We start from the raw sequence: 54,321 nt of genomic DNA on the forward strand, positions 1-54,321 counted from the left end.
GGCGGTACGGGGGACTGGCGTGACGGGGTGGGACGGGCTGTACGGGGGAACTGGCGGGCCGGCCGTACCGGGCTAGCGGTACGAGGCCCTGGTGCGGAGGCGGGAGACCGCGAGCAGGGCCAGCAGGGTCGTCGCCATGAGGACCACGGCGAGCGCCGAGCCGGTGAAGAGGGAGCCTCGGTCGGTCGCGGTGAAGATGAGCACCGGCAGCGGGGTCCAGTCGGGCGGGTAGAGCATCATCGTGGCGCTGAGCTCTCCCATGGACAGGGCGAAGCAGAGCCCGGCGGCCGCGTTCAGGGACGGCAGCAGGAGCGGCAGTTTCACCCGGAGCAGGACGTACGAGGGGCGTGCGCCGAGACTGGCCGCCGCCTGCTCGTACATCGGGTCGAGGCGCCGGATGGCGGCCGAGACCGACTGGTGGGCGAAGGCCGTGACGAGGACGGTGTGCGCGAGGATCACGATCCAGCGGGTGCCGTTGAGGAGCATCGGCGGCTGCGAGAAGGCGACGAGGACGGCCAGGCCGACGACCACGGACGGCACGGCGACCGGCAGCATGAACAGGGCGTCGAGGATCCGCCTGCCCCGCTTCCCCAGGGCCGCCGCGGCGAGCGCGGCCCAGGTGCCGACGGTCAGCGCGATCACGCTCGCGGTGACGGCCGTGACCAGGCTGGTGGTGAGCGCCTGGAGGGACTCCCCGCGCACGGCCGCCGTGTAGTGGGCGGTCGTGGGTCCGGAGGGGAAGGCTCCGGACCAGTGGGTGGAGAACGAGGCGGCGAGGATGACGAGGAGGGGCAGGGCGAACAGCGGGACGAAGAGGACCGCGAACAGGGCCCAGACGCCCCACCTGCCCGTACGGCTATGCACCAGCACGACGGCTCACCCCCCGGTAGAGGACGTACAGGCCGACCGAGAGGGCGACGTTGACGACGGCGACGACGCAGGCGGCCGCGTAGTCGGATTCGAGGATGGCCTTGCCGTAGACGAGCATGGGCAGGGTCGTGACGCCCTTGGCGCCGGTGAAGAGGACGATCCCGAACTCGTTGAGGCACAGGACGAGGACGAGGCTGCCGCCGGCGGCGAGCGCGGGGAGCGCCTCGGGCAGGATCACCTGCCGGACGATCCGCAGCGGCCGGGCGCCGAGCGAGGACGCGACCTCCAGCTGGGCGGTCTCCATCTGGGAGAACGCGGCGAGGAGCGGGCGCATCACGAACGGGGTGAAGTAGGTGATCTCGGCGAGCAGGACGCCCCACGGGGTGGTGAGGAACCGGAACGGCCCTTCGGCCGCCCCCGTGACGTCCGTCCACAGGCCGTTCGCCATGCCGACCGTGCCGTAGACGAACAGCAGGGCGAGCGTGATCAGGAACGACGGGAAGGAGAGGAAGACGTCGATGAACTTCGACACCGCCTTCCCGCCGGGGAACGGCACGAAGGCGATGACGACCGCGAGGACGAAGCCGAGGACCAGGCAGCCGACGGTGGCGGCGACGGCGAGCCACACGGTGGTGCCGAGGGCGTCGCGGAAGGAAGCCGAGCCGATGACCTCGGCGTACGCGCCGGGGGCCAGGGACTCCCGGACGACGAGGGCGAGCGGATAGAGGAAGACGAGCGCGAGGACGGCGACGGGGGGAACGGCCCACGCCCACGTGGGGATCGCGGCCGCCTTCAGGGGCACCGGTTCCACCGGGGCGGAACGGTCGGGCGCGGCCCCCGGTGCCGCAGGGCGCTCCTTGAGCCCGGTGGCACGGCTACCCATCGTGCACCCCCGCCAGCAGCACGGCGTCCTCCCGTGCGAAGTGCACCGTGACCTCGGACCCCAGCGGAGGCGTCTCGCGCAGCTCCCGTACGTCCGCCTTCACCCGGTGCCCGCCCACGTCGACGTACAGCCGGTGGGTGGAGCCGCGCCACTGGACCTCGGTGATCCGCCCGCTCAGGGCGTTGGGCCCGGGGCCGAGGCCGACGAGGTGGGGCCGGACGCAGAGGGTCGCGGTGGAGCCGGGCAGTGCCTCGGAGGCGGGGACGTCGAGGGTGACGCCCGCGAAGGCGGCCCCCCGCTCCCCCACCGTCACCGGCAGCAGGTTCGCGTTGCCGACGAACGAGGCCGTGAACTCGGTCCGGGGCCTGCGGTACAGGTCCTGCGGGGTGCCGCAGTCCTGGAGCCGCGCCCGGTCCATGACGGCGATCCGGTCGGCGAGGGTCAGCGCCTCGACCTGGTCGTGGGTGACGTACAGGATCGACACGTCCGGCAGCTCGCGGTGGAGCCGGGCCAGTTCGGCCAGCATTCCGGAGCGCAGCTGGGCGTCGAGCGCCGACAGCGGCTCGTCGAGGAGGAGGACCCCGGGGCGGATGGCGAGCGCGCGGGCGATGGCGACGCGCTGCTGCTGGCCGCCGGAGAGCTCGCGCGGGTAGCGCTGGGCGTAGGCCGCCATGCCGGTCATCTCCAGCGCCTCGGCGACCCGCGCCGGGATCTCGCCCTTCGGCACCTTCTGGGCCTTCAGGCCGAAGGCCACGTTGGCCTCCACCCTGAGGTGGGGGAAGAGGGCGTACTGCTGGACGACCATCCCGATGCCCCGCCGGTGCGGCGGGAGCGCGGTGACGTCGCGGTCGCCGAGGAACACCCGTCCGGAGGCCGGCCGGACGAATCCGGCGACGGCCCGCAGCGCGGTGGTCTTGCCGGATCCGGAGGGCCCGAGGAGGGCCATGACCTCGCCGGGCTCGACGGTCAGGTCGAGGGAGTCGAGGACGGTGTTGCTCCCGTAGGTGACGGTGACGCCGTCGAAGCGGATGCCGCTGGTCATGCCTCGTACTCCCGTATGAGACCGGGGAGTTCCGCGACCGAGGCGAGGACGTGCGTGGCGCCGTGCTCCTTGAGCGCGGTCTCGCCGTGCGCGCCGGTGAGGACGCCCGCGACGATCCCGGCGCCCGAGCGGACCCCGCTGAGCATGTCGTACGAGGTGTCGCCCGCGACGACCAGGTCCCGCACGTCGTCGACGGCCCCGGTGCGCAGGAGGGCCGCGAGGACCATGTCGGGGTACGGGCGTCCGCGGCCGCCCGCGTCCGCCGGGCAGAGCGTCAGCGCGACCAGCTCCCGCCAGCCGAGAGCGTCGAGGATCGCGTCCTGGGTGACCCGGGCGAAACCGGTGGTGAGGACGACGGTGCGGCCCTGGTCCTTCAGCCGGGCGATCGCCTCGGCCGCGCCGGGGACGGGGGCGATGTGACCGCCCGCGACCAGTTCTCCGTAGGCGGCCTCGAAGGCGAGGTTGGCCTCCTGGGCGCGGCTCTCGTCGCCACCGAAGAGGTGGCGGAAGACGGAGATCTTGGACTCGCCCATGGTGGCGCGGACGTAGTCGATCATCGTGGCCGGATCTTCGCCGAGGCGTTCGGCGGCGGCCGTGAAGGCCCGCTCGACGAGGCCGCCGTCGGCGACGGTCGTGCCGGCCATGTCCAGGACGACGAGGTTGTGCTTCTTCACGGTGTTCACCAGCCCAGTTCGTTCGCGGTCGTCTCGGCGATGGCGGGCGAGCAGGTCATGCCCCGGCCGCCGGGTCCGGTCACCAGCCACACGCCGTCACGGACCCGCTGGCGGTGCACGACCCGGCTGGTGTCGACGCACTGCGCGTACACCCCGGCCCAGCGGCGCCGGATCGCCGGCAGCGGGCGGCCGAGGAAGGACTCGACGACGCGGGTGAGGTGCTCGTAGGGGTCTTCGAGGGTGTCGAAGGCGAAGGGGTGCTCGTACTCGTGGGTGTCGCCGATGGTGAGTCCGCCGTCGAGCCGCTGCACCATCAGCAGCTGCATCTTGTGGGCGGCGGCGGTCGGGTCCTGTGCCTGGCCCGCGTGGAGGGCGTCCAGGGCGGGGGACGCGTAGGCCGGGTAGTAGCGGAAGGAGTCCGCGTCGGCGACGGAGGTGGTGAGCGGCTCGCCGAGGGGGGCGGTCTGCATCATCTGGAGCCGGACCCGGCGCACGGGTATCTCCCCGGCGACCTCGCGGACCAGGCCGGACAGCCAGGCGCCGGTGCACAGGACGACCGCGTCGCCGGTGTGCGTCTCGCCCCGGTCGTCGCGGACGGCGTTCTCGCCGACGACGTCCCGGACCTCGCGGTTCGGCAGGAAGGTGTACTTCCCGGTGGCGAGGAGCGCCTCGCGGAGGGCGAGCTGGGCGAGGCGCGGTTCGACGGCCGCGTCCCGCTCGCACCACAGGGCCGCCTCGAAGGCGCCGCGCAGGGCGGGGTTGACCGCGCGGGCCTCGGCGGCCGTGAGCAGCTTGTAGCCGCGCGCGGCGGCGTCGGGGCGTGCCACGGCAGCCTCGGCGACGGCGCGTTCCAGTTCGTTGCGCACCGGGGTGAGGGAGCCGATGGCCCGGAAGCCGAGCCCCGGGACGCGGGCGCCGATGCCCTCCCAGAGTTCGCGGGCGCGCAGGGCGGTGTCGAGCTCCTCGCCGCCCGCCCGTCCGCTCACCCAGATCTGGCCGAAGTTGCGGAGGGACGCTCCGCGCGCCTCGGCCTCGCGCTCGATGTGTACGACCTCGTGGCCGCGTTCCACTGCGTGCCAGGCGTGCATGGTTCCCACCACGCCGGCTCCTACGACGATCACCTTCATGACGTCGACGGTCGCGGGGGCGGGTGGACCGCGCGGATCCGGTGGGCGACGGGACGGTGAACGGCCCGACAAGCTTGGACCAGACCCGTTACCGTTCCGTGACCTTACGGGGACGGGATCCGGGAGTCCGGACGGTCAGCCCTGGTGCCCCAGGTGCGCGGTGAAGCAGGGACGGGATCCGGGGGTCCGGACGGTCAGCCCTGGTGCCCCAGGTGCGCGGTGAAGCTGAACCGGTCGCCCCGGTAGAGCGTGCGGACCCGCTCCAGGGGCCGCCCGGCCGTGTCCCGGGAGACGCGGTGGAGCAGCAGCATCGGCAGCGCCGGCGGAGTGCCGATGAGCAGGGCCTCGCGCGGGGTCGCGAGGACGGTCTCGATGCGCTCGTCGGCGTCGCCGAACGAGATCCCGAGCCGGTCGTGGAGGTAGGCGTAGAAGGAGGAGTCCGGGTCGAACTCGGCGTCCAGGCGCGGGGCGCGGGCCTCCGAGACGTACGTGCTCTCCAGGCCGACCCGCTCGTCGTCGGCGAGCAGCACGCGCTCCATGTGCCAGACGGGCTCGCCGCGTTCGGCGCCGACCTCGGGGGCGAGCGCCTCCGGGCAGGGGAAGCGGTCGAGCGAGATCAGGCTGCGGCCGGGCGTGCGGCCCTGGCGGCGCACGCCCTCGGTGTAGCTCGCGAGCGAGAGGGGCTGTTCCAGCTTGGGCCCGGCGACGACCGTGCCCCGGCCCTGCCGGCGCAGCCGCCCCTCCAGGAGGAGTTCGCGCAGCGCCTGGCGGACGGTCTCGCGGGAGACCTCGTACCGGACGGCGAGATCGCGCTCGGTGGGCAGCAGCCCGCCCTCCCCCAGCTCGTCGACCATCACGGCGATCTTCGCCTTGACGGCGTAGTACTTGGGGACGCGCCCGTGCTCGGGGATGCCGGAGCGGACGGGGGCGCCGGGGCTGGTCTGGTAGTTCATCCGGGGATGGTCGCAGACGGGGATGAACGGGCAGGTGTACGGAGCATGGCTCAGCGGTGCCGGGGGCGCCGGGCGGCCCGGACGAGGAGCGCGCCGAGCAGGACCAGACCGGCGGCGACCGGTCCCGTGACCCACGCGGACGTCTCCGACTCCCTTCCGGTGCTGGCCAGTTCGGGGTCCTGCGCGATGCCGACGGGGACCTCCGCGCTCCCGGTGGCGGGGGCGGTCGGCGCGGGGGGACGGGACTCCTTGCCGGGCGGCGCGGAGGGGTCGGCCGGAGCGGGTGTGTCAGGTGCGGGTGTGCCGGCTGCGGGTGTGTCAGGTCCGGGCGTGCCGGGTGCGGTGGGGGCGACCGGTCCGGCGGGGCCGACGGTGAGGCGGTAGTCCCCGGACTCGCCGATCCAGTCGCCGTCCTCGCCCCTGCGCTGCACGACCGCCGCGTTGACGACGACCTCGTCGGGTGCCGTCTCCGCCTCGAAGGCCAGGCGCACCGGGACGGTGAGGGTCCGGCCCGCGGGCACGGCGAAGCCGCCGAAGCCGGTGAACGCGCCCACGTTCTCGGCCTCCTCGGTCGACTCGAAGGCCACCGGGCGCCAGCGCGCCGCACCGGCGTCGTAGAACTCGAACCGGATCTGCTCGGGGCGCAGGGTGCGGTCGCGGTCGGCGAGGACGAGCACCGGGTGGACCTCCGCGCAGGGGGCGTCGGTGGTGTTCGTGAGGTCGAGCTTCCAGTCCTGGAAGGAACCGCCCGCCGGATAGTCGTCCGGTCCCCCGTGGATCCGGGTGTCCAGCGGGAATCCCCCGCCGGACGGGGTCCCGCAGCTGGGCGCGGGCGGGTCGGGCGCGGGGACGGCGAAGGCGGGGGCGGTGATCGCGAGGGGGGCGGTGGCCGCGGCGGCCACGGTCACGGCGCGGACGCCGCGGAACCGGCGGCGCGGGCGCAGGGGGGCGGATGCCATGGGCCGGGTGCCTTTGCTGCTCGCGGACGTGCGGACGGCGGTGACGCTGCCACGCGGGAGGGGGCGGGCGGGACAGCGACACCGGAAACGCACCCGCGGGGGGAGGCCGATCCATCCGATCGGCCTACTTTCCGATGATCGGATGAGAGTCGGGGGGCGGGTGGTCGTGTCGTGCCGTACGGAATCGCGGGGGGGGGGAGCCGGTCAGGTCGAGGACCACGGGAGTCCTGGACTCACCGAGGAGGCCCCGCCCGCACCGGCCCCCGAGGACCCCGCCGTCACTTCCCGAAGACCGGGCCCAGGGTCAGCCACGCCGCGCCCTCCGCCACCGCGTCCCGGCCGGCCGCCAGCCCCACCGGTGCCGTCAGGCCGAGCCCGGTCAGCACCTCCCGCACCCCCTCCGCGAAGACCTCCGGGTCGGCGAGCACCACCCGCCCGCCCAGGAGGACCTCGTCGATGTCGAGCAGCCGGACCAGGTTGGCCGCGCCCGTGCCCAGGATCCGCGCGGCACCGGCGCGTTCGCCGCGCGCGACGGCCGTCAGGCACAGGACCTCCAGGCAGCCGCGCCCGCCGCAGTCGCACGGCGGTCCGTCGAGCTGCACGGTCTGGTGTCCGAGCTCGCCCGCCCCCGTCCTGTCCCCGCGCAGCGGCGCGCCGCCGAGGACGAGACCCGCGCCCAGCCCCGTACCGAGGTGGACGTAGGCGAAGGAGGCGGGGGCGCCGGGGCGCAGGGCGAGTCCGAGGGCGGCGGCGTTGGTGTCCTTGTCGAGGACGACGGGCAGCCCCAGGCGCGCCGCCAGCTCGTCCCGTACGGGATGTCCGGCCCACGCCGGGAAGCCGGTGACCCGGCCCGGCACCCCGGCCCGGTGGTCCAGCGGCCCGGGCATGGCCACCCCGGCGCCGAGCACGGTCCCGCCGGGCGGGAGCGCCGCCAGGAGCGCGGCCGCCTCCTCCGCCACCGCGTCCAGGACCGGTCCCGCGCCCGCGCCCAGGTCCACCGGGCGGCGGCGGACCTCCAGGACCGTGCCCGCGAGGTCGGTCAGGAGGGCCGTCAGCTCGTCGCGGTCCAGATGGATCCCGAGGGCGTGCGCGGCGGAGGGCTCCAGACGCAGGACCGTACGGGGCTTGCCGCCGGTCGAGGCGCGGTGACCGGCCTCCGCGGCGAGGCCCTCGGCCCGGAGCCGCGCGGTGATCTTGCTGACGGCCTGCGGGGTGAGCCCGGTCCGCTCGGCCAGCTCCAGACGGCTGATGCCGGTCCCGCCCGCCGTGCGCAGCAGGTCGAGCACGAGCGCCGCGTTGTGGCTGCGCAGGGCCGGTACGTTCACTCCCACCAGGTCATTCCTCACTCCCCCATTGTCGCCGCCGCTTGCACTTTGGCAACAGCGTTGCTTAAGTGGTCGGCATGACTGGCACCGACCCCCGCACCCCGCTCCGCGTCGGACTCGTCGGCTACGGCCTCGCGGGCTCCGTCTTCCACGCCCCGCTGATCGCCGCCTCCGAGGACCTCGTCCTCACCGCCGTCACCACCGGCAATCCCGAGCGGGCCGCCGAGGCCCGGGCCGCCCATCCCGGCGTCCGGGTCGCCGCCCGCCCCGAGGAGCTGTGGGCCGAGGGCGCCGGGGAGCTGGACCTGGTCGTCGTCGCCTCCCCGAACAAGACGCACGTCGCCGTCGCCACCGCCGCGCTGGAGGCCGGCCTCCCCGTCGTCGTCGACAAGCCGCTCGCCGGGACCGCCGCCGAGGCCCGCGCGCTCGCCGCCCTCGCCGAGGAGCGCGGCCTGCTCCTCTCGGTCTTCCAGAACCGCCGCTGGGACAACGACTTCCGCACCCTGCGCCGCCTCCTCGACGAGCGGGCGCTCGGCGAGGTCCAGCGCTTCGAGTCCCGCTTCGAGCGGTGGCGCCCGCACCCCAAGGGCGGCTGGCGCGAGTCCGGCGCGCCGGAGGAGATCGGCGGGCTGCTGTACGACCTGGGCAGCCACGTCGTCGACCAGGCCCTCGTACTCTTCGGCCCGGTGACCTCGGTGTACGCCGAGTCGGACGTGCGCCGGCCGGGCGCCGAGGCCGACGACGACACCTTCCTCGCGCTCACCCACGCGAACGGCGTCCGCTCCCACCTGTACGTGAGCGCCACGACCGCCCAGCTCGGCCCCCGTTTCCGGGTGCTCGGGCAGGGCGCGGGCTTCGTGAAGTACGGTCTCGACCCCCAGGAGGCCGCCCTCCGCGAGGGCCTGCGGCCCGGGCCCGGCGTCGTCTGGGGCGTCGAGCCGGAGCAGCTGTGGGGCCGGCTGGGCGCCGGGGAGTCGCCGCTGACGGGCGGGGGCCTCCCGGTGGAGTCCCTGCCCGGCGACTACCCGGCGTTCTACGCGTCCGTGGCCGCCGCCGTGCGCGGCACCGGGGAGAACCCGGTCACCGCGCACGAGGCGGCCGCCGCCCTGGAGGTCCTGGAGGCGGCGCGGCTCTCGGCGCGCGAGGGCCGCGTGGTCACGCTCTGACGGACGCTCAGCTCCTGCGCCTGCGTCGGCGGCCGATCAGCACGAGCGCGCCGCCGCCGAGGCCGAGGGCGACCGCCGTGGCGCCCATGACGAGCTTCCCGGTGCCGGCGCCGGTCTCGGAGAGCTCGCCGTTCGGGCCGTGGTGGCCGCCCGAGTCGCCGTAGCCGCTGTCGCCGTGCCCGGAGTCACCGCCGGTGGACGACGACCCGCCGGTGGAGGACCCGCCCGTGGTCCAGCCGCCGTCGGTGCCACCGCCGTCGGTGCCCCCGCCGTTCGTCGAACCCCCGGTGGTCCAGCCGCCGTCCGTGGAGCCTCCGTCCGTGGAGCCGCCGTTCGTCGGGTCGGTGGGGGTCGGCGTCGGGTCGGTGGGGGTGGGCGTCGGGTCGGTCGGGGTGGGAGTCGGGTCGGTCGGCGTCGGGGTGGGATCCGTCGGGGTCGGCGTCGGATCCGTCGGGGTGGGCGTCGGTGTCGGCGTCGGGTCCGTGCACGACGGCAGGTCGCCGTTGAACGGGTACGCGTGGATCTCCTGCCCCCCGCCGCCGGTCGCCTCCGAGCTGTGGGTGAGGCTGCCGGTGGTGAAGAAGCGGCCGTTCATGCCGGGCATCGTCACCGTGGTCGTACTGGCCTGGTTCCCGACGAGCACGCTGCCCGCGAACTGGGCCCCGCCCTTGAAGGTGACCGCGGTGGCGTCCGGGACGTTCCACAGGACCCGCTCGCGCAGGCCGTCCGGCAGCTGGTCGATGTACGAGTCGACGGTGCGGTCCGCCCCGAGGAGGTTGACGAGGACCGTCGCCCCCGCCGGGATCCCGGCGAACCGGATGCCCTGCTGGCCGCCGCTCGCCGACTCCAGGTCGAAGTCGACGTTGAAGACCTGGAGCGCCGAGGTGCCGTCCCCCGTGAAGAGCGTCTCGTAGTCGTTGTTCACGGCGGTGCCGGTGGGGGTGCGGGAGGCCCCGTTCACGTACGCGTAGCAGTGGCTGGCGTCGGTGAGCTGCCCGCGGAGCGCCTTGTACGGGTCGGCCGCGGCGGCGTCGTGGACCGGGGCCGGGCTCACCGTGCCGGAGAGGGCTCCCCCGTACCGTACGACGCCGTGGACCGTGCCCTCCTCGGCGAGCAGGCGCTGCTGGGCGGCGACCGTCAGGTCCTTGCCGACGGTGAGGAAGTCGGTGCCGTCGTCGGGCGGGACGCGCGAGCCGACGCCGGCGACCCCGACGTTGTAGACGGCGGAGGCGCCCTGCCGCTTGTTCTGGTCGAAGCTGCCGAGGACGACGACCTTGCCCTCGGCCTCGGCGGCGGCCTCGCGGACGCGGAAGTCGCCGCCGACGAAGACGTTGATGTTGTTGTCTCGGTAGACGACGGTTCCGCTGCCGTTGTCGTCCGGGTACGTCGCGGGGCAGTTGCCGGGCTTACAGGGTCCGAGGCCGCCGGGCAGGGGATCGGCGTGGCCGGTGACCGCCAGCGCTCCGACGAGGGCGGTGGCCCCGACCGTGGACGCGGCGATGAGGGCGAGACGGCGCCGGTCGCGCCGCCGCTCGTGCGAGATTCTCTCCATATCGGGCAATATGCAAAAAAGAGGACGAAAAAGGCGACGCCCCACGCGGGGGCGCCGCCTCTTTCTTGCCCGGCCGGGTCAGGCGCCCTTGAGCTCCTGCCGCTGCCGGCCGAGGCCCTCGACCTCCAGCTCGACCACGTCACCCGGCCGCAGGTACGGCTTGGGCTCCGGCTGCCCCATGGCGACGCCGGCGGGGGTGCCGGTGTTGATGATGTCGCCCGGGTACAGGGTCATGAACCGGCTGACGTACCGGACCACCTCGGCGACCGGGAAGATCTGGTCCGAGGTGTGGCCGTCCTGCTTGAGCTCGCCGTTCACCCACAGTTTCAGACCGAGGTCCTGCGGGTCCGGCACCTCGTCCGCGGTGACGAGCCAGGGGCCGAGCGGGTTGAAGGTCTCGCAGTTCTTGCCCTTGTCCCAGGTGCCGCCGCGCTCGATCTGGAACTCGCGCTCGGAGACGTCGTGGGCGACCGCGTACCCGGCGACGTGCGCGAGGGCCTGCTCGTCGGTCTCCAGGTAGCGGGCGGTGCGGCCGATGACGATCGCGAGCTCGACCTCCCAGTCGGTCTTCACCGAACCGCGGGGTACGAGCACGGTGTCGTCCGGGCCGACGACGGTGTCGGCGGCCTTGAGGAAGACGACGGGCTCGGCGGGGGTGGCCTGGCCGGTCTCGGCGGCGTGGCCGTGGTAGTTCAGCCCGATGCACACGACCTTGCCGATCCGGGCGACCGGCGGGCCGACGCGCAGCCCGGTGGCGTCGAGCGCGGGCAGCACACCGGCGGCCGCCGCGCCGCGCACGCGGTCGAGGGCGGACGCGTCGGCGAGCAGACTGCCGTCGATGTCGTCGACGAGGGCGGACAGGTCGCGCAGCGTTCCGTCCTGGTCGAGCAGGGCGGGACGTTCGGCTCCCGGCGGGCCGACACGCAGCAGCTTCATGGTCTTCTCCCTGTGGTCGAGGAGGGCCCGGGAAGGGCCCTGAGGTGCCCCGGCCGATGGAGTGCGGCCATCGGAGGATTGGTCGATCCTCCAAGACAACGGGTCACTCTGCAAGACCCCGTTCACACACTGGACCCTTACGCGTGAGTAACCGGGCGGAGGCCGGGGCACTCCGGGGCCCCGACGGGGGCGCTCCCGGACCGCTGCTGGGGCGCTCCCGGACTCCGGCGAGGACAGTCCCGGGCCCTCGCCGGGGGCCGCCCCCGGAATCCGCCGGAGGGGGCCCCGGTCCGGCCGGGGGCGCTCCCGGCCGTACTCAGACGGCGGTGGCCAGGCTCGCCGCCGCCGGCATGTCCCGGTACAGGTAGGCGCGCTCCAGGGCGGCCCAGGTGGTGCTGGTGACGATGTAGAGCGCGGCGGCCAGCGGCACGACCGCGACCGAGATCAGCGTCGCGAAGGAGAGCAGCGGCAGGTACCGGGCCATGCCCGCGGCCATCGCGGCCCCCGGCTGACCGGGCTCGACCGCGACCGGGGCCGGCTGCCGCCGGGCGCGGAGGTAGTTGTACGTGGCGACGGCGGCGACGAGCGCGAAGAGCGCGAGGTAGACCAGACCGGCCGGACCGAGGACGCCCCCGTCGGCGAGCGCGTCGGCGTAGTGGTGGCCGAGCGGCGCGGCGAAGAGGCTGTGCCCGGACATCCGCCCGCTGGAGAAGAGGTGGTACATCAGGAAGAACGCGGGCGCCTGGAGCAGGCTCGGCAGGCAGCCGGCGAGCGGCGAGACCTTCTCCCGCGCGTGCAGCTCCATGATCGCCTTCTGCATGCGCTCGGGGTTCTTGGCGTGCTTCTTGCGGAGCTCGGCGAGCTGCGGGGCGAGCCGGGTGCGGGCCTTCTGGCCCCGGGCGGCGGCGCGGGAGAGCGGGTGGACCGCGAGCCGCACGAGCAGGGTGAAGAGGACGATCGCGGCGGCCGTGGCGGTGCCGGCGAAGAGCGGCTGGAGCAGGTCGGCGAGCCGCTCGACCAGGGAAGCGAAGACGTTCAAGGGAGCCCTCCGTGGGGTCTCGTCGTGCCGGAAGCAGGAGAAGTCGGCATGACGGGTCCGCGGAAGGTGCGTGCTCGGTACGGGTGGTACGGGCTCCCTACGCGGCCGTCGGGAGGGGACGGCCGGGAGCGCGGGGTCTGCGGCGCCCCGCCGCGTCGGGATCGCGCTGGGGAAGGAAGGCGGTGCGCCGCTCGCGGTCGCGGATGGCGGTGCGGACGGCGGTGGGCGGTACGGCGGGGGCCGTCCGGGCGCCGAAGAGGGCGCAGACCACGCCGGTCGCGGCGAGGGCGACGGCGGCGGAGAGGCTCGCGCCGTCGGAGAGGAGCAGGTCGGCGAGGGCGAGCAGGAAGAACAGCGGCGCGACGACGCGCAGGACCAGGGCCCTGATCGCCATTCCGCCACCTCCTTCGCCCACGGCTCGTCTGTCACGGGGAAGACGCCCGGGGAGACCCGGAAGTTCCCGCGCGCGCCCACGACTTTCCTCTGTCCCGTACGACTGTACGCCGGGACGCGTCCGGTTCCGCGGGCCCGGCCTCACGCATCCGGTCCCGGGCGTCCGGCCCCGCGCATCCGGTCCCGGGCGTCCGGCCCCGCGCATCCGGTCCCGGGCGTCCGCGCTCAGGAGCTCGCGTGCTCCAGCGGGGCCAGGAGGCGGCGGGGCCTGAGGAGGGCGCGGCTGACGGGGTCGGCCGGGTCGGGGTCGAGCCCGGCGCCGGGCCGCATCTCGATGTCGCCGAGCGGGACGGGGACGCGGCAGGCGGGGCATTCGCCGTACGGCCCGAGTTCGGTTCCGCAGTCGGCGTGGTGGAAGTGGCGCAGGGGTACGGCTCCGGGAACCTCGGCGCGTCCCCAGGTCCCGAGCGAGCGGAGGACGGGCCAGAGGCCGAGGCCGCGTTCGGTGAGCACGTACTCGTCGCGCGGGGGCGACTCCTGGTAGCGCCGCCGGTCGAGGACGCCGGCCTCGACGAGGGCCTGGAGGCGGGCGGCGAGCACGGCGCGGGGGATGCCGAGGTGGAGGAGGAAGTCGTTGTAGCGGCGGACCCCGTAGAAGGCGTCGCGGACGACGAGCAGGGTCCAGCGCTCCCCGACGACCTCCAGGGCGCGGGCGATGGAGCACTGCTGGTGGGAGTAGTCCTTGCCGAGGGCCATGGATCCATCGTACCGATTCAAGGTTCATTGAACGAACCTCACTGCTAGGCTGAGTTCATTGACCGAACTGACCGGGTGGAGGTCCCTGCCATGCCCCAGCTCGCCGCCGCGGCCCGCAGCGCGCCGGCCGCGCCCGCCGGCCGCCCCCGCGCCACCCTCGCCGTCACGGCCGCCGCCACCGCGGTCGCGCTGATGAACTACACGGCACCGATGCTGACCCTCCCCGACATGGCCGCCGCCTTCGGCACCCCGGCCTCGGCGCGGGCCTGGCTGCTCAACGGCACCCCGCTCGGCCTGGCCGTCCTGCTCCTGGTCGCCGGGAGCCTCGCCGACGCGCACGGCCGGCGCCGGGTCTTCCTGCTCGGCACCCTCACCCTCGGCCTCACCACCGCGCTCGGCGCGTTCGCCGGCTCGACCGTCACCTTCACCCTGGCCCGGATCGCCCAGGGCGCGGCGAGCGCGGCCGTCCTGGCCGGCAGCCTCGGCCTCCTCGCCCAGGCGTACCCGGCGGGCCGGGACCGGATCAGGGCCACGGGCATCTGGGGCGCCTCGGTCAGCGGCGGCATCGCCCTCGGCCCCCTCCTGGCGGGCGCGCTGAGCCTGGCCGACTGGCGCCTGGCCTACGCGGTGCTGGGAGCGGCGGCGCTGGTGACCGCCGCCGTGGGCGCCCGGACCCTGGCTCGCGAGGAGAGGCTCCCGGCCGCCCCCCGGCCGGACGTGGCGGGGGCGGTGGCCCTCGGCCTGGCCCTGACGGCCCTGCTCACCGCGCTCACCCTCGGCCGGGACGGCTGGTTGCGCCTCCCGGTGCTCCTGCTCCTGCTCGCCTCGGCCGCCCTGACGGCGCTCTTCGCGGCGGTCGAGCACCGCGGGCGTGCGCCCATGATCGACCTGGCGCTGCTGCGGAGGCCCGCGTTCCTGGCGTCGACGCTCGGGGCGCTGTTCACGGGCCTGGCGGTGATCGGCCTGTTCAGCGTGGTGCCCGCGCTGCTCCAGGGCGGGGCCGGGATGTCACCGCTGGGGGCGGCGGCGCTGTTCCTCCTCTGGTCCGGCACCGCGTTCGTGGCGGCGCTCCAGGCGCGCCGGCTCGCGGGCCGGCTCTCCGCCGCGCACCAGCTGGCCCTCGGCTTCGTCCTGTCGGCGGCGGGCGTCCTCGCCCTGCTCGGCGCCCTGGACGGCCCCTGGCCCCGGCTCCTTCCGGGCCTGGTGGTGGCCGGTGCGGGCAGCGGCCTCCTGAACGCGGCCCTGCCCCGGCTCGCCGTCGACTCGGTGCCGCCGGAGCGCGCGGCGATGGGCTCGGGCGCGAACAACACCGCCCGCTACATCGGTTCCTCCGCCGGCGTCGCCCTGACGCTGGCCCTGGTGACCACCGGCCCGGACACGGCCCTGCTCGTCTCCGCCGCCCTGGCCCTCACGGGCGGGGCCCTCACCCTCGCCCTGGGGCGGTCGACACCAGCTTCGCCCAGACGACGAGCCGGTAGGCGCTGGTGAACTCGGGGGTGCAGGTGGTGAGGGTGAGATAGGCCCCGGGGGCGGAGTACCCGTAGGAGGGCTTGACGAGGGACCGGGGCACGGCCCGGATGACACCGACGTCCCGGGGCGAGGTCGAGGCCAGCACGAGATCGACGCGGTAGACGTAGGTACGCGCGCGCGTACGCACGGAGATCTCGTCCCCGTCCCGGAGCCGGTTGATGTACCGGAAGGGCTCACCGTGCGTGTTCCGGTGCCCGGCGAGCGCGAAGTTCCCGACGGCCCCGGGCCCGGCGGTGCCGGGATAGTGCCCGGCGTACCCCTTGTCGAGGACGGACCGCTTGGACACCCCTTCGGCGACGGGCACGGTGAGCCCGAGCCGGGGAACGCGGAGCACGGCGAAGGAGTCGGAGGGTGCGGGCGCGGAGGCCCCCCTCCCGCCCACGGAAACAGCCCCGGACCCGGGATCGCCCCCGGACGGGACCACGCCCTCCCCCGCCTCGGCGGCCGCCCCCTCCCCTTGCACCCCTTCCGCCCCTTCCCTCTCCTCCGTCGGCGCGGGCGGAGGAGGGGGAGAGATGTCCCACTCCCGTTCCAGGACGCGCACCTGGTCGAGGGCCTCGGCGCGGGCCTCCCGATTGGTCCACCAGAGCTGATGGACCACGAGAAGCAGCAGGAGAACCCCGCAGGTGACGACGGTCTCGGCGGCCAGCCACAGCGCGCGGGCGCCCGTACGAGATCGTCCTCCCGACTGGACGACGACCGGCACCCGCTGCCCCACCCTGGCCCGCACGCGGGGCACGATAAGCGCTGAGGCGCCAACTCTCCAGGCCCGTACAGCAGTACGGTGGTGGGCATGCGCCCCGATACGCCTGCCGCCCACACCACCGAAGCCGAGCGTCTGCTGCGCACCGCGGAGCAGTACCCCGGCGACCGGGAGCCCCTGTACCTCCAGGCCGCCGCCCACCGGGAGCTCGCGGGCGACCGCCCGGGCGCGACGGCCCTCTACGACACCCTCCTCGCCGGGGAACCGGCGGACCCGCACCTGATCAGGGCGCTGAAGGCGGCGAACCTGTGGGAGTACGGGCACGAGGCCGAGGCCAGGGCCATCATCGACGGCGTCCGGCAGGCGAAGCCCTCGGACGCGGCGCCCTGGCAGATCGCGGCCGAGACGCTGGAGGCCCACGACGAGCTGGAGGCGGCGGAGTCGGCCCTGACGGACGCGGCGACGCTCCTGGCCACCCCGGAGGACCTCCCCCACGCCACCCAGTCGCTGCTCACCGCCCGGCACCGGATCCGCAGGATGCTGGCGCTGCCGCACGACGACTGGGACACCCGGGCGGACCGCCTGCACACGGGCACGGTCGGCCTGGACGAGCTGCACGACCCGAAGCGCCTGTGGTCGCTCGGCTCCTCGGACCCGGCGGAACTCCAGGCGGAGATCACCCGGCTCCGCTCGGAGCTGGGCACCTACCGCACGGCGCTGTCCCGTCCGTTCCCGGTGGCGGTGCTGCACTGGCTGGAACCGGAACTGGACGAACTGCTGGCGGCGTACCCGGAACTGGAGGCGGAGTACCCGACGTACCGGGCCCACCTGACGGACATCGAGGCCTCCCTCCGCGAACTCGCGGCCGCCGGCACCCCGAACCTGGGCATCGTCCGAGCGACGGTCCCCTCGTACGAAGCCTTCGCGGCCTCGGAATCCACGACCCCGTCGAACGCGGACCTACTCCCCCAATACACGACAACCCTGGCAGCAAGGGCCCGGGCAACCCCGTGGCCCCCACTCCGCGACGAGGAGTGCTGGTGCGGGTCGGGGCGGGTCTATGGGGAGTGCCACGGGGGCGACTGACCTGCACCTTTATTGACCGTTTCCACGCACGGTGTCAGTCGGTTGGAGTAACGTCATCCGCGTCACATTGCTGTGAGACTGGCCGCATTCCTGCACAGGTCAGTCCTGTGTGCGAGGAAGACACGTGCCTTACGAGTCCGGCCCTGACTGGCAGTTCGACGTGCCCACGAGCGGGAGCAAGCGCCTGCCGCCAGCCGCCCGGTACGTGGAGTCGCTGACCCATCAGGGCTACGGCTTCGAAGCGGCCATTGCCGACCTCATCGACAACTCCATCGACGCCGACGCGAAGAACGTCGTGGTGAGCTTCTCGCGCGATGACGACCGTCTCGTGAGCCTGCTGGTGGTCGACGACGGACACGGCATGAACGACGCGGCGCTAGACGTCGCCATGACCGTGGGCGGGCAGCAGGACTACTCCGCCGACGCGCTGGGCCACTTCGGAGCCGGACTGAAGGCGGCCTCGCTGTCGCACGCCGATGCTCTGACCGTGATCAGCCGCACCAAGCGCAGCCCCTCCACGGGGCGACGTTGGCTCACGGCCCGGGCACACGAGGACTTCACGTGCGACATCGTCGACTCCAGGTACTGCCAGGACCTCGTTGACCGATACGACGGTGTGATCGGCTGGCACGGCACCATCGTCCGGTGGGACGGGGTGCGGGCTTTCGGAACCATCACCGCAGGCCAGACCGACCGCTTCCTGAACGAGACGATCGAGCGGCTGGAAACCCACCTCGGGCTGTACCTCCACCGCTTCCTGGCAAGGGACGACTTTCACATCGACATCGTCGTGGAAGACGTGAGAACCAGGGAAGAACTCGACCACCGCGGTGTCGAAGCCATCAACCCCTTCGGCTACCGGATCCCTGGACGGGCAGGCTATCCCCGCACGTACACAGCTCCCGTCGAGGGAGTCGGCGAGCTGGAGCTTGAAGCCCACATCTGGCCGCCCAAGTCCCCGCTCGTGGCCTTCCGCGGCATCGGCCCTCTCGCTGAGCGTCAGGGCTTCTACGTCTACCGGAACGACCGCCTGGTGCAAGCCGGAGGCTGGAACGGAACCCGCAGCGGCGAGACGCACCACCACCTTGCCCGGATCGCCATCGACCTGCCCTCCCAGCCGAACCGCGTCTTCTCACTCACGGTGAAGAAGGACGGGATCAACGTCACCCCGGCCTTCGCACGTGGCCTGGAGAAGGCGGCAGCCAGCGACGGCAGCACTTTCCTCCAGTACCTGAACGAGGCGGAGCAGGTCTACCGGGACGCCGCACGCCGGCCTACCGAAGTCCAGCGCAAGGAGGTCATCCCTCCGGGCAAGGGCGTCGATCCGAAGCTGAAGAGAACGCTCCGCGACGAGCTCCCCGCACTGGAGGGCGAGGAGCCCATCACCTTCCGCTGGGAGGGCCTGCCGCCCGACGTCTTCTTCGACATCGACCGCGAGGAGCACGTCGTACGCCTGAACAAGGATTTCCGGCAGGCCTTCAACGGAGAACGTCGGGCCGGGTCGAACGATGCTCCGGTCCTCAAGGCCATGCTCTATCTCATGCTGGAGAAGAACTTCCGCATGGGCCGGTCCAGTGCACAGCGAAATGACGAGATGGCGTTGTGGAACAGCATTCTGCTGTCCGCCGCCCAGTGCGAGCTGACTCGCGGAGAGGCGCTCCAGTGAACAACGGTCTGCTCAACCTCCACATTGATGCCCTGGGCGCCATGAACCGTGGCCCCAAGGACTTCGCCAAGATCGCCTTCGCCGTCTCCGACCTCGAGGAGCCCGCCGACGGAGACCTGGAGGAGTTCCGCAGCCTGCTGCTGGCCGGACAGCCCGAATTCATGGCGCTCTGGACTCAGAAGCTGACGTCCTGGGACATGGCCGAAACTGCACCCTGGTCTGCCGCCCCTGCTGGAACCGAACAAAGGCGCTCCGACACCTACGCGAGGCTCGGCTTCACCGACGAGGTCTGCAAGGCACTCGACGTGGCGGTTCCCCTCGTCACGGGCACACGGCCCGTGGTGATCAGCAAGGACTTCACTCCCTGGTACACCAAGGAGAAGAGCACAGCGCGTTCGTTCTACTGGTCGGCGTACGAGCGAGTCCTGCGTGACAAGGGCTGGAGCGAGGCCGCCATCGCAAGTCTCGACCAGGCTTCGCACAGCGTGGTGGAGCGGCTAGCCGATCCCACCCGGGCCGAGGCGTACAGTGCCCGCGGCCTTGTGGTCGGCTACGTGCAGTCGGGCAAGACGGCCAACTTCACCGGTGTCATCGCCAAGGCAGTCGACGCCGGATACCGGCTGGTCGTCGTTCTCGGAGGAACACTCAATCTCCTGCGCGGCCAGACCCAGCGCCGTCTGGACATGGAGCTGATCGGCAGGGAGAACATCCTCCGCGGCATCAGCCCCGACGACATCGACAGCCTGATCGACATCGACTACCAGGACGACGAGGACTGGCCCGCCAAATTCGTCTCCCACGCTGGCCGGCCCTCGGACCGCGGGGCCTTCGACATCGAGCGGCTGACGACTCGCGACGACGACTACCAGGGCCTGGGGCAGGGCATCAGCGCACTGGACATCCCGAAGAGCGACCCCACCCGCCCTCTGCACGACCCGGTGAACCTGCATCCCTCGGCAGCCCGCGTCATGGTGGTGAAGAAGAACAAGGACGTCCTCACCAAACTGGTAACGGACCTCAAGAGGGTGGGCAACATCCTCGGCGAGCTCCCCGTGCTGATCATCGACGACGAGTCCGACCAGGCATCCGTGAACACGGTCAACCCGACCAAGCAGACAGAGGGCGAGGAGACCCGCACGGCCATCAACGGCCTCATCTCCCAGCTCCTCAAACTGCTCCCGCGCGCCCAGTACGTCGGATACACGGCAACGCCCTTCGCCAACGTCTTCATCGACCCGGACGACGCCCAGGACATCTTCCCGCGCGACTTCCTCATCTCCTTGCCCCGTCCAGTGGGCTACATGGGAGTCCAGGACTTCCACGACCTTGAGTCGGCAGTCCCCCTGGACGAGCGGACCTTCGCCAACTCCCAGGAGAAGGCCCACGTCCGCGGCGTTCCTGACGGTACGGACGACAGGCTTCTGGAAGCCCTGGACGCGTTCATCCTCTCGGGCGCGTTCAAGCTCTACCGCGTCAGCCAGGGCGTGCCCGCAAGCAAGTACCGCCACCACACCATGCTCGTCCACGACTCCGTACGCATGGCAGACCACAAGGCTCTCGCCCAGCGTCTGAACGGGGCGTGGCGCGAGTTCTACAGCAGCAGCGCCGCGCACGAGCGGCTGGCGAAGCTCTTCCACGAAGACTTCAAGCCGGTCTGTGACGCCCGGGCCGAAGGCGCGCCCGTCCCGAACTCCTATGAGGTACTCAAGCCCTTCATCAGCAGCGCGCGCCGGCTCATCAGCCTGGGAAGCGATCCGGTCATCATCGTGAATGGTGACAAGGAACGCGACTACGAGCAGGCCGATCTCGACTTCGACCGCACCCCCAACGTCTGGAAGATCCTCGTCGGCGGCACCAAGCTCTCCCGGGGCTTCACCGTCGAGGGACTGACCGTCACGTACTACCGGCGCAAGACCCAGCAGGCGGACACTCTGATGCAGATGGGCCGCTGGTTCGGTTTCCGGGATCAGTACCGCGACCTGGTGCGCCTCTACATCGGTCGTGAGGAGCCCTACGGCAAGGGCAAGACCCTCGATCTCTACGAGGCGTTCGAGGCCATCTGCCAGGACGAGGAGGTGTTCCGCGCTCAGCTCGCGCAGTACGCCACGATGGTCGACGGCGAACCTCAGCTGACCCCCGAGCGCATGCTGCCCCTGGTCTCACAGCACCTGGCGCTGATCAGGCCCTCGGCGCGGAACAAGATGTTCAACTCCGAGCTGGTCGAGATCCGTTCCCCCGGCAAGCCGATCGAGCCCGCCGCCTACCCTCTGGGTACGGCGCAGACCCGGCGCAACACCGAGCGGTGGAAGCCGCTGCTCCGCGTCTTCGATGCCGATCCCGTCACCCTTGCCCTTCCGCCGGACAGCAGCAGTCCGCTCACCCGGACCTTCCAGGCAACGACGGCTCTCGTGCCGCACACCGAGCTCATCAACGTGCTGAGTCAGCTGGAGTGGGAGGGTGACAATCACTTCACCCCTCACCTCAACTACCTGGCGCAGCTCGATGGTTCGCTGGCGGCGGTCGACACCTGGCTGCTGGTGGCTCCCCAGACGACTCCGAGCCGTCGCGTAGAGGGCACCCTCCTCGGGCATGGTCCGGCGTCACTCGTCCGACGGAGCCGCCAACTGGGGAAAGTCGCGTTCGGCCGAATCTCAGGCCTGGAGCATCGGCGGTGGGCTCAGGCTCTGATCAACGAGGCTCGGGCTGGCGCCTCGCTCCCGGGGCCGCTTGCCCTCGGAGCCAGCACAGGCATCGTGCTTCTCTACGCGGTCGTGGAGACGGACGACGACGCGAAGCTCCGCTCCGCTGCGCCACAGGGCGTGGCAGACCCCTCTCAGACGTTTCTCGCCTTCACGGTCGTCCCGCCGACGGCAGCCAACGATTCCTCTCTGCGTCTGCTCCGCTATCAGGCCAAGCGATCAGGAACACGTGACGAGTCGTAACCGCGTCCCAGCAGGCCGTCGACATACCGCTGATCAGACAGGACCCCCTCTGTGCTTCCCCTGGACATAACGGCAGCGTCCAACATCCAAGGCCTGCCACTCCTCGCCGAGGATGCAGAGCTCGCCGCGGTCTACCACAAGCTCCTTCAGCTCGACCCGGAGGGCCACCGCTTTGCCGCTGTCTTGCGCGACACCATCGACCAGTTGCTCAACGGCGAGGTAACCGGCCGCTACGACTGGAAGACACTCTTCAAGACCGAGAAAACACACGCAGGCACACTTGTCGAGATCAACCTGCAGCGCGAGTTCAAGTTCAGCGACGGCACCGACATGGACTACCAGATCGCCGATATCGAGGTGGACTGCAAGTACTCACAGCAGTTCGGCGGCTGGATGATCCCGCCTGAGGCGCTGGGCCACCTCTGTCTGCTCGTATGGGCTGACGACTACAAGAGCCGGTGGAGCGCTGGTCTCCTGCGCATCGAGGAGCCCTGGCTGAACGCGGGAAACAACCGCGACAAGAAACTGACGATCAAGGCGGAGCACCGGAACAGGATCCTCTGGCTGTGGCACCAGCAGGATCTCCCCGAGAACGCCCTTCTCCACATGAACGCTGACGACCGGGCAGCGGTCTTCGCCGCCGGCTCAGGCCAGGCGCGGCTCAATGAGCTGTTCCTCCGGCTCCAGCAGCGGCGGATCAGCCGGAACGTGGTCCGCACGGTTGCACAGCAGAAGGACTACATGAAGCGCGTCCGCGGAAACGGCGGCTCGCGCTCAGCCCTGCGCGACAGGGGAATCCTCATCATGGGGGACTACGAAAGCCACCGGAGGATCGCCTCAGATCTCAGGATTCCCGTACCCCGGGAGGGGGAGTTCGTCAGTGCTCGTGTAGTTGAGGTGACATCTCCGAGCGATCGGCACAGCGTCATGTTGGACGGTCGGCACTGGGCGTGCGCCTTCCCTGATGAAGCCGACGAACCCGCCCCTTGTCTTCCGTCAACCGCTAAGTGAGCCCGTCTGATGAGTGCATCTTTCGCCGCCCAGCTACTCGGCTGGAAGCTGCTGGATTCGGGGGCCTTGGTGGCCAACAGCGCGGACACCAGCAGCACCCCTTCAAAGCAGCTGGCCGCGGCCATACTCGAAGACCTGGGCATCCCCCACGAGATCCATGCGGCGACTCCCGCCGACCCTGGTCCGGCTCTTGAGGTGGCGGTGCGCGACGACCTCGCCGACACGCTGACTCAGTTGGACAGCCAGCGGAAGTGGCAGGTTGACCACAAACAGGTAGTGACTGCATTCGGCCAGTACGACCATCTCGCCAAACTGTCCGCACTGCTCAAGAAATACCCGGAACTGAGGACCGAGCTGGGACGCGACTACCTGATCAAGCCGGACGTGACCGTGGGGGTGGAGGAATCACCCCTGCTGGGTGACCCCCGACCGTTCCTCCATGCCGCCGTATCGTGCAAATGGACGATACGGTCCGACCGCGTCCAGAACATCCGGCATGAGTTCCTCCAGATGATCAGGCACCGTCGCGGCCGTCTGCCGCACCTCGTGGCAGTGACGGCCGAGCCGATGCCCAGCCGGATCGCGGCCATCGCTCGCGGAACGGGCGAGGTGGATGCGGTCTACCACATCGCCTTCGACTCACTCTCCAAAGCCGTTCAGGACGTGGGCAGCAAGCAGCAGAAGGACGACTGGAAGGAATGCGTCGAGCAGGGCCGGGTCCTGCCGTACGAGAGGCTGGCCGACACTCTGGCAGGCTGGTAGTCGGAGGGCTGCATGCGATGACCCAGCAAGATACTGACGCGGAATGGTCGCCGCCAGAAGGTTCATGGGCCTCGTCAGAGGCACGTCGCCACAACATGCAGGCAATCCGTAGCCGGGACACCAAGCCGGAGCAGTTGGTGCGGCGCCTGTTGCACGCACAGGGGCTGCGCTATCGGGTAGCAGCAAGGCCGCTGCCTGAGCTGCGCCGGACGGCAGACATCGTTTTCCGGCCCGTGAAGGTTGCCGTGTTCATTGACGGCTGCTATTGGCACGGCTGTCCTGAGCACTATGTGCCGCCGAAGACGAATTCCGGCTATTGGTCGGACAAGGTCGCCCGGAACATGGCGCGTGACCGGGACACCGACCAGCGCCTGGAAGACGCTGGCTGGACGGTGCTCCGTTTCTGGGAGCACCAGCCCTCGGAGGAGTGCGCCATCCACATCGCTGCGGAGGTGGAGAAGCGTCGTGCCCGTGCACGCGGCACGGGCACGACGTGATCAGGAGTTCTGGGCGTCCCGCTCACGAGCGGCCCTCAGAACGTCCATGATCGACCGGCCGACGGCCTCGGCAACCGGCGGCGGGAACGCGTTTCCGACCTGCCGGTACTGAGCCGTCTTACCGCCGTCGAAGATCCAGTCCCCGGGGAATCCCTGGATGATCGCCGCCTGCTCCACGGTCAGCATGGGCCCCGCAGGGCCGAAGAGGTCACGCCCCTCGGATCCCTTCTTCTTGGACGTCTCGATGTCGTTGGCCACCCCTAGTCCCGAGACACCCAGTTGCTTCCAGGCCGCCTTGGCCCTGCTCGGGCCGAGGTCGGCGCCGCCGTGCTTCTTCGACCCGCCGACTAGCGTGGGAGCGATGCCTGCGCTGTCCTTGGCCTGCAGCTCCTCGTGACGCTTCGTTGCCGTGTCGTGCCAACGGGCGTAGGCCGCGCGGGCTTCCTGGTCACGAGGGCCGTCGTAGTGAGCCTTGTACCGCTCCTCCATCGACGTGGCGAGCGCCTCCACCACACTCACGGCGTCTTCGTGCGTCGGAGTCGGCCATTCGTACTTGACGTCATCCTTGAGGACGTCCTCGCGGATGGCGACGAGAATCGCCCTGGGCCTCAGCTGCGGAACTCCGAAGTCGCTGGCCTCAAGGAGACCCCAATGGCACACCTTGTACCCGAGGCCCTCGTCATGCACGAGAGTGCCGTCTTCAGCTCGGTAGTCGCCACTCTGGAGTTTGGCGGTGATGTAGTCCCGATAGTCCGAGAACTTCGGGTCGAGAATGCCTCGCACGTTCTCGATCATCACAGCGCGGGGCCGCAACTTCTCGACGAGATAAAGCATCCGCGGAAAGAGATCCCGCTCATCGTCCTTCCCGAGCTGCTTGCCCGCGTGAGAGAAGGGCGGGCACGGCACACCCCCGGCCAGCAGATCGAGGTCCCCAGGCTTGATCAGACCGCCGTCCGTCTGCACGCTCTCCAACGGCTCGAAGTTCGTGACATCCGCGTGGCTGAGGTCGCAGTGCAGCTTCTCCCAGCCCCAGTCCGGTCGCGCTTCGATGTTCCGCCGCAGGGTTTCCCTTGCGTTCTTGTCGATCTCGACGAGCGCGAGATGCCTGAAACCGGCAGCGTGCAGGCCAATAGCCTGACCGCCGGCTCCGGCGCAGATCTCGATTGAAGTGAACTCCGCCTCAGTGCTGGTCATGCACCCTCCTTCGACCACGTACCTCGCTGGCGCCTTGTCCGCCAGCCATCACAGAGAGTGACAGACCCCACTGACAACGCACCCCAAGTGTGCGCCATCCCGCAACCTCCTCAGACACTCCCCACCCGCAGCGAGCGCTTGTACGATCTTCTGTATGGCGCAAATCTCCTGGGTGAGGGACGAGCTGCTTCTGGCATGCGCGCTCGTCATGGAGAACGGATGGCGCGAGCTGCGCCAGAGCGATCTCCGGGTTTGGGAACTGTCTGACCTGCTCCGCTCGCTCCCCCTGCATGGGGACGCCGCCAGAGATCAGCGCTTCCGGTCGCCGAACAGTGTGAGCCGCAAGACGACCGACATCGCCACAGCCCACCCTGACCACGTCGGCCCGGCAACCAAGGGCGGGCGCCCCACCCGAGAGATCGTCTCCGACTTCCTCACGCACCCCGCGGAGATGCTCGCCGCCACTCGCGCGCTGCGCGACGGAATCGCCAGCGGCGAACTCCACCGCATCCCGGTGCAGCCGGACGAGGCCGATGACGATGGCGGACAGGGCGCACGCGAAGGCCGGCTGCTGCTGCGCTGGGCGCTGCACCGCGAACGGGACCGCGGTCTCCGGAACAAGAAGATCCGGCAGGTGCAACGTCTGAACCTGCCCGTCCGCTGTGAAGTCTGCACCTTCGACTTCGGCCTCACGTACGGGCCTCTCGGCGCCGACTACGTCGAGGTTCACCACGTCACCCCCCTCCACATCACCGGCTCCCGCGAAACGCGTCTCGAGGACCTCGCCCTGCTGTGCGCCAACTGCCATCGCATGTGTCACAGGAACTACAAGGGGCAATCGTGGCGCACTCCGGACGCTGTTCGTGCGGAAATGCGCTCGGTAACCAGCCGCGCGGCTGCCTGCGCCTCGTGAACTGCTGCGCACAGTGCGCCTGACCGTCAGCCCTCCCGGTGGCCCCGCGTCCGCACCTCGTACGCTCGAAGGACGCACCCCCCGACCGGAAGGACCCCGTCATGCCCCGCATCCCCTCCCCCGCCATCGCCGCCGCCGGGCTCGTCGGCGGGTACGCCGTGGCCCGGTGGACCAAGAAGCGGCCGCTCGGGGGTGCCGTGCTGGCCGTCGCCGGTGGTGTGGCCGCGCGGGAGTGGCAGCAGGCGGGCGGGGCCAAGGCCGCCGTCGGGCTGACCGCCGGGTACGTCGCCGCCTTCGCCGGGTCCCACCCGCTCGCCAAGAAGATCGGGGCCTGGCCCGCCGTGTTCTCCGTCGCCGGTGGCATGGCCGCCGCCTCCTGGGCCGTCACGCGCGGGAAGAACTGACGTCACGCGCGCCCGGGGCCGAGCCCGGCTCCGGGCCCCACGTCCGGGACCCCCGCCCCACCCCGCGCAGGGGCGCCCCACCCCGTGCCGAGCCCCCAGCCCCCAGCCCCCAGCCCCCAGCCCCCGCGAAGGGTCCTCACCCCCCCACCGCGTGGCTCACCGTGTAGATCAGGAGGCCCGCCAAGGCGCCCACCACCGTGCCGTTGATGCGGATGAACTGGAGGTCGCGGCCGATGTTCGCCTCGATCTTGCGGGAGGTCTGGTGGGCGTCCCAGCCGGCGACCGTGTCCGTGATCAGCGAGGTGATCTCGTGGCGGTAGGTGGTGACCACGTACGCCGCCGCGTCTTCCGCCCAGCCTTCCACCTTCGCCTGGAGGCGGGCGTCCGTCGCCAGGCGGGTGCCCAGGGAGATCAGTGAGGCGCGGGCCCGCAGCCGGAGCTGGCTGCGGTCGTCCTCGGCCGCCGCGATGATCAGGGACCGTACCGAGGACCACGCCGAGGCGATGATGTCCTGCACCTCCGGGCGGGCCAGCAGGTCCGACTTCAGGCGCTCCACCCGGGCGCGGGTGTCCGTGTCGGCCTGGAGGTCCGCCGCGAAGTCCGTGAGGAAGCGGTCGATCGCCCCGCGCGCCGGGTGCCCCGGCATGTCCCGCATCTCCGTGACGAAGCGGAGCAGCTCCTTGTAGACCCGCTCCCCGATCCGCTTGTCCACGAAGCGCGGCGTCCAGCCCGGCGCCCCGCCCTGCACCGCGTCCATCACCGAGTCGCCGTGCGTCACCAGCCAGTCGTGCGCGCGGGTGCAGACCAGGTCGACCGCCCTGCGGTGCGCCCCGTCCGAGACCACCTTCTCCAGGGTCTTGCCCAGGCCCGGGGCGATCTCCGCCGCCTCCGCCCTCCGGGTGATCGCCTCGCCCACGACCGCCTGCACGTCCGCGTCCCGCAGCACCGTCAGGGCACCCCGCAGGGCCGTCGACAGCTCCTCCGTGACCCGGTCCGCGTGGGCCGGGTCCGCCAGCCACCCGCCGAGCCGCCCGCCGATGCCCAGGGCCGCCAGCCGGCCCCGTACGACGTCCGCCGACAGGAAGTTCTCGCCGACGAAGGTGCCCAGCGACGCCCCCAGCTGGTCCTTCTTCGTCGGGATGATCGCCGTGTGCGGGATGGGGAGGCCCAGGGGGCGCCGGAACAGCGCGGTCACCGCGAACCAGTCCGCGAGCGCGCCGACCATGCCCGCCTCCGCAGCCGCGGCGACGTACCCCGCCCAGGCCCCCCAGCCCGCGTTCTTCGCCCACGTCGCCAGGGCGTAGACCACGGCCACCAGCAGCAGCAGCGCCGTCGCCAGGGCCTTCATGCGGCGGACGCCTCTGCTCTTCTCCTCGTCCGCCGCCGTGTACGAGAAACTCACCATCGACTCGACCTCCTACATCAGGGACTCCCGGCGCTCGTCCCGAGTTCCCCCGTACATCTTCGCGATCACCGCCTCGATGTCCGGCTCCCGCACCGAGAGGTCGACCAGGGGGTACTTCGCGGCCACCGCCGCCACCAGCGGCGCCGCCGAGGAGACGGACGGGAAGGCGAGCCACTGGCGGGGGCCCTCCGCCCGTACGAAGCGGGCTCCCGGCACGTCCGTGATCGGCTCCACCTCCCGCTCCAGGTCCACCATCAGGAGCCGTTCGCTCTCGCCCACCGCGTGCAGCCCGGCGAGCTCCCCGTCGTACATCAGCCGCCCGTGGTCGATGACCATCACCCGCGAGCAGAGCTGTTCGATGTCCGTGAGGTCGTGGGTGGTGAGGAGGACCGTGGTGCCCCGGGTCCTGTTCAGGTCGCGGAGGAAGTCGCGGACCTTCGCCTTCGACACCACGTCCAGGCCGATCGTCGGCTCGTCCAGGTACAGCACCTCCGGGTCGTGCAGCAGCGCCGCCGCGATGTCGCCGCGCATCCGCTGGCCGAGGGAGAGCTGCCGTACGGGCACGTCGAGGAGCTCGCCCAGGTCGAGCAGGTCCACGCAGCGGGCGAGGTTCTCCTCGTACCGCGCGTCGGGGATCCGGTACATGCGGTGGACCAGCCGGTACGAGTCCTTCAGCGGGAGGTCCCACCAGAGCGTCGTCCGCTGGCCGAAGACCACCCCGATCCGCTGGGCCAGCCGGGTGCGCTCCCGCGCCGGATCGATGCCCGCGACCCGCAGCCGGCCGCCGCTGGGGGTCAGGATGCCGGTGAGCATCTTGATGGTGGTCGACTTCCCGGCGCCGTTCGGGCCGATGTAGCCGACCATCTCGCCGCGCTCCACGCCGAAGGTGATGCCGTCGACCGCCCGGACCTCCTTCTTCTCGCGGCGGAGCAGTCCCGCCCTCCGGCGGACCGTGAAGGTCTTCTCCAGGGCGTCCAGTTCGATGAAGGGCATGCTCCGTCAGCTTCCTGTCGATCGGTACGAGCGGACCCCGGCCCGCCACGCGAGCCCCGCGACCCCGCAGGCCGCGGCCGCCACCAGCGGCGCCGCGAAGGCCGCCCCGTCCGGCACCCCCGCCGGAGCCGGCCGGCCGAGCACGTACAGCGCGGGGAGCCAGCTCACGAACGCCAGCGGCACCACGTACACCACCCCCCGCACCAGGTCCTGCGCGAAGATCGTCGGCGGGTACTGGAGGAGGGTGTTCCCGCCGTACGTGAAGGAGTTCGTGACCTCGGCCGCGTCCTGCATCCAGAAGAGCGCCGACGCGCCCACCACCATCACCGCGCCGAAGATCACCGCCCCGCACACCACCGTCACCGGCAGCAGCAGCACCTTCAGCGGCGTCCAGTCGACGTCGAGCAGCAGCAGCCCCCAGACCAGGACCATCAGGCCCTGCGCGACCCGGCCGAACCGCCGCAGCGCGAACTTGTCCGCCGCGACCTGCGCGAGCAGCGGCGCCGGACGCATCAGGAACGTGTCGAGGGAGCCGTCCCTGACCCGCCGCCCCATCCGCTGGAGCGAGCCCATCGTCAGGTCGGCGAGCCCGAAGGACGTGCCGGCCGTCCCGTACAGCAGGGCGACCTCGGCGAAGGAGAACCCGCCGAGGCCCCGCACCTGACCGAACATCAGGAGGATGACGACGAAGTCGAAGAAGGTGACGCAGAAGCTGGTGAGGAGGGTCAGCGCGAAGGAGGACCGGTACGTCATCGTGGAGCGGATCCACATGCCCGCCACCATGCGGTACGTACGCCAGGATTCCCGCGCCCACGAGTCGCGCGCCGAGGACTCCCCCGCGTCCTGACCCCGGGACTCGCGCGCGTCCTGGCCCCGGGGCTCCCCCGTCCCCGCCCCCCGCACCCCCGGCTCAGCCACCCTGGACCACCACCTTCCGCCGTGCCGCCGCCTGCGCCGCACGGCCCGCGCCCAGCAGGACCACGGCCCAGCAGCCCTGGAAGGCGTACGCCCCCGCCAGCTCCCAGCCCTGGTACCTGCCCAGGTAGACATCGGCCGGCACCTGGAGCAGCGAGGCCCACGGCAGGGTCCGGGCGACCTCGCCCAGCGTGCCCGGGAAGACGTTCAGCGGCAGGAGCATCCCCGAGAAGAACAGGCCGCCCAGCCAGGCCACCTGCACCACGCCCTGCCCGTCGAGCAGCCAGAACGCGCTCATCGCCACCAGGTACCAGAGCGCGAAGCCGACGGTGGAGCCCAGCGCCACCGCCACCAGGAACGCGAGCCAGGCACCCGGCCCCGACGGCAGGGTGAAGCGGAAGACGAGCGCGCCGACCGCCATCGGGACGACTCCCCGGCCGAGGAGCTGGTAGGCGGACCGGCCCGCGTCGGCCGAGAACCACCAGGCCTGGAGGTCGACGGGACGGTAGAGGTCGACGGCGATGTCACCGGTCCTGATCCGCTCGATCAGCTCGTCCTCGAAGCCGCCGCCCATCAGTCCGCAGACGGTGATCAGCGCCTGGCCGATCCACACGTACGCGAGGGCGTCGTCCATGGAGTAGCCGCCGAGCCCCGGCCGTTCGTCCCAGAGGGCGATGTACGTGGCGGAGAGCACGAACCCGAAGACGCTGTTGGTGAAGACGCCCGCGGCCGTGGCCACGCGGTAGGTGGCGTAGCGCCGGAAACCTCCCGCTGCCACCGTCGCGTACAGCCGCAGCATGAAGGTCCCTTTCCCCGGGGTGGACGGCGAAGCGCACGACCCTAGTGGCTCGGCCCGGCGCGCCGCGACCGGTTTTCGCGCCACCTTCGGGGCGCTTGGGAGATTTCCGGGGAGTTTCAGCGCATTCCGTGCAGTATGTGATGCCATGTCCCCTTCCTCCGGTACGAGTGGCACGCACGGCACGAGCGACGACGATCCGCGTCCGAGCGGCTGGGCACCGCGGGACCCCACCCTGCACGGACCGCCCCGGGTCCGGCCGCGCGGCGCCTTCCGCCGCGTCCTCCGGGCGCTCCTCGGGCTCCTGCTGCTCGGGACGCTGCTGCTCGCCGGTGCCTTCGCCGCCGGCTACCTCCTGGTGGAGATCCCGCCCGCCAACGCCGCGGCCGTCGCCCAGTCGAACGTCTACCTCTACCGGGACGGCACCCCCCTCGCCCGCGACGGCGAGGTGAACCGCGAGAACATCCGCCTCGACCAGGTCCCGCTCCCCGTCCGGCGGGCCGTCCTCGCCGCCGAGGAACGCGACTTCCACACCTCGCGCGCCGTCGACCCCAAGGCCATGGTCCGCGCCGCCTGGAACACCGTCACCGGCAAGGGCCGCCAGTCCGGCTCCACCATCACCCAGCAGTACGTCAAGAACTACTACCTGGGCCAGGAGCAGACCCTCAGCCGCAAGGCCAAGGAGTTCTTCATCGCGATCAAGCTGGGCCGCGAGAAGAGCAAGGAGGAGATCCTCCAGGGCTACCTGAACACCAGCTACTTCGGCCGGAACGCGTACGGGATCCAGGCCGCCGCCCGCGCGTACTACGGCAAGGACGTCGAGCACCTCGACACCGCCGAGGGCGCCTACCTCGCCTCCCTCCTCAAGGCCCCCAGCGCCTACGACGTCACCACCCACCCCGAGAACCGCGCCAAGGCCGTCGCCCGCTGGCACTACGTCCTCGACGGCATGGTCACCGAGGGCTGGCTCTCCCCCGCCGCCCGCGCCGCCGCCCGCTTCCCCGCCCCCCAGACCGCGCGCGCCGCGACCGCCCTCTCCGGCCAGCGCGGCTATCTCGTGCAGGCCGTCGAGGAGTACCTCACCGGCCGCGGGATCGTCGACGAGAAGACCCTCGCCGGCGGCGGCTTCCGCATCACCACCACCCTGGAACCCGCCACGCAGGAGGCCCTCGTCCAGGCCGTCGAGGACCGGGTCGTCTCCCGGCTCGACCCGGCGGGCTCCCCCACCGACCGGTACGTACGGGTCGGGGCCGCGGCCGTCGACCCGGCGAACGGCAAGGTCCTCGCCATGTACGGCGGCGTCGACTACACCCAGCAGTACGTCAACAACGCCACCCGCCGCGACTACCAGGTCGGCTCCACCTTCAAGCCCTTCGTCTTCACGGCCGCCGTCCAGAACGCCGCCCAGACCCAGCAGGGCCTGCCCATCACCCCGTACACCGTGTACGACGGCACCAACCGGCGCCCGGTGGAGGGCTGGGGCGGCAGCCCGTACGACCCCGCCAACGAGGACGACGCGGACTACGGCGACATCGCCGTCGGCGCGGCCACCGACCTGTCCGTGAACGCCGTGTACGCCCAGATGGCCGTCGACGTCGGCCCCGCCCGCGTGCGGCGCACCGCGATCGCCCTCGGCGTCCCCGGCACCACCCCCGACCTCACCGCCTCCCCCTCCATCGCCCTCGGCGCCGCCACCGCCAGCGTCCTCGACATGGCCTCGGCCTACGCGACGCTCGCCGCGCACGGACGGAACGGCAGCTACGCGCTCGTCGAGGAGATCAGCCGGAACGGCCACGAGGTCGAACTCCCCGGCACCGCCCGCCGCCAGGCCGTCAGCCGCGAGGCCGCCGACACGACGACGTCGATCCTGCGGAGCGTCGTCGAGGCCGGCACCGGCACGGCCGCGCAGGCCGCCGGACGCCCCGCCGCCGGCAAGACGGGCACGGCGGAGGACGACAAGGCCGCCTGGTTCGCCGGCTACACCCCGGAACTCGCCACGGTCGTGGCGGTGATGGGCCAGGACCCCGAGTCCGGGTCGCAGGAGTCGCTCTACGGCGCCCTGGGCGAGGCGCGTGTCAACGGGGGCGGGGTGCCGGCCGAGATCTGGGGCCGCTTCACCCGGGCGGCTCTGGCCGGGACACCGGCCCGGGACTTCGAGCTCCGGCTCATGCCGGGCGCCGAGGCACCGCCGGCGACGGCGGCACCCGAGTCGACGGAAGGACAGGACGGCTCGGGCCGGCCGGAGGACTGGTACGAGACCGGGGAGGCGGGACCGGGCGCGGCACCGCGCGGCAACGGCCCCGGACACGGGCCCGGAGCAGGACGTGGCCCCGGAGTCGGACGGGGACCTGAGATCGGTCCGGCACCTGGCCCCGGCCCCGGCGCGGGACCCGGCGCGCACCCGGGCGCGGGGCCCGACACCGCGCTTCCGATCACGCCCCCGGTCCCGCCGGCGCCCGGGTCAGGAGCCGGGCGCCCCGCGGGTCAGTGACCGCTGGTCGCCTTGAGCCCCACCACGGCGACCAGCAGCAGACAGACGAAGAAGATCCGGGCGGCGGTCGCCGGCTCACCGAGCACCACCATGCCGAGCACCGCCGCACCCGCCGCGCCGATGCCGACCCACACGCCGTAGGCCGTACCGATCGGCAGGGTCTTGGCAGCCTGCGAGAGCAACATCATCGAGGCGACGATCCCGAGGCCGGTGAACACGCTCGGCCAGAGCCGGGTGAAGCCGTCGGTGAACTTCATGCCGATGGACCAGCCGACCTCGAGCAGACCGGCGACGATCAGAAGAACCCAGGCCATGACGACACACCTCCGCGAGACGGAACAACAGGAGTGCGTCGTCTTGTCGTCAACCCGGTACGGCGCGTCTCGTCGGGGTGTCTCCAGGCTAGCAAAGAACCGGCAAAGGCCCCGGTGACTCCGGTCACCAGGGCCTCGGGGGCGGTCCGACCCGCCGGTCTACAGATACAGCCCGGTCGAGTCCGAGGTGCCCTGGAACCGGTCCGCGGCCACCGCGTGCAGGTCGCGCTCCCGCATCAGGACGTACGCGACACCGCGCACCTCGACCTCGGCGCGGTCCTCGGGGTCGTACAGCACCCGGTCGCCGGTCTCGACGGTACGGACGTTCTGGCCGACCGCGACCACCTCGGCCCACGCGAGGCGGCGGCCCACGGCGGCCGTCGCGGGGATCAGGATGCCGCCCCCGGACCGCCGCTCCCCCTCCGGGGAGTCGGTACGGACCAGGACCCGGTCGTGGAGCATCCGGATGGGCAGCTTGTCGTGCGTGTTCTCGCTCACGGAGTGAACCTACCTGCCCGGGCGGGCGGGAAAGCGATCACGCCTTGTTCCGCCGGGAGACGGAGACGACGAGCCCCACGACGGCGAGGGCCACGACGGCCGCCGGGACCACCCGCTCCAGGCGGGGGGCGCCGTCCTCGTGGGTGAAACGGGCCTTCACGTCCGAGACGACCCGGTTGACGGCGACGAACGCGCGCCCGGCCGTCTGGTCGACCGTCGACGCGACCTTGGCCTTCGCGTCCCCGACGATCGTCTTCGGGTGCACCCGAATGCCGATCTCGTCGAGAGTGACGGCGAGCTGCTCGCGCCGGCGGACGATGTCCGCCTCGATCTGCGCAGGGGTCCTGGCCTCCGACACCGCGCTGCCTCCGTAGTCGTAATCGGTCGTTGACGGCCAGTCTGTCAGTTCCGGCGCGATCAGGTCGCCCCAGACCCCCATGTGACCCCATTAGGCTCTGGAACGCGTACGCGAACATTCCGAGGAGAGCCAGCCATGAGCGAGCGACTGCAGCCCGGCGACACCGCCCCCGCCTTCACCCTTCCCGACGCGGACGGCAACGAGGTCTCCCTCGCGGACCACAAGGGCCGCAAGGTCATCGTCTACTTCTACCCGGCGGCGCTGACCCCCGGGTGCACGAAGCAGGCGTGCGACTTCACGGACAACCTGGACGTCCTCGCGGAGGCCGGCTACGACGTCATCGGCGTGTCCCCGGACAAGCCGGAGAAGCTGGCCAAGTTCCGCGAGAAGGAGCACCTGAAGGTCACGCTGGTCGGCGACCCGTCGAAGGAGACCCTGGAGGCCTACGGCGCCTTCGGCGAGAAGAAGCTGTACGGCAAGGTGGTCACGGGCGTGATCCGGTCGACGGTCGTCGTCGACGAGGAGGGCAAGGTGGAGCACGCCTTCTACAACGTGAAGGCCACGGGCCACGTCGCCAAGATCATGCGGGACCTCTCCGTCGAGGGCTGAGACCCGCCGGGCGAGGTGACGGACGTCCCTTTCCGTGGCCGATTCCGTTTGTGATCGGCTTGACCGTGCAGAAGGTCCTCTGGAGTTCATCCCCTCAGAGAGGACGTACGGTCATGCCGGTCACCGACCGCGACCCCGCCGCCGATCCCGAGGCCCGCAGACGTCATCCGCGCCTGTTCCGGGCCGTCACGCGGCGCCGGGCCCCTCGGCTGCGGCGGACCGACATCACGGTCACCGAGGAGGCCTCGGTGCGGCGGGCGGTGCGGGCGGCCTCCCTGGGCAATGCCATGGAGTGGTTCGACTTCGGCATCTACGCCTATCTGGCCGTCACCCTCGGCCACGTCTTCTTCCCGTCGGGGAACGACACGGTCCAGCTGCTCTCGTCGTTCGCGACCTTCGCCGTCGCCTTCCTGGTCCGCCCCGTCGGCGGCATGGTGTTCGGCCCGATGGGTGACCGGCTGGGCCGTAAGAAGGTCCTCGCGCTGACCATGATCCTCATGGCGGCCGGCACGTTCGCGATCGGGCTGATCCCCTCGTACGCGTCCATAGGCTTCTGGGCGCCGGCGCTGCTGGTGTTCTTCCGGATGGTGCAGGGCTTCTCGACCGGCGGCGAGTACGGCGGCGCCTCGACGTTCATCGCCGAGTACGCGCCCGACCGCCGCCGCGGCTACTTCGGCAGCTTCCTGGAGGTCGGCACGCTGGCGGGCTACGTCGCCGCGGCGGGCCTCGTCACGGCGCTCACGACGTGGCTCGGCCACGACACGATGGAGGCCTGGGGCTGGCGGGTGCCGTTCCTGGTGGCGGGTCCGCTGGGTCTGATCGGCCTCTACCTGCGGCTCCGGCTCGACGAGACGCCCGCGTTCCAGAAGCTGGAGAGCGAGTCGGCGCCGTCGGCGCAGGCCCCGGCGGAGGCGTCCGCCGCGGGCGGCCTGGCGCGGATCTTCCGGCAGCAGTGGCCCGCGCTGATCCTGTGCGTCGCGCTGGTCTGCGCGTACAACATCACCGACTACATGGTGCTGTCGTACATGCCGACGTACCTCTCCGACGAGCTGGGCTACAGCGAGACCCACGGCCTGCTGATCCTGCTGGGCGTCATGGTCGTGCTGATGCTGGTCGTCACGCGGGTCGGGCGGCTCAGCGACCGGTTCGGCCGCAAGCCCGTCCTGATGACCGGCATGCTCGGCTTCCTGCTCCTCTCCCTGCCGGCCTTCCTGCTGATCGGCCAGGGCGGCGTGCCGGCGATCACCGCGGGCATGCTGATGCTCGGCCTGTCGCTGGTCTGCATGCTCGGCACCATGTCGGCGGCCCTCCCGGCGCTCTTCCCGACCGAGGTGCGGTACGGCTCCCTGGCCGTGGCCTACAACGTGTCGACGTCCCTCTTCGGCGGTACGACCCCGCTCGTCATCACGGCTCTGATCGGCGCGACCGGCAGCAACCTGATGCCGGCGTACTACGCGATGGCCGCGGCGCTCGTCGGCGTGATCGCGGTCGCCTGCATGAAGGAGACGGCCCGCCTCCCCCTGGAGGGCTCACCCCCGTCGGTGGCCACCCAGGAGGAGGCCACGGAACTGGTCCTGGCCCAGAGCCCGGAACCGAGGTTCTGACGGAGGGTCGGCGCGCCCGCGCCGACCCGCGCGAGGACCTCCGGCCCCCGTGTCCCGGCTGTCCTGCCGTCACCCGCACCTGACGCCTCGGCGGCTCCCGCTACGATGGCAGGCAGTTGGGCGGCGGTGGTGCAATGGTTGACACAGCAGACTTAGGATCTGTGGCCCTTGATCGGGCTTGAGGGTTCGAATCCCTTCCGCCGCACACGAAACGGCCTGCGCACCGAAGGATCGGTGCGCAGGCCGTTTCGCATGCGGGTGTCAGCCCAGCAGCTCCTTCACCACCGGGACCAGGGCGCGGAACGCCTTGCCTCGGTGGCTGATCGCGTTCTTCTCCTGCGGGGTCAGTTCCGCGCACGTCACCTCGTGGCCCGTCGGCTGGAGGATCGGGTCGTAGCCGAAGCCGTTCGTGCCCGCCGGGGTGGTGCGGAGGGTGCCGTCCATGCGGCCCTCGACCACGCGTTCCGTGCCGTCCGGGAGGGCGAGTGCCGCCGCGCAGGCGAAGTGGGCCGCGCGGTGCTCGTCCGCGATGTCGGAGAGCTGGGCCAGCAGGAGGTTGAGGTTCGCGAGGTCGTCCCCGTGGGTGCCGGCCCAGCGGGCGGAGAAGATGCCGGGGGCGCCGTTCAGGACGTCGACGCAGAGGCCCGAGTCGTCGGCGACGGCCGGGAGGCCGGTGGCGCGGGCCAGGGCGTGGGCCTTCAGGAGGGCGTTCTCGGCGAAGGTGACTCCGGTCTCCTTCACGTCGGGGATGTCGGGGTACGCGTCCGCGCCGACGAGTTCGAGGTCGAGGCCCGCGTCGGCGAGGATCGCGTGGAGTTCGGTGATCTTGCCCGCGTTGCGGGTGGCGAGGATCAGGCGCTGCTGGGTCATGGACCCGATTATCCCGGGGTGCAGACCTTGGCCACTTCGCCGGCCGCGTCCGTGATCGGGGTGATGTCCGGGGTGGAGTCGCCGTTCTTGACCGCCGTGCGGACGGAGTCCACGCCCTTGGTCAGGTCGTCGACGGCCTTCGAGAGGTCGGCGTCGTCCGTCGTGTTCTTGAGGTTGCCCAGCTCGGTGGAGATCTGGTCGAGGGACTCCTCGATCTGCGTCACGTCGTTGGAGGCGTTGGAGACGGCCTGCTGGAGGTTCTGCACGGACGTGGCTATCGCGTCGGCGGTCTTGACGCAGTCCAAGGCGGTGTCGAGGGCTCCGCAGCCGCTCAGGACGGTGGTGAGCGCGGCGGCCGTGGCCACGGCGAGTGCGAGTCGGCGCTTCAAGGCGGGTCCTCCCCCAGATACGTACATGACATGCGGACGGGCGGGCGCACGGATCGTATCCGGCTGCCCGCCCGTCAGGACGCAGGGTGAGGTCAGAGGGTTCCTTCGAGGGCCTTGCGCTGGATCTCGGCCAGTTCGGCGCAGCCGCCGGAGGCGAGGTCGAGGAGCGCGTTGAGCTCCTTGCGGTCGAAGGGCTCGGCCTCGGCGGTGCCCTGGACCTCGACGAAGCGGCCGTCGCCGGTGCAGACGACGTTCATGTCGGTGTCGGCGCGCACGTCCTCCTCGTAGCAGAGGTCGAGGAGGGGGACGCCGTCGACGATGCCGACGGAGACGGCGGCGACGGTGCCGGTGAGGGGCTTGCGGCCGGCCTTGACCAGCTTCTTGCCCTGGGCCCAGGAGATCGCGTCCGCGAGTGCCACGTAGGCGCCGGTGATGGCGGCGGTGCGGGTGCCGCCGTCGGCCTGGAGGACGTCGCAGTCGAGGACGACGGTGTTCTCGCCGAGGGCCTTGTAGTCGATGACGGCGCGCAGGGAGCGGCCGATGAGGCGGGAGATCTCGTGGGTGCGGCCGCCGATCTTGCCGCGGACGGACTCGCGGTCGCCGCGGGTGTTGGTGGCGCGGGGGAGCATGGAGTACTCCCCGGTGACCCAGCCTTCGCCGCTGCCCTTGCGCCAGCGCGGGACGCCTTCGGTGACGGAGGCGGTGCAGAAGACCTTGGTGTCGCCGAAGGAGATGAGGACGGAGCCCTCGGCGTGCTTGCTCCAGCCGCGTTCGATGGTGACGGGGCGGAGCTGTTCGGCGGTACGGCCGTCGATGCGAGACATGGGTCGAGCCTAGCCGGACATGACGGAGGGCCCGTTCCCCTGCCGGAACGGGCCCTCGTCGGGGGGAGCCGGTGGCTCACATCATGTCTTCGATCTCCGCGGCGATCGGGTCGGCGTCGGTGCCGATGACGACCTGGATGGCGGTGCCCATCTTGACGACGCCGTGGGCGCCGGCGGCCTTGAGGGCGGCCTCGTCGACCTTGCCGGCGTCGATGACCTCGGTGCGCAGGCGGGTGATGCAGCCTTCGACCTCTTCGATGTTGTCGATGCCGCCGAGGCCGGCGACGATCTTCTCAGCCTTGCTGGCCATGTGTTTCTCCCTGTCCGTTCTGCGCACCGACGGTCCGCTTTGTCACGGTAACCCACGGTTGGCTCAACTTCGCGAGCGAGTGCAGCCGTTCTGCCGAATGATGACGATCACCGGCGGCCTGTCCTCAGCGGGCTCCCGGAGCCTATCGCAACTGGTCTACACCAGTGTGCAACGAGATGCGGACCCGGCTTGTTCCGGGCAGGGAGGACGCCGATGAGTACGGACAGCGCCGCGGCCGCACCGAAGCGGAAGGGTTCCCTGTCCTGGGGCGGGCTCTTCCAGGGCCTCCAGAAGATGGGCCGCAGCCTCCAGCTCCCGATCGCCGTGCTCCCGGCCGCCGGCATCATCAACCGGCTCGGGCAGCCGGACGTCTTCGGCGCCGACGGTCTGGGCTGGGACAACGTCGCGAAGGTGATGGCGGGCGCGGGCGGCGCGCTGCTCGACGGAAACCTGGGTCTGCCCCTCCTCTTCTGCATCGGCGTGGCCATCGGCATGGCGAAGAAGGCGGACGGCTCCACGGCGCTCGCCGCGGTGGTCGGCTTCCTCGTCTACTACAACGTGCTGCGGCAGTTCCCGAAGACCTGCCCGTCGGGGACCGTGGACATCAACGGCGGCTGCCTCGCGCCCGAGCAGGTCTTCAGCGGGTACACGTACCAGAACCCGGGGGTCTTCGGCGGCATCGTGATGGGCCTGCTCACCGCGTATCTGTGGCAGCGCTACCACCGGACGAAGCTGGTCGACTGGCTGGGCTTCTTCAACGGCCGCCGGCTCGTGCCGATCATCATGACCTTCGTGGCGATCGCCTTCGCCTCGCTGTGCCTGTGGATCTGGCCGCCGATCGGCGACGCGCTGGAGAACTTCAGCGACTGGCTGGTCGGGCTCGGCGCCTGGGGTTCGGGCATCTTCGGCGTCGCGAACCGCGCGCTGCTGGTGATCGGCCTGCACCAGTTCCTGAACGTGCCCATCTGGTTCCAGTTCGGCACGTACACGAAGCCGGACGGCACCGTGGTGCACGGCGACATCCCGATGTTCCTGGCCGGCGACCCGCACGCCGGACAGTTCCTGACGGGCTTCTTCCCGATCATGATGTTCGCGCTGCCGGCGGCGGCCCTCGCGATCACCCACTGCGCGAAGCCGCACCGCCGCAAGGAGGTCGGCGGCCTGATGCTCTCGGTGGCGCTGACCTCGTTCGTCACCGGCATCACGGAGCCGCTGGAGTACTCGTTCCTCTTCATCGCGCCGGTGCTGTTCGCGATCCACGCGGTGCTCACCGGCGTCTCGATGGCCGTGACCTGGGCGTTCGGCGTGAAGGACGGCTTCAGCTTCTCGGCGGGCCTGATCGACTACGTGATCAACTGGAACCTGGCGACGAAACCCTGGCTGATCATTCCGATCGGTCTCGGCTTCGCGATCGTGTACTACGTGATCTTCCGGTTCGCGATCACCAAATTCAACCTCCAGACCCCCGGCCGCGAGCCGGACGAGGTGGGCGAGGAGATGGAGCGGGAGAACGTCAAGTGAGGCGGGGCGACAACGTCAGGTAGCGCCTCGCTCACCCCGCGCAGCGTGACCGTTCCGGGGCTTTCGTCCCCCTCGTAAGCCCTGCCACAGGCCCCCGGACCTGACCGTCCGGGGGCCTTTTGTCGTGCATTTCCAGCTATGGCTGAACGCACAGAATTCGCAGGTTCCTTATCTAAGTCACACGTGCTACAACTGGTCTACACCACTCATTGGTGTAGACCACGCGGTCCAGACCACCGCGTTCCACGAGACGTCGCCTCCCCCCGTGTTCACTGTCCCTGGCGGCGCCTTGCCTTACTGGAGGAAGTTGATGAGTACGGCCACCGCCCAGGCCGCCGCTCCCGCGAAGAAGCGCGGATCCGGCCTGTTCCAGGGCCTGCAGAAGGTCGGTCGCAGCCTGCAGCTGCCGATCGCCGTTCTGCCGGCCGCGGGTATTCTGCTCCGTCTCGGCCAGCCCGACGTGTTCGGCAAGGACGGACTCGGATGGGACAAGGTCGCCTCCGTGTTCGCCACGGCCGGCGGTGCTGTCTTCGACAACCTGCCGCTGCTCTTCTGCATCGGCGTCGCCATCGGCTTCGCCAAGAAGGCCGACGGCTCGACCGCCCTCGCCGCGCTCGTCGGCTTCCTGGTCTACAGCAACGTCCTCAAGGCCTTCCCGGTCACCGACGCCGTCATCAACACCACCGCCAACAAGGGTGTCGACGTCGCCGCGACGTACAACAACCCGGGCGTCCTCGGCGGCATCCTGATGGGTCTGCTCTCCGCGGTCCTGTGGCAGCGGTTCCACCGCACCAAGCTCGTCGACTGGCTCGGCTTCTTCAACGGCCGCCGTCTCGTCCCGATCATCATGGCCTTCGTCGGCACCGCCGTCGGCGTCGTCTTCGGCCTGGTCTGGGAGCCGATCGGTGAGGGCATCTCCAGCTTCGGCGAGTGGATGACCGGCCTCGGCGCCGGTGGCGCCGGCCTCTTCGGCCTCATCAACCGCGCGCTGATCCCGGTCGGCATGCACCAGTTCGTGAACACCGTCTCCTGGTTCCAGATCGGCGACTTCACCAACGCCGCCGGCGAGGTCGTCCACGGTGACCTGAACCGCTTCTTCGCCGGTGACCCGAGCGCCGGAATCTTCATGTCGGGCTTCTTCCCGATCATGATGTTCGGCCTCCCGGCCGCCGCCATCGCCATCGCGCACGCCGCCCGCCCCGAGCGCCGCAAGGCCGTCATGGGCATGATGGTGTCCCTCGCGCTGACCTCCTTCGTCACCGGTATCACCGAGCCGATCGAGTTCACGTTCATGTTCATCGCGCCGGTCCTCTACGCGATCCACGCGGTCCTGACCGCCATCTCCATGGCCGTCACCTGGGCCTTCGGAGTCCACGCGGGCTTCACCTTCTCCGCGGGCGGCATCGACTACCTGCTGAACTGGAACCTCGCGACCAAGCCGTGGCTGATCATCCCGATCGGTCTGGTCTTCGCGGCGATCTACTACGTGGTCTTCCGCTTCGCGATCACCAAGTTCAACCTCCCCACCCCGGGCCGCGAGCCCGAGGAGGAGATCGAGGACCTCACCAAGGCGTGAGCCCTCGCCCGTACGGCGACCCGTACGACGGAAGGCCCCGGAACCAGGACGGTTCCGGGGCCTTCCCCGTTCTCGTATCCGGGGCCTTCCCGGGTCGCGGTTCCGGGGCCTCGCCCGTCCCCGCCGTACGCGGCCTCAGATCTCGTAGACCGCGCCCGGCCGCGCCAGCTCCGAAGGTCCCGCGTACACCTCTCGCGCGTCCCGCAGGTTCCGCTCGCCGTCCGTCCACGGCGGGATGTGCGTGAGGACGAGGCGCCCCACCCCCGCCCGGGTCGCCTGCGCTCCCGCCTCCCGGCCGTTGAGGTGGAGGTCCGGGACGTCCTCCTTGCCGTGCGTGAAGGAGGCCTCGCACAGGAAGAGGTCGGCGCCCTCGGCGAGGTCGTCCAGGGCGTCGCAGACCCCGGTGTCCCCGGAGTACGTGAGCGCGCGCCCGGCGTGCTCGACCCGGATGCCGAACGCCTCGACCGGATGGCACACCTTCTCCGTACGGACGGAGAACGGGCCGATCTCGAAGGCGCCCGACGTCAGCGTGCGGAAGTCGAAGACCTCGCTCATCGAGGACGGCGAGGGCGTGTCGGCGTACGCCGTGGTCAGCCGCTGCTCGGCACCCTCCGGCGCGTAGACCGGGATCGCGTCGCAGCGCCCGCCCTCGTGCCGGTAGAAGCGGGCGACGAAGTACCCGCACATGTCGATGCAGTGGTCCGCGTGCAGATGGCTGAGGAAGATCGCGTCGAGGTCGTACAGACCGATGTGGCGCTGCAGCTCGCCCAGGGCGCCGTTGCCCATGTCGAGGAGCAGCCGGAAGCCGTCGGCCTCGACGAGGTAGCTCGAACAGGCCGATTCCGCGGACGGGAACGACCCGGAGCAGCCGACGACGGTGAGCTTCATGGAGCGAGAACCTCCGTGGACGGGTGCGGGAAGCGCGCTGAGGGAGGGGGAGGCTGTGCGGTCTGTCGAGCGTAAGGCGCACCCGGGCCCGCCGCTCCTTCGTGGTGGCCCGTTGTGGGCGAACTCACGGGCTCTGTCACCGGTTCGGATGGATGCCGGGGCGCTGCGGCGGGGTGGGACGCGCACCGGTACCTTCTTGAGGTATGGACACGTCGTGGTGGCCCGCGCTGGTCGCGGTCGTGGTGATCGCGCTGGTGGTGGCGGTCGCCGACGGACGGAAGCGGTCGGGGCGGCGGCCGTCGGGCCGGACGCGGCCGCCGGCGCGGCCGACGAGGCCGGGGCGCGGGCCGTCGGCGCCGGGGAGGGCGCCCGCGCGGCCGGGCAGGGCTCCGGCGCGGCCGGGGCGTGCTCCGAGGGCGGCCGAGATCTGGTGGGCGGAGGTGCCCTTCGAGGACGGCCCGGGGTCGAAGGACCGGCCGTGTCTGGTGCTGCGCGTACGGGGGGACAGCGCGCTCGTCGCCAAGATCACCAGCAAGTACCACGACGAGCGGCCGGGGGTCATCGCGCTGCCGCCGGGTTCGGTGGGGGACGCGCAGGGGCGGCCCAGCTTCCTGGAGACGGACGAGCTGCGGGAGGTACCGGTGCCGGACTTCCGCCGTCGGGTGGGGCAGGCGGACCCGGCCCTCTGGGACCAGGTCCGCCATCTCGCGCGTTAGCGGTGCGGGGGCGTCACGCCCAGAGCTGGCCCTGGACCGCCGCGATCGCCTCTTCGGTGGTCGCGGCCGTGTAGAGGCCGGTGGAGAGGTACTTCCAGCCGCCGTCGGCGACGACGAAGGCGATGTCGGCGGATTCGCCCGCCTTGACCGCCTTGTTGCCCATGCCGATGGCCGCGTGCAGGGCCGCGCCGGTGGAGACGCCCGCGAAGATGCCCTCCTGCTGGAGGAGTTCGCGGGTGCGGGTGACCGCGTCGGCGGAGCCGACCGAGAAGCGGGTGGTGAGGACGGAGGCGTCGTACAGCTCGGGGACGAAGCCCTCGTCGAGGTTGCGCAGGCCGTAGACGAGGTCGTCGTACCGGGGCTCGGCGGCGACGATCTTGACGTCGGGCTTGTGCTCGCGCAGGTAGCGGCCGACGCCCATCAGGGTCCCGGTGGTGCCGAGGCCGGCCACGAAGTGGGTGATGGAGGGGAGATCGGTGAGGATCTCCGGGCCGGTGGTGGCGTAGTGCGCGCCGGCGTTGTCGGGGTTGCCGTACTGGTAGAGCATCACCCAGGAGGGGTTCTCCGCGGAGAGCTCCTTGGCGACGCGTACGGCGGTGTTCGAGCCGCCCGCCGCGGGGGACGAGATGATCTCGGCGCCCCACATGGCGAGCAGCTGGCGGCGCTCCTCGCTGGTGTTCTCGGGCATGACGCAGACGATGCGGTAGCCCTTGAGCTTGGCGGCCATGGCCAGCGAGATGCCGGTGTTGCCGCTGGTCGGCTCCAGGATGGTGCAGCCGGGGGTGAGGCGGCCGTCCTTCTCCGCCTGCTCGATCATGTGGAGCGCGGGGCGGTCCTTGACCGAGCCGGTCGGGTTGCGGTCCTCCAGCTTCGCCCAGATGCGGACGTCGTCCGAGGGCGAGAGCCGGGGGAGGCGGACCAGCGGCGTGTTGCCGACCGCGGCCAGCGAGGAGTCGTAACGCATGTGGATCAGACCATGCCGCCGGCGACGGCCGGCAGGATCGTGACGTTGTCGCCGTCGGTGAGCTTGGTGTCGATGCCGTCCAGGAAGCGGACGTCCTCGTCGTTCAGGTAGACGTTGACGAAGCGGCGGAGCTTGCCGCCGTCGACGATGCGGGCCTCGATCCCGGCGTGGCGCGTCTCCAGGTCGGCGAAGAGCTCGGAGAGGGTGGCGCCGCTGCCCTGGACGGCCTTCTCGCCGTCGGTGTAGGTGCGGAGGATGGTCGGGATGCGGACCTCGATGGCCATGGCGTGGGCTCCTGTCGGAAGTGGCGTGTCGGGCGCGCTTCTGTGGCCCCGCGCGGAGGGGGTCGTACGGTGCGGACGCTCGGCCGGTCGCTCAGAGCGCGGCGCGTGAGGTACAGATCGCGCTGGCGAGGCGGCACAGGTCGACGTGCAGACGTGCCGCTCCGCCTCCGAAGGCTCCGAGCAGAGCGGAGGCGGAGGGGGCGCCAGCGAACGCGGCGAGCAGGGCGCTGCTCGGAGTCTCTTCGCTCACGTCGTGGGAAACCATGGGCTCATCGTATCGATTCCCGGTCCGGGTTTCGGAATGTGATCTCACATGATGGATGATTTCTGACCGCCTGCCGGAACGGGCTGGAAGAGGACGGTGGGGCTCCCCGTCCGCGGATGCGGGATGACCTCGGCCTCCACCCCGTAGACGGCCTCCAGGAGCGCGGGCGTGAGGACCTCGGCCGGTGTGCCGCCGGTGACGAGCCGGCCGCGCTCCAGCACGTAGAGGCGGTCGCAGTACGCCCCCGCGAGGTTGAGGTCGTGGAGGGCGAGCAGGTTGGTGGTGCCCAGGGTGCGGACGAGGGCCAGGACGTCGAGCTGGTGCCGGATGTCGAGGTGGTTGGTCGGCTCGTCGAGGACGAGGAGGGCCGGGTCCTGGACGAGGGCGCGGGCGACGAGGGCGCGTTGGCGTTCGCCGCCGGACAGGGTGGGGTACGGGCGGTCGGCGAGGTCCGTGAGGCCGACGCGGGCGACGGCGGCGGTCACGCGCGCGTGGTCGTCGCGGGTGTCGCCCTCCCAGAACCGCTTGTGCGGGGAGCGGCCGAGGGCGACGAGTTCGCGGACGGTGAGTTCGCATCCGGTGGCGCTGTCCTGGGGGACGGTGGCGACGCGGCGGGCGCGGGCCTTGGGGCCGAGGGCGCGGAGGTCGTCGCCGTCGAGCGCGGCGTGGCCGGCCGTGGGGGTGAGGGTGCCGTAGACGCAACGCAGGAGGGTGGTCTTGCCGCTGCCGTTGGGCCCGATGAGGCCGACGGTCTCGCCGGGGCGGACGGTGAGGTCGACGGAGCGGAGGCGGTCTCCGTAGGAGAGGCCGTGCAGCCGGAGTCCGGTCACAGGGCGGCTCCTTCGGGGCGGCGGCGCATCAGCCAGAGGAAGAACGGGCCGCCGGTGAGGGCGGTGAGGACGCCGACGGGGATGTCCTGGGGAGCGGCGACGGTCCGGGCGGCGAGGTCGGCGAGGACGAGGGCGAGGGCTCCGCCGAGCGCGGCGACCGGGAGGAGCCTGCGGTGCGGGGCGCCGACGGCGAGGCGGGCGGCGTGCGGGGCCATCAGGCCGACGAAGCCGACGGCCCCGCTCGCCGCGACCATGACGGCGGTGACGAGGGAGGCGAGGACGAAGACGGCGGCGCGGAAGCGGGCGGTGTCGAGGCCGAGGGCGGTGGCGCCCTCCTCGCCGGTGAGGAGCAGGTCGAGGGGGCGGGCGAGGGCGAGGAGCAGGCCGGTGCCGAGGACGAGGACGGCGGCGGGGAGCGCGAGGGTGTCCCAGCGGGCGCTGCCGAGGCCGCCGAGCGACCAGTACAGCGCCTCCTGGAAGTGCTCGGGCCGTCCGGCGACGACGAGGAGCAGGGTGGCGAGCGCGGAGAGGATGTAGGAGACGGCGACTCCGGCGAGGACGAGCCGGGCGCCGGTCATGGTCCCGCCGCGGCGGGCGAGCCCGTAGACGAGGACGAGGGCGAGGAGGGCTCCGGCGAAGGCCCCGGTGGGCAGGGCGACGGTCGTGGTGACCCCTCCCCCGATGCCGACGACGAGGACGAGGACGGCTCCGGCGGAGGCGCCGGAGGAGATCCCGAGGAGGAAGGGGTCGGCGAGCCGGTTGCGCACGAGGGCCTGGAGGACGGCGCCGACGACGGCGAGCCCGGCGCCGACGACGAGGCCGAGGAGGACCCGGGGCAGCCGTACGTCGAGCACGATCGTCCGGTACGGCGAGGGGCCGGCCCGCCCGGTGAGGGCGTCGAGGACCTGGCCGGGCGGGATGCGGACGGAGCCGAGGGCGAGCGCGGCGAGGCAGGCGGCGGCGAGGGCGAGGAGCAGCCCGGTGACGACGAGGGCGAGGCGGACGGGGCGCGCGGGGGCCGGGGCCCCGTCCGGGCCGGAGGGGGTCCGGGCCGGACGGGCGGCGGTGGCGGTGGTCACCGGGCGGCGGGGTGGAGCTGGGCGGCGAGCTTGTCGACGGCGGCGGGGACGCGGACGCCGAGGACCGTGTCGGAGAGGGGGAGGACGGCGAAGCGGCGGTTCTTGACGGCGGGTACGTCCTGGAGGGCGGGGTCGTCGAGGAGCCGCTTCTTCTTCTGGGCGACGGTGGTGGTGCCGTAGTCGTAGATGACGATCACCTCGGGGCGCCGGTCGAGGACCTGTTCCCAGGTGGCGTCGCCGAAGGTCTTGTCGAGGTCGGCGAAGACGTTGCGGCCGCCGGCGCGGGTGATGAGCTCGTTGCCGATGCCCTTGCCGCCGGCGGTGAAGGCGGTCTTGTCGCCGCTGTCGTAGACGAAGACGGAGACCGGGGAGACGCCCTTGAGGCGCTTCTCGGTGGCGGCGACGGTGGTCCGCGCGCCGCGGATCCAGGTCTCGGCGCGGTCGGCGACCCCGAAGGTGCGGCCGGTCTCGCGGACTTCGCGGTAGAGGTCGTCGAGGGAGGTGGAACCGGAGGGGCAGTACTCGGTGTTGAGGCGGGTGGCGATCCCGGAGCGCTTCAGGTCGTCCCGGCTCCGGCCGGCCTTGGCGTCGAAGGCGGAGGCGTAACCGCCGTACACGAAGTCGGGGTTCGCGGCGAGGAGGGCCTCCTTGGAGGGGTACTCCTTCGCGAGGACGGGGACGGTGTCGTAGGCCTTCTCGTACGCGGGGAGGATCGCGTCGTCGAGGTAGGCGGTGCCGGCCAGCGACTTCTCCAGGCCGAGGGCGAGCATGACCTCGGTGACGTGCTGGTTCATGGTGACGGCGCGCCGCGGCGGGGCCTGGTAGGTCGTCGTCACCCCGCAGTTGGTGACGGTGTACGGGAATCCCGGCGCGGGCTTCGCGGGCGGGGCGGCGGCCTCGGGGGCGGCCGAGCAGGCGGCGAGCAGCGGGACGAGGGCGGCTGCGGACAGCAGCGAGCGGCGCCGGAACATGGCGGCAGGGCCTCCTCCGGGGATTTCCACGTCCCCGATCGGTGGTGGGAGGCGGCAGGTCAGTTCCTGGCTTCCGCCTCCCCGTGGGGAGGCGGTCACAGTGGCGGGACCGTGCCGGATTCGCACCGGCTTCCTGGGTCCTGCCGCCCGTTCGGTCCCGGTCAGTGTCTCACCCGGGCCGGGACGGCTCGCTCCGCGCGGGTGGTGCTCCGCCCGCGGTCGGTCTCCTACGCGTAGGCCTCGACGATCTCGACCTCTTCCTCGGTCACGACGCCCTCGACGATCGAGAAGGAGCGGAACTGGAAGGGGCCGGCGGCGTCGGTGTCGGCGGTGGAGACCAGGACGTAGTGAGCCTGGGGCTCGTTGGCGTACGTGATGTCGGTGCGGGACGGGTAGGCCTCGGTCGCGGTGTGCGAGTGGTAGACGATGACGGGCTCCTCGTCCCGGTCGTCCATCTCGCGGTAGAGCTTGAGCAGGTCCGCGGAGTCGAACTCGTAGAAGGTGGGCGAGCGGGCGGCGTTCAGCATCGGGATGAACCGCTCGGGGCGTCCGGTGCCGACCGGTCCCGCGACCACGCCGCAGGCCTCGTCGGGGTGGTCCGCTCGGGAGTGCTCCACGATCTGGTCGTACAGGGCCCGGGTGATGGTCAGCATGCCGACAGGATAAGCAGACGGGCCGTTCCGTACCGAGAAGTGGTACGGAACGGCCCGGATGCTGAGACGTGCCAGGTCGGGGCGTCAGGCGCGCTTGACGAAGGCCGCGCCCTGGGGGTTGCGGGCCTTGAGGACCAGGTACGCGACGGCGAGGATCAGGCCCCAGACCGGCGCGCCGTAGAGCGCGACCCGGTTGTCCTTGTCCATGCCCATGGTCACGACGACCAGGCCGATGAAGGCGAGCGACAGGATGCTGAACCAGATGCCACCCGGCGCCTTGAAGGAGGAGTGGGGCAGCTCGCCCCGGTCGGCCTTGAGGCGGTAGCGGATCTGGCAGATCAGGATGACGATCCAGGCCCACATGCCGGAGATGGTGGCGAAGGAGACGACGTAGTTGAACGCCTCGCCGGGCCACTGGTAGTTGATCCAGACGCCGACCATCATCAGCGCGGCCGAGACCGTGGTGCCGACCAGCGGGGTGCCGGACCTCGTGAGCCGGGTGAAGACCTTCGGGCCCTGGCCGTTGAGCGCGAGGTCGCGCAGCATGCGGCCGGTGGAGTACATGCCCGAGTTGCAGGAGGACAGGGCGGCCGTCAGGACGACGAAGTTGACGATGGCGGCGCCGATGCCGAGGCCCATCTTCTCGAAGGCCGCGACGAACGGGGAGACGCCGGGCTTGAACTCGGTCCACGGGACGACCGACAGGATCATGATCAGCGCGCCGACGTAGAAGACGGCGATGCGCCACGGCACGGTGTTGATCGCCTTCGGCAGGACCGTCTTCGGGTCCTTCGACTCGCCCGCGGTGACGCCGACCAGCTCGACGGCGAGGAAGGCGAACATGACCATCTGGAGGGTCATCAGGGTGGAGAAGATGCCGTCCTTGCCCGCGAAGAAGCCGCCGAGGTCCCACAGGTGGGTGACGGAGGCGGTGTCGCCGGCGTCGGAGAAGCCGAGGGTGAGGATGCCGGCGCAGATCAGGATCATGCCGACGATCGCGGTGACCTTGACCATGGAGAACCAGAACTCCAGCTCACCGAAGAGCTTCACGGAGATCAGGTTGGCGCCGTAGAGGATCACGGTGAAGACGAGGGCAGACAGCCACTGCGGGATGTCCCACCAGTACGTCATGTACGTCGCCGCGGCGGTGACCTCGGTGATGCCGGTGACGACCCAGAAGAGCCAGTACGTCCAGCCGGTCACGAAGCCCGCGAACGGGCCGATGAACTCACGGGCGTACTCCGAGAAGGAGCCCGACACCGGGCGGTACATGAGGAGCTCGCCGAGCGCCCGCATGATGAAGAAGATGACGAGGCCCGCGAGGGCGTACGCGAGGATCAGACTGGGTCCCGCGATGGAGATGCCCTTGCCGGCCCCCAGGAAGAGCCCGGTGCCGATGGCGCCGCCGATCGCGATCATCTGGATCTGCCGGGCGCCGAGCGCCCGGTGGTAACCCTCGCCGGAGGCGGAGTCCGCGGCCTCATTGCCGTCGTGCTGCTTGTCGACCTGCACTGAGGTCATGGTGGTGCGCCTTTCTCCATGCTGATCCGCGCGACTGCGAGTGCGTCTGCCGCGATCAGATCCTGATCCCCCCGGATGTGGATGGAGTGCTACCGGCGGTCAGCCGGCCCCAGCGCCCTCGGGAACAGGGGTGGCGTGCCCGAGTGGTCGTGAAGATTTATCACGGGGTGGGGAGTGATCGACCGGGTAGGGTGTGGCGCGCATCACAAAAAAATACGGACAAAAGGTGCGCAAGACGGGTAGGCGGACGCTCTGATAACGCATTCGTTATCCGGATTTGAGCGTCCGCTGAGCGAACAGCCCTTCGGCCGGGCCCTCAGGGGTCGGCCGATCAGGGATCAGGCCGGCAGGGATCAGGCCATCAGCGTCGCGACGAGCGACTCCTGGAGGGCGCCCAGCCAGAGGTACGCCATCACCATCGGCTTGCGCGGGTCGGAGTCCGGCAGCCGGTACAGCTGCTCGCTGTCCTCGTCGTCGGTGACCTCCAGGCGGGTCCCGATCGTCAGCCGGAGGTCGTTGAGCGCGCCGAGCCACGCCCGGGACTCGTCCGGGGTGAGCTTCAGGACCGCGCCGCCCTCCCCCGCCGCCTCGGCGGAGAGGGAGTCCAGGGCGCGCACGACCACGAGGGCGTCCTCGCGCTTGCGGGCCCGCAGGTCGTTCTCGGTGTAGCGGCGGAAGTCGGAGGCGGCCGACCGCAGCTCCTCGCTGTCGTCCCCGTACGCGTCGGGGAAGAGGCGCCGGAGGGCGGGGTCGGACGGCGGCTCGCTCGGCCCCTCGGCGAAGAGGGCGGCCAGCGGGTCCGCGTCCGCGGCGGGCTCGTCGCCCGGACCGATCAGCTCCATGAGCTGGACGGCGAGGGAGCGGAGGATGGAGATCTCGACGTCGTCGAGCGCGACGGCCGCGCCGCCGCCGGGGATCGGCTCGAAGTGCCCGGCCATCAGAAGCGGTCCTGGGAGAGCGTCGCCCACAGCCCGTAGCCGTGCATCGCCTGCACGTCCCGCTCCATCTCCTCGCGGGTGCCGCTGGAGACCACCGCGCGGCCCTTGTGGTGAACGTCGAGCATCAGCTTGTGCGCCTTGTCCTTGGAGTATCCGAAGTACATCTGGAAGACGTACTCGACGTAGCTCATCAGGTTGACCGGATCGTTGTGCACGAGGGTCACCCAGGGCACGTCGGGTTCGACGACCGCGGAGACCTCCTCGGCCGATTCCGTACGTTCGATCTCAATAGGCGCGACGCTCACTCACACCATGTTGTCACCCCTGGGGGGCGGTAGCGCAAACGGGCACACCCGTCCCATCCGCCGGACCCCTATTCGTCACTCTGACGATTTCTGCGCTAGCATCGCCGACATGAACGCTGCGGACCTTGGGCTGCCGGTGGACGTGCCGTCGACCGCGCTCTTCACCGATCAGTACGAGCTGACCATGCTCCAGGCGGCCCTGCGGGCCGGCACCGCCGACCGGCGCTCCGTCTTCGAGGTCTTCACCCGGCGGCTGCCCGAGGGGCGCCGCTACGGCGTCCTCGCGGGCGTCGGCCGGGTGCTCGACGCCGTGGAGAACTTCCGGTTCGACCCCGCCGTCCTGGGCTTCCTGCGGGAGCGGGCCATCGTCGACGAGCCGACCCTGGAATGGCTCGCCCGCTACCGCTTCTCCGGAGACATCTGGGGCTACCCCGAGGGGGAGGTGTACTTCCCCGGCTCCCCCGTGCTGCGCGTCGAGGGCTCCTTCGCCGAGTGCGTCCTCCTGGAGACGGTGATCCTCTCCATCCTCAACCACGACTCGGCCATCGCGGCCGCCGCCTCCCGCATGTCGGCGGCGGCCGGCGGACGGCGCCTCATCGAGATGGGCGCCCGCCGCACCCACGAGCTGGCGGCCGTCGCCGCCTCCCGCGCCGCGTACGTCGGCGGCTTCGACTCCACCTCGGACCTCGCGGCCGGCTTCCGGTACGGCATCCCGACCGTCGGGACCTCCGCGCACGCCTTCACCCTGCTCCACGACAGCGAGCGGGACGCCTTCCGGGCCCAGGTCGACTCCCTGGGGCGCGGCACGACCCTGCTCGTCGACACCTATGACGTGGCCGAGGCCGTCCGCACCGCCGTCGAGATCGCGGGACCCGAACTGGGCGCCGTACGGATCGACTCCGGCGACCTGCTCCTGGTCGCGCACCGGGTGCGGTCGCAGCTCGACGAGCTGGGCGCCCGGGACACCAGGATCGTGGTCACCTCGGACCTCGACGAGTACGCCATCGCCTCGCTCGCGGCGGCCCCGGTCGACGCGTACGGGGTGGGCACGCAGCTGGTCACCGGCAGCGGCCACCCGACCTGCTCGATGGTCTACAAGCTGGTCGCCCGCGCCACCTCGGCCGATCCCAAGGCGCCCCTGGTGCCGGTGGCCAAGAAGTCGGTGGGCGGCAAGGCCTCCGTCGGCGGGCGCAAGTGGGCGGCCCGCAGGCCCGACGCGTCCGGGGCCGCCGAGGCGGAGGTCATCGGCACCGGCCCGGTCCCGCCGGAGCTCGCCGACCACCAGCTGCTCGTGGAGCTGGTCAAGGGCGGCGACGTGGTGGCCCGCGAGCCGCTGGAGGCCGCCCGCGCCCGGCACATCACGGCCCGCGCGGGACTGCCGATGTCGGCGATCCAGCTGTCGCGGGGCGAGCCGGTCCTGCCGACCGAGTACGTGTAGGAGTCCTCGGGGACGCCCCCTCCCGAACGGAGGGGGAAGTCTCTAGGCTCGAACATCTCCCTTCCGACGCGCTAAGGACACCCGCCATGCACCGCGCATTGATCGTTGTGGACGTTCAGAACGACTTCTGCGAGGGCGGCAGCCTCGCGGTGACCGGGGGCGCGGACGTCGCCGCCGCCATCACCGACCTGGTCGGCCAGACGGCGGGCACCTCCTACCGGCACGTCGTCGCCACCCGCGACCACCACGTCGACCCGGGCGCCCACTTCGCCCCGGCCGGCGAGGAGCCGGACTACGTGTCCTCCTGGCCGGTGCACTGCGTGGCCGGCACGGAGGGCGTCGGCTTCCACCCGAACTTCGCACCCGCCGTCGCCAGCGGGGCGATCGACGCCGTCTTCGACAAGGGCGCGTACTCCGCGGCGTACAGCGGCTTCGAGGGGTTCGACGAGAACGGGCGGACCCTCGCGGACTGGCTGCGCGCGCGGGAGGTCACCGAGGTCGACGTGGTCGGCATCGCGACCGACCACTGCGTCCGGGCCACGGCGCTGGACGCGGCCCGGGAGGGCTTCCGGACCCATGTCCTGCTCGACCTGACGGCCGGCGTGGCGAAGGAGACCATCGACCGGGCCCTGGAGGAGCTCCGGACGGCGGGCGTGCAGCTCACCGGCAAGCCGGTCGTGGCCTGAGGCGCGGGCGTGGGGCCCCGGACGGCGGGCGTGCAGCTCACCGGCAAGCCGGTCGTGGCCTTGAGGCGCGCGCCCTAGGCCGCCGGCTCCTTCGGGAGGGACCGGACCGGGTGCCACAGCTCCTGTGCGGCGCCCGGCGTGGGTCTCCACAGCAGGCCGTCCGGGTGGTGCAGGACGGCCGTGATCTCGTCCGGGGTGGGCGGCTGGCTGTTGCCCCGGAGGTACACCGCGCGCAGCCCCAGGTTCCGCAGCCGGGTCAGGGCGCGGGCACGGTTGGCGGCGTGGACCAGGAACCGGACGGTGGCGCCGTCGCCGGCCGGGCTGGGCAGCCCTATGGCGACGACCACGCTGCCTCCCGGCAGCTTGCAGAACCCTCCGTTGGGCATGCGGAACCACTCCCCCGTGGATCAGATGTCAATAAGACTTGCGTCAGACGCACCTAAACACGATCGGCCGCCGCCCGCTAGAGGGCGACGGCCGATCATGATCTGACCTGCAGTTTTACGAATTACTTGGTCGAGGGACCGACCTGAACCGTGATCGTCTGGCCATCCTTCGGCTCCTTGACGACCTGGATCTTGGTGTTGGTGTCAGTTACCTGGACACCGGCGCGCGGGTTCTCGGCGAACCAGTAGACGCCCTTGCGGTCGTCGAAGGTCGGGTTGCCGGCCTGCGACGGGACCCACGTGGCGACGTCCTTGTTGTGGAGCTGGAAGCCGTCCGTGCGGGCGATGGTGAAGGGCGAGTCGTAGGCCTGGACGCGGTTGCGCATCAGCTCACCGTTGCCCCACTTCAGCGGGCTCGGGTGCGAGTCGATCGGGAGGACCAGACCGGCGCCCGGGTGCTGGGAGGTGTTGTTGTCCTTCTGGGACAGGTCCCACTTCCAGATGAGCAGACCGTTCTGGTACGCGTAGTGCTCGACCCAGC

At 71.3% G+C, this 54,321-nt stretch carries 56 protein-coding genes, 1 tRNA gene, 1 pseudogene and 2 riboswitches (1 of these 60 cut by a window edge); of the genes and pseudogenes, 19 read left to right on the plus strand and 39 right to left on the minus strand.

Annotated elements, in window-relative coordinates:
• Positions 1–72: 72 nt before the first annotated feature.
• The 8 genes from ACFYXU_RS11840 to ACFYXU_RS11875 all read right to left on the minus strand — a co-directional run bounded on the left by ACFYXU_RS11840 (position 73) and on the right by ACFYXU_RS11875 (position 7,833).
• Positions 73–870, minus strand: coding sequence for an ABC transporter permease (locus tag ACFYXU_RS11840; protein WP_376508026.1), 798 nt, complete (start codon positions 868–870; stop codon positions 73–75).
• Positions 857–1,753 carry a 2-aminoethylphosphonate ABC transporter permease subunit gene (locus tag ACFYXU_RS11845; RefSeq protein WP_389407117.1) on the minus strand — a complete coding sequence of 299 codons (897 nt, stop codon included), beginning with the start codon at positions 1,751–1,753 and terminating at the stop codon, positions 857–859. The genes ACFYXU_RS11840 and ACFYXU_RS11845 overlap by 14 nt, the downstream gene beginning before the upstream one ends.
• The gene (locus ACFYXU_RS11850; protein ID WP_389407116.1) at positions 1,746–2,795 is read right to left on the minus strand and encodes an ABC transporter ATP-binding protein; all 1,050 of its coding nucleotides are present in this window, start codon (positions 2,793–2,795) and stop codon (positions 1,746–1,748) included. Before ACFYXU_RS11850 ends, ACFYXU_RS11845 begins: the two co-directional genes overlap by 8 nt.
• Complete coding sequence (locus tag ACFYXU_RS11855) at positions 2,792–3,478, minus strand: phosphonatase-like hydrolase (RefSeq protein WP_389407115.1); 687 nt, start codon at positions 3,476–3,478, stop codon at positions 2,792–2,794. The genes ACFYXU_RS11850 and ACFYXU_RS11855 overlap by 4 nt, the downstream gene beginning before the upstream one ends.
• Positions 3,475–4,596 (minus strand): TIGR03364 family FAD-dependent oxidoreductase, encoded by a 1,122-nt coding sequence (locus tag ACFYXU_RS11860; RefSeq protein ID WP_361393434.1) that lies wholly within the window; start codon positions 4,594–4,596, stop codon positions 3,475–3,477. The genes ACFYXU_RS11855 and ACFYXU_RS11860 overlap by 4 nt, the downstream gene beginning before the upstream one ends.
• 194 nt (positions 4,597–4,790) lie before the next feature.
• The gene (locus ACFYXU_RS11865; RefSeq protein WP_329851016.1) at positions 4,791–5,549 is read right to left on the minus strand and encodes a GntR family transcriptional regulator; all 759 of its coding nucleotides are present in this window, start codon (positions 5,547–5,549) and stop codon (positions 4,791–4,793) included.
• 50 nt (positions 5,550–5,599) lie between these two features.
• Positions 5,600–6,508 (minus strand): hypothetical protein, encoded by a 909-nt coding sequence (locus ACFYXU_RS11870; protein WP_389407114.1) that lies wholly within the window; start codon positions 6,506–6,508, stop codon positions 5,600–5,602.
• 278 nt (positions 6,509–6,786) lie between these two features.
• The gene (locus ACFYXU_RS11875; protein WP_389407349.1) at positions 6,787–7,833 is read right to left on the minus strand and encodes an ROK family protein; all 1,047 of its coding nucleotides are present in this window, start codon (positions 7,831–7,833) and stop codon (positions 6,787–6,789) included.
• 77 nt (positions 7,834–7,910) lie between these two features.
• Here ACFYXU_RS11875 and ACFYXU_RS11880 point away from each other — a divergent pair, with 77 nt between their 5' ends.
• Complete coding sequence (locus tag ACFYXU_RS11880) at positions 7,911–8,999, plus strand: Gfo/Idh/MocA family oxidoreductase (protein WP_389407113.1); 1,089 nt, start codon at positions 7,911–7,913, stop codon at positions 8,997–8,999.
• A 7-nt stretch (positions 9,000–9,006) separates the two neighbouring features.
• On the opposite strand, the gene ACFYXU_RS11885 is transcribed toward ACFYXU_RS11880, so the two are convergent.
• From ACFYXU_RS11885 to ACFYXU_RS11905, 5 genes are all read right to left on the minus strand, one after another.
• Positions 9,007–10,551 (minus strand): choice-of-anchor A family protein, encoded by a 1,545-nt coding sequence (locus ACFYXU_RS11885; protein WP_389457479.1) that lies wholly within the window; start codon positions 10,549–10,551, stop codon positions 9,007–9,009.
• A 78-nt stretch (positions 10,552–10,629) separates the two neighbouring features.
• Positions 10,630–11,487, minus strand: coding sequence for a fumarylacetoacetate hydrolase family protein (locus ACFYXU_RS11890; protein ID WP_329851020.1), 858 nt, complete (start codon positions 11,485–11,487; stop codon positions 10,630–10,632).
• 316 nt (positions 11,488–11,803) lie between these two features.
• Positions 11,804–12,526: a YidC/Oxa1 family membrane protein insertase gene (locus ACFYXU_RS11895; protein WP_376508018.1), complete on the minus strand. Its 723-nt coding sequence runs from the start codon at positions 12,524–12,526 to the stop codon at positions 11,804–11,806.
• A gap of 97 nt (positions 12,527–12,623) precedes the next feature.
• On the minus strand, positions 12,624–12,920 hold the full coding sequence (locus ACFYXU_RS11900; protein ID WP_329851023.1) for a DUF6412 domain-containing protein: 297 nt from the start codon (positions 12,918–12,920) through the stop codon (positions 12,624–12,626).
• Positions 12,921–13,144: 224 nt separating this feature from the next.
• Positions 13,145–13,675 carry a winged helix-turn-helix transcriptional regulator gene (locus tag ACFYXU_RS11905; protein ID WP_389407110.1) on the minus strand — a complete coding sequence of 177 codons (531 nt, stop codon included), beginning with the start codon at positions 13,673–13,675 and terminating at the stop codon, positions 13,145–13,147.
• Between the two features lie 90 nt (positions 13,676–13,765).
• Between ACFYXU_RS11905 and ACFYXU_RS11910 the strand changes: the two genes are divergently transcribed.
• Complete coding sequence (locus ACFYXU_RS11910; protein ID WP_389457482.1) at positions 13,766–15,163, plus strand: MFS transporter; 1,398 nt, start codon at positions 13,766–13,768, stop codon at positions 15,161–15,163.
• On the opposite strand, the gene ACFYXU_RS11915 is transcribed toward ACFYXU_RS11910, so the two are convergent.
• Complete coding sequence (locus tag ACFYXU_RS11915) at positions 15,099–15,935, minus strand: class E sortase (RefSeq protein WP_389457484.1); 837 nt, start codon at positions 15,933–15,935, stop codon at positions 15,099–15,101. The two genes, ACFYXU_RS11910 and ACFYXU_RS11915, sit on opposite strands and share 65 nt — an antisense overlap.
• A 63-nt stretch (positions 15,936–15,998) precedes the next feature.
• On the opposite strand from ACFYXU_RS11915, the gene ACFYXU_RS11920 reads away from it, so the two are divergent.
• The 6 genes from ACFYXU_RS11920 (at position 15,999) to ACFYXU_RS11945 (ending at position 23,872) form a co-directional block, all read left to right on the plus strand.
• Positions 15,999–16,994, plus strand: a complete 996-nt coding sequence (locus ACFYXU_RS11920; protein ID WP_389457486.1) for an SEC-C metal-binding domain-containing protein — start codon at positions 15,999–16,001, stop codon at positions 16,992–16,994.
• Positions 16,995–17,118: 124 nt separating this feature from the next.
• Positions 17,119–18,660 (plus strand): ATP-binding protein, encoded by a 1,542-nt coding sequence (locus ACFYXU_RS11925; RefSeq protein WP_389407106.1) that lies wholly within the window; start codon positions 17,119–17,121, stop codon positions 18,658–18,660.
• A 41-nt stretch (positions 18,661–18,701) separates the two neighbouring features.
• Positions 18,702–21,602: a Z1 domain-containing protein gene (locus tag ACFYXU_RS11930; protein ID WP_389457594.1), complete on the plus strand. Its 2,901-nt coding sequence runs from the start codon at positions 18,702–18,704 to the stop codon at positions 21,600–21,602.
• Positions 21,603–21,653: 51 nt separating this feature from the next.
• Positions 21,654–22,613: a NaeI family type II restriction endonuclease gene (locus tag ACFYXU_RS11935; RefSeq protein ID WP_389457489.1), complete on the plus strand. Its 960-nt coding sequence runs from the start codon at positions 21,654–21,656 to the stop codon at positions 22,611–22,613.
• 9 nt (positions 22,614–22,622) lie between these two features.
• Positions 22,623–23,375: an NgoMIV family type II restriction endonuclease gene (locus tag ACFYXU_RS11940; RefSeq protein WP_389457491.1), complete on the plus strand. Its 753-nt coding sequence runs from the start codon at positions 22,623–22,625 to the stop codon at positions 23,373–23,375.
• A 17-nt stretch (positions 23,376–23,392) separates the two neighbouring features.
• Positions 23,393–23,872, plus strand: a complete 480-nt coding sequence (locus ACFYXU_RS11945; RefSeq protein WP_389457493.1) for a very short patch repair endonuclease — start codon at positions 23,393–23,395, stop codon at positions 23,870–23,872.
• Here ACFYXU_RS11945 and ACFYXU_RS11950 read toward each other — a convergent pair whose 3' ends face one another.
• The gene (locus tag ACFYXU_RS11950; RefSeq protein WP_389457495.1) at positions 23,873–25,066 is read right to left on the minus strand and encodes a DNA cytosine methyltransferase; all 1,194 of its coding nucleotides are present in this window, start codon (positions 25,064–25,066) and stop codon (positions 23,873–23,875) included.
• 154 nt (positions 25,067–25,220) lie between these two features.
• On the opposite strand from ACFYXU_RS11950, the gene ACFYXU_RS11955 reads away from it, so the two are divergent.
• Complete coding sequence (locus tag ACFYXU_RS11955) at positions 25,221–25,979, plus strand: HNH endonuclease (protein ID WP_389457497.1); 759 nt, start codon at positions 25,221–25,223, stop codon at positions 25,977–25,979.
• Between the two features lie 101 nt (positions 25,980–26,080).
• Positions 26,081–26,383: a hypothetical protein gene (locus tag ACFYXU_RS11960; RefSeq protein WP_376508010.1), complete on the plus strand. Its 303-nt coding sequence runs from the start codon at positions 26,081–26,083 to the stop codon at positions 26,381–26,383.
• A gap of 136 nt (positions 26,384–26,519) precedes the next feature.
• Here ACFYXU_RS11960 and ACFYXU_RS11965 read toward each other — a convergent pair.
• From ACFYXU_RS11965 to ACFYXU_RS11980, 4 genes and pseudogenes are all read right to left on the minus strand, one after another.
• Positions 26,520–27,782, minus strand: a pseudogene (locus ACFYXU_RS11965) (DUF445 domain-containing protein); the annotation flags it as partial.
• Positions 27,783–27,800: 18 nt separating this feature from the next.
• Positions 27,801–28,781, minus strand: a complete 981-nt coding sequence (locus ACFYXU_RS11970) for an ATP-binding cassette domain-containing protein (RefSeq protein WP_329851036.1) — start codon at positions 28,779–28,781, stop codon at positions 27,801–27,803.
• Between the two features lie 6 nt (positions 28,782–28,787).
• Positions 28,788–29,564 carry an ABC transporter permease gene (locus ACFYXU_RS11975; protein WP_376508075.1) on the minus strand — a complete coding sequence of 259 codons (777 nt, stop codon included), beginning with the start codon at positions 29,562–29,564 and terminating at the stop codon, positions 28,788–28,790.
• A 127-nt stretch (positions 29,565–29,691) separates the two neighbouring features.
• Positions 29,692–30,492, minus strand: coding sequence for an ABC transporter permease (locus ACFYXU_RS11980; protein ID WP_376508074.1), 801 nt, complete (start codon positions 30,490–30,492; stop codon positions 29,692–29,694).
• Between the two features lie 148 nt (positions 30,493–30,640).
• Here ACFYXU_RS11980 and ACFYXU_RS11985 point away from each other — a divergent pair, with 148 nt between their 5' ends.
• Complete coding sequence (locus ACFYXU_RS11985) at positions 30,641–32,983, plus strand: transglycosylase domain-containing protein (RefSeq protein ID WP_389407100.1); 2,343 nt, start codon at positions 30,641–30,643, stop codon at positions 32,981–32,983.
• Here ACFYXU_RS11985 and ACFYXU_RS11990 read toward each other — a convergent pair.
• From ACFYXU_RS11990 to ACFYXU_RS12000, 3 genes are all read right to left on the minus strand, one after another.
• Positions 32,977–33,297 (minus strand): multidrug efflux SMR transporter, encoded by a 321-nt coding sequence (locus ACFYXU_RS11990; protein ID WP_361393414.1) that lies wholly within the window; start codon positions 33,295–33,297, stop codon positions 32,977–32,979. The genes ACFYXU_RS11985 and ACFYXU_RS11990 overlap by 7 nt on opposite strands.
• 32 nt (positions 33,298–33,329) lie before the next feature.
• Positions 33,330–33,400, minus strand: a riboswitch (guanidine-III (ykkC-III) riboswitch).
• A 56-nt stretch (positions 33,401–33,456) separates the two neighbouring features.
• Positions 33,457–33,795: a co-chaperone GroES gene (locus ACFYXU_RS11995; protein ID WP_030222196.1), complete on the minus strand. Its 339-nt coding sequence runs from the start codon at positions 33,793–33,795 to the stop codon at positions 33,457–33,459.
• A gap of 37 nt (positions 33,796–33,832) precedes the next feature.
• On the minus strand, positions 33,833–34,153 hold the full coding sequence (locus ACFYXU_RS12000; protein ID WP_329851140.1) for a DUF3618 domain-containing protein: 321 nt from the start codon (positions 34,151–34,153) through the stop codon (positions 33,833–33,835).
• 135 nt (positions 34,154–34,288) lie between these two features.
• Here ACFYXU_RS12000 and bcp point away from each other — a divergent pair, with 135 nt between their 5' ends.
• From bcp to ACFYXU_RS12015, 3 genes are all read left to right on the plus strand, one after another.
• Positions 34,289–34,762 carry a thioredoxin-dependent thiol peroxidase gene (gene bcp, locus ACFYXU_RS12005; protein ID WP_329851042.1) on the plus strand — a complete coding sequence of 158 codons (474 nt, stop codon included), beginning with the start codon at positions 34,289–34,291 and terminating at the stop codon, positions 34,760–34,762.
• A 113-nt stretch (positions 34,763–34,875) separates the two neighbouring features.
• On the plus strand, positions 34,876–36,366 hold the full coding sequence (gene proP / locus ACFYXU_RS12010; protein WP_376508007.1) for a glycine betaine/L-proline transporter ProP: 1,491 nt from the start codon (positions 34,876–34,878) through the stop codon (positions 36,364–36,366).
• Between the two features lie 120 nt (positions 36,367–36,486).
• Positions 36,487–36,571, plus strand: a tRNA-Leu gene (locus ACFYXU_RS12015).
• A gap of 56 nt (positions 36,572–36,627) precedes the next feature.
• Here the strand turns inward: ACFYXU_RS12015 and rdgB are convergent.
• From rdgB to ACFYXU_RS12035, 4 genes are all read right to left on the minus strand, one after another.
• Positions 36,628–37,236 (minus strand): RdgB/HAM1 family non-canonical purine NTP pyrophosphatase, encoded by a 609-nt coding sequence (gene rdgB / locus ACFYXU_RS12020; protein ID WP_376508004.1) that lies wholly within the window; start codon positions 37,234–37,236, stop codon positions 36,628–36,630.
• 8 nt (positions 37,237–37,244) lie between these two features.
• Positions 37,245–37,652 (minus strand): hypothetical protein, encoded by a 408-nt coding sequence (locus tag ACFYXU_RS12025; protein WP_376508003.1) that lies wholly within the window; start codon positions 37,650–37,652, stop codon positions 37,245–37,247.
• Positions 37,653–37,717: 65 nt separating this feature from the next.
• A complete protein-coding gene (gene rph, locus ACFYXU_RS12030) occupies positions 37,718–38,449 on the minus strand; it encodes a ribonuclease PH (protein ID WP_329851051.1) in 732 nt (243 codons plus the stop codon).
• A gap of 76 nt (positions 38,450–38,525) precedes the next feature.
• Positions 38,526–38,759, minus strand: coding sequence for a glucose PTS transporter subunit EIIB (locus tag ACFYXU_RS12035; RefSeq protein ID WP_107439586.1), 234 nt, complete (start codon positions 38,757–38,759; stop codon positions 38,526–38,528).
• A gap of 213 nt (positions 38,760–38,972) precedes the next feature.
• On the opposite strand from ACFYXU_RS12035, the gene ACFYXU_RS12040 reads away from it, so the two are divergent.
• Together ACFYXU_RS12040 and ACFYXU_RS12045 are read left to right on the plus strand one after the other, a co-directional pair.
• The gene (locus tag ACFYXU_RS12040) at positions 38,973–40,280 is read left to right on the plus strand and encodes a PTS transporter subunit EIIC (protein ID WP_376508002.1); all 1,308 of its coding nucleotides are present in this window, start codon (positions 38,973–38,975) and stop codon (positions 40,278–40,280) included.
• A 310-nt stretch (positions 40,281–40,590) separates the two neighbouring features.
• Positions 40,591–41,856, plus strand: a complete 1,266-nt coding sequence (locus ACFYXU_RS12045) for a PTS transporter subunit EIIC (protein ID WP_329851053.1) — start codon at positions 40,591–40,593, stop codon at positions 41,854–41,856.
• Between the two features lie 135 nt (positions 41,857–41,991).
• Here the strand turns inward: ACFYXU_RS12045 and ACFYXU_RS12050 are convergent, their stop codons facing one another.
• Entirely contained in the window at positions 41,992–42,744 is a 753-nt protein-coding gene (locus tag ACFYXU_RS12050) for an MBL fold metallo-hydrolase (protein ID WP_389407099.1), read from the minus strand.
• A 203-nt stretch (positions 42,745–42,947) separates the two neighbouring features.
• Here ACFYXU_RS12050 and ACFYXU_RS12055 point away from each other — a divergent pair, with 203 nt between their 5' ends.
• A complete protein-coding gene (locus tag ACFYXU_RS12055) occupies positions 42,948–43,460 on the plus strand; it encodes a type II toxin-antitoxin system PemK/MazF family toxin (RefSeq protein ID WP_376508001.1) in 513 nt (170 codons plus the stop codon).
• A 13-nt stretch (positions 43,461–43,473) separates the two neighbouring features.
• Here ACFYXU_RS12055 and ACFYXU_RS12060 read toward each other — a convergent pair whose 3' ends face one another.
• The 10 genes from ACFYXU_RS12060 to clpS form a co-directional block, all read right to left on the minus strand.
• Positions 43,474–44,424, minus strand: coding sequence for a cysteine synthase (locus tag ACFYXU_RS12060; RefSeq protein WP_329851058.1), 951 nt, complete (start codon positions 44,422–44,424; stop codon positions 43,474–43,476).
• Between the two features lie 5 nt (positions 44,425–44,429).
• Positions 44,430–44,708 carry a MoaD/ThiS family protein gene (locus ACFYXU_RS12065; RefSeq protein WP_329851059.1) on the minus strand — a complete coding sequence of 93 codons (279 nt, stop codon included), beginning with the start codon at positions 44,706–44,708 and terminating at the stop codon, positions 44,430–44,432.
• A gap of 91 nt (positions 44,709–44,799) precedes the next feature.
• Complete coding sequence (locus ACFYXU_RS12070; RefSeq protein ID WP_329851060.1) at positions 44,800–44,973, minus strand: putative leader peptide; 174 nt, start codon at positions 44,971–44,973, stop codon at positions 44,800–44,802.
• Positions 44,974–45,017: 44 nt separating this feature from the next.
• On the minus strand, positions 45,018–45,803 hold the full coding sequence (locus ACFYXU_RS12075) for an ABC transporter ATP-binding protein (protein WP_389407098.1): 786 nt from the start codon (positions 45,801–45,803) through the stop codon (positions 45,018–45,020).
• On the minus strand, positions 45,800–46,882 hold the full coding sequence (locus tag ACFYXU_RS12080) for a FecCD family ABC transporter permease (RefSeq protein ID WP_376507999.1): 1,083 nt from the start codon (positions 46,880–46,882) through the stop codon (positions 45,800–45,802). Before ACFYXU_RS12080 ends, ACFYXU_RS12075 begins: the two co-directional genes overlap by 4 nt.
• Positions 46,879–47,853, minus strand: a complete 975-nt coding sequence (locus tag ACFYXU_RS12085; RefSeq protein WP_389407097.1) for an ABC transporter substrate-binding protein — start codon at positions 47,851–47,853, stop codon at positions 46,879–46,881. The genes ACFYXU_RS12080 and ACFYXU_RS12085 overlap by 4 nt, the downstream gene beginning before the upstream one ends.
• A 60-nt stretch (positions 47,854–47,913) precedes the next feature.
• A riboswitch (cobalamin riboswitch) is annotated at positions 47,914–47,989 on the minus strand.
• Positions 47,990–48,080: 91 nt separating this feature from the next.
• The gene (locus ACFYXU_RS12090; RefSeq protein WP_361393405.1) at positions 48,081–48,506 is read right to left on the minus strand and encodes a M67 family metallopeptidase; all 426 of its coding nucleotides are present in this window, start codon (positions 48,504–48,506) and stop codon (positions 48,081–48,083) included.
• Positions 48,507–48,590: 84 nt separating this feature from the next.
• Positions 48,591–50,027 (minus strand): amino acid permease, encoded by a 1,437-nt coding sequence (locus ACFYXU_RS12095; protein ID WP_376507997.1) that lies wholly within the window; start codon positions 50,025–50,027, stop codon positions 48,591–48,593.
• A 353-nt stretch (positions 50,028–50,380) separates the two neighbouring features.
• A complete protein-coding gene (locus tag ACFYXU_RS12100; RefSeq protein ID WP_329851067.1) occupies positions 50,381–50,965 on the minus strand; it encodes a DUF2017 domain-containing protein in 585 nt (194 codons plus the stop codon).
• Positions 50,965–51,270 carry an ATP-dependent Clp protease adapter ClpS gene (gene clpS / locus ACFYXU_RS12105; protein WP_329851069.1) on the minus strand — a complete coding sequence of 102 codons (306 nt, stop codon included), beginning with the start codon at positions 51,268–51,270 and terminating at the stop codon, positions 50,965–50,967. The genes ACFYXU_RS12100 and clpS overlap by 1 nt, the downstream gene beginning before the upstream one ends.
• A 109-nt stretch (positions 51,271–51,379) precedes the next feature.
• Between clpS and ACFYXU_RS12110 the strand changes: the two genes are divergently transcribed.
• Together ACFYXU_RS12110 and ACFYXU_RS12115 are read left to right on the plus strand one after the other, a co-directional pair.
• Positions 51,380–52,708: a nicotinate phosphoribosyltransferase gene (locus tag ACFYXU_RS12110; protein WP_376507996.1), complete on the plus strand. Its 1,329-nt coding sequence runs from the start codon at positions 51,380–51,382 to the stop codon at positions 52,706–52,708.
• Between the two features lie 86 nt (positions 52,709–52,794).
• A complete protein-coding gene (locus ACFYXU_RS12115; protein ID WP_389407096.1) occupies positions 52,795–53,394 on the plus strand; it encodes a nicotinamidase in 600 nt (199 codons plus the stop codon).
• A 74-nt stretch (positions 53,395–53,468) separates the two neighbouring features.
• On the opposite strand, the gene ACFYXU_RS12120 is transcribed toward ACFYXU_RS12115, so the two are convergent.
• Positions 53,469–53,780, minus strand: a complete 312-nt coding sequence (locus ACFYXU_RS12120) for a hypothetical protein (RefSeq protein ID WP_376507995.1) — start codon at positions 53,778–53,780, stop codon at positions 53,469–53,471.
• Between the two features lie 122 nt (positions 53,781–53,902).
• Positions 53,903–54,321: the 3' portion of an immune inhibitor A domain-containing protein gene (locus tag ACFYXU_RS12125; RefSeq protein WP_376507994.1), read on the minus strand. The gene runs 1,987 nt beyond the window's last position; the window shows 419 of its 2,406 coding nt (coding positions 1,988–2,406); the start codon falls outside the window, past its right edge — the gene reads right to left on this strand; its stop codon occupies positions 53,903–53,905.

The sequence above is a fragment of the Streptomyces sp. NPDC002232 genome (genome assembly GCF_042890295.1).
GTDB lineage: Bacteria > Actinomycetota > Actinomycetes > Streptomycetales > Streptomycetaceae > Streptomyces.

What these genes read in the sequence shown, in the direction of transcription:
- ACFYXU_RS11845 (WP_389407117.1), bottom strand. Translation starts at nt 1,753, where the DNA reads ATGGGTAGCCGTGCCACCGGGCTCAAGGAGCGCCCTGCGGCACCGGGG.
- ACFYXU_RS11850 (WP_389407116.1), bottom strand. Translation starts at nt 2,795, where the DNA reads ATGACCAGCGGCATCCGCTTCGACGGCGTCACCGTCACCTACGGGAGC.
- ACFYXU_RS11860 (WP_361393434.1), bottom strand. Translation starts at nt 4,596, where the DNA reads ATGAAGGTGATCGTCGTAGGAGCCGGCGTGGTGGGAACCATGCACGCC.
- ACFYXU_RS11865 (WP_329851016.1), bottom strand. Translation starts at nt 5,549, where the DNA reads ATGAACTACCAGACCAGCCCCGGCGCCCCCGTCCGCTCCGGCATCCCC.
- ACFYXU_RS11870 (WP_389407114.1), bottom strand. Translation starts at nt 6,508, where the DNA reads ATGGCATCCGCCCCCCTGCGCCCGCGCCGCCGGTTCCGCGGCGTCCGC.
- ACFYXU_RS11880 (WP_389407113.1), top strand. Translation starts at nt 7,911, where the DNA reads ATGACTGGCACCGACCCCCGCACCCCGCTCCGCGTCGGACTCGTCGGC.
- ACFYXU_RS11885 (WP_389457479.1), bottom strand. Translation starts at nt 10,551, where the DNA reads ATGGAGAGAATCTCGCACGAGCGGCGGCGCGACCGGCGCCGTCTCGCC.
- ACFYXU_RS11890 (WP_329851020.1), bottom strand. Translation starts at nt 11,487, where the DNA reads ATGAAGCTGCTGCGTGTCGGCCCGCCGGGAGCCGAACGTCCCGCCCTG.
- ACFYXU_RS11900 (WP_329851023.1), bottom strand. Translation starts at nt 12,920, where the DNA reads ATGGCGATCAGGGCCCTGGTCCTGCGCGTCGTCGCGCCGCTGTTCTTC.
- ACFYXU_RS11905 (WP_389407110.1), bottom strand. Translation starts at nt 13,675, where the DNA reads ATGGCCCTCGGCAAGGACTACTCCCACCAGCAGTGCTCCATCGCCCGC.
- ACFYXU_RS11910 (WP_389457482.1), top strand. Translation starts at nt 13,766, where the DNA reads ATGCCCCAGCTCGCCGCCGCGGCCCGCAGCGCGCCGGCCGCGCCCGCC.
- ACFYXU_RS11920 (WP_389457486.1), top strand. Translation starts at nt 15,999, where the DNA reads ATGCGCCCCGATACGCCTGCCGCCCACACCACCGAAGCCGAGCGTCTG.
- ACFYXU_RS11930 (WP_389457594.1), top strand. Translation starts at nt 18,702, where the DNA reads ATGAACCGTGGCCCCAAGGACTTCGCCAAGATCGCCTTCGCCGTCTCC.
- ACFYXU_RS11940 (WP_389457491.1), top strand. Translation starts at nt 22,623, where the DNA reads ATGAGTGCATCTTTCGCCGCCCAGCTACTCGGCTGGAAGCTGCTGGAT.
- ACFYXU_RS11945 (WP_389457493.1), top strand. Translation starts at nt 23,393, where the DNA reads ATGACCCAGCAAGATACTGACGCGGAATGGTCGCCGCCAGAAGGTTCA.
- ACFYXU_RS11950 (WP_389457495.1), bottom strand. Translation starts at nt 25,066, where the DNA reads ATGACCAGCACTGAGGCGGAGTTCACTTCAATCGAGATCTGCGCCGGA.
- ACFYXU_RS11955 (WP_389457497.1), top strand. Translation starts at nt 25,221, where the DNA reads ATGGCGCAAATCTCCTGGGTGAGGGACGAGCTGCTTCTGGCATGCGCG.
- ACFYXU_RS11960 (WP_376508010.1), top strand. Translation starts at nt 26,081, where the DNA reads ATGCCCCGCATCCCCTCCCCCGCCATCGCCGCCGCCGGGCTCGTCGGC.
- ACFYXU_RS11970 (WP_329851036.1), bottom strand. Translation starts at nt 28,781, where the DNA reads ATGCCCTTCATCGAACTGGACGCCCTGGAGAAGACCTTCACGGTCCGC.
- ACFYXU_RS11975 (WP_376508075.1), bottom strand. Translation starts at nt 29,564, where the DNA reads ATGGTGGCGGGCATGTGGATCCGCTCCACGATGACGTACCGGTCCTCC.
- ACFYXU_RS11985 (WP_389407100.1), top strand. Translation starts at nt 30,641, where the DNA reads ATGTCCCCTTCCTCCGGTACGAGTGGCACGCACGGCACGAGCGACGAC.
- ACFYXU_RS11990 (WP_361393414.1), bottom strand. Translation starts at nt 33,297, where the DNA reads ATGGCCTGGGTTCTTCTGATCGTCGCCGGTCTGCTCGAGGTCGGCTGG.
- bcp (WP_329851042.1), top strand. Translation starts at nt 34,289, where the DNA reads ATGAGCGAGCGACTGCAGCCCGGCGACACCGCCCCCGCCTTCACCCTT.
- proP (WP_376508007.1), top strand. Translation starts at nt 34,876, where the DNA reads ATGCCGGTCACCGACCGCGACCCCGCCGCCGATCCCGAGGCCCGCAGA.
- rdgB (WP_376508004.1), bottom strand. Translation starts at nt 37,236, where the DNA reads ATGACCCAGCAGCGCCTGATCCTCGCCACCCGCAACGCGGGCAAGATC.
- ACFYXU_RS12025 (WP_376508003.1), bottom strand. Translation starts at nt 37,652, where the DNA reads ATGTACGTATCTGGGGGAGGACCCGCCTTGAAGCGCCGACTCGCACTC.
- rph (WP_329851051.1), bottom strand. Translation starts at nt 38,449, where the DNA reads ATGTCTCGCATCGACGGCCGTACCGCCGAACAGCTCCGCCCCGTCACC.
- ACFYXU_RS12035 (WP_107439586.1), bottom strand. Translation starts at nt 38,759, where the DNA reads ATGGCCAGCAAGGCTGAGAAGATCGTCGCCGGCCTCGGCGGCATCGAC.
- ACFYXU_RS12040 (WP_376508002.1), top strand. Translation starts at nt 38,973, where the DNA reads ATGAGTACGGACAGCGCCGCGGCCGCACCGAAGCGGAAGGGTTCCCTG.
- ACFYXU_RS12045 (WP_329851053.1), top strand. Translation starts at nt 40,591, where the DNA reads ATGAGTACGGCCACCGCCCAGGCCGCCGCTCCCGCGAAGAAGCGCGGA.
- ACFYXU_RS12050 (WP_389407099.1), bottom strand. Translation starts at nt 42,744, where the DNA reads ATGAAGCTCACCGTCGTCGGCTGCTCCGGGTCGTTCCCGTCCGCGGAA.
- ACFYXU_RS12055 (WP_376508001.1), top strand. Translation starts at nt 42,948, where the DNA reads ATGGACACGTCGTGGTGGCCCGCGCTGGTCGCGGTCGTGGTGATCGCG.
- ACFYXU_RS12060 (WP_329851058.1), bottom strand. Translation starts at nt 44,424, where the DNA reads ATGCGTTACGACTCCTCGCTGGCCGCGGTCGGCAACACGCCGCTGGTC.
- ACFYXU_RS12065 (WP_329851059.1), bottom strand. Translation starts at nt 44,708, where the DNA reads ATGGCCATCGAGGTCCGCATCCCGACCATCCTCCGCACCTACACCGAC.
- ACFYXU_RS12070 (WP_329851060.1), bottom strand. Translation starts at nt 44,973, where the DNA reads ATGGTTTCCCACGACGTGAGCGAAGAGACTCCGAGCAGCGCCCTGCTC.
- ACFYXU_RS12085 (WP_389407097.1), bottom strand. Translation starts at nt 47,853, where the DNA reads ATGTTCCGGCGCCGCTCGCTGCTGTCCGCAGCCGCCCTCGTCCCGCTG.
- ACFYXU_RS12090 (WP_361393405.1), bottom strand. Translation starts at nt 48,506, where the DNA reads ATGCTGACCATCACCCGGGCCCTGTACGACCAGATCGTGGAGCACTCC.
- ACFYXU_RS12095 (WP_376507997.1), bottom strand. Translation starts at nt 50,027, where the DNA reads ATGACCTCAGTGCAGGTCGACAAGCAGCACGACGGCAATGAGGCCGCG.
- ACFYXU_RS12100 (WP_329851067.1), bottom strand. Translation starts at nt 50,965, where the DNA reads ATGGCCGGGCACTTCGAGCCGATCCCCGGCGGCGGCGCGGCCGTCGCG.
- ACFYXU_RS12110 (WP_376507996.1), top strand. Translation starts at nt 51,380, where the DNA reads ATGAACGCTGCGGACCTTGGGCTGCCGGTGGACGTGCCGTCGACCGCG.
- ACFYXU_RS12115 (WP_389407096.1), top strand. Translation starts at nt 52,795, where the DNA reads ATGCACCGCGCATTGATCGTTGTGGACGTTCAGAACGACTTCTGCGAG.
- ACFYXU_RS12120 (WP_376507995.1), bottom strand. Translation starts at nt 53,780, where the DNA reads ATGCCCAACGGAGGGTTCTGCAAGCTGCCGGGAGGCAGCGTGGTCGTC.